This is a genomic window from Streptomyces sp. NPDC048420 (genome assembly GCF_040651535.1).
GTDB lineage: Bacteria > Actinomycetota > Actinomycetes > Streptomycetales > Streptomycetaceae > Streptomyces.
In genome coordinates this window covers 56,308-111,861 of sequence record NZ_JBEZKG010000009.1, presented here as the reverse complement: position 1 = coordinate 111,861, position 55,554 = coordinate 56,308, and the positions used below count along the sequence as shown (strand labels likewise).

Below are 55,554 nucleotides of genomic sequence, written 5' to 3'. Positions count from 1 at the left end.
TACGCGATCATGTCGGTCGTCAGACGGAGGCTCGGACCCGGCGGGAAGACGTGCGTCCCGCGGGACAGGTACTCCTTGACGATGTCGTTCTGGGTCGTGCCCTGGAGCTGGGTGATGTCCGCGCCCTGCTCCTCGGCGACGACCTGGTAGAGCGCCAGCAGCCACATGGCGGTGGCGTTGATCGTCATCGAGGTGTTCATCTGCTCCAGGGGGATGTCCTGGAACAGCCGGCGCATGTCACCGAGGTGCGCGATCGGCACGCCGACCCGGCCCACCTCGCCGCGGGCGAGGATGTGGTCGGAGTCGTAGCCGGTCTGCGTCGGCAGGTCGAAGGCCACGGAGAGCCCTGTCTGCCCCTTGGCGAGGTTGCGCCGGTACAGCTCGTTGGACGCCTCGGCCGTGGAGTGACCGGCATAGGTCCGCATGAGCCACGGCCGGTCCTTCTCCCGCTTGCCCTCGGCGGGCTGACGCTCAGTCATTCAGCGCTCCTCAGATGTTGCGGAAGCGGTTGATGGCGTCGATGTGCTGGGCGCGCATCTCCTCGTCGCGCACGCCGAGCCCCTCCTCGGGGGACAGGCACAGCACGCCGACCTTGCCCTGGTGGAGGTTGCGGTGCACGTCGTAGGCCGCCTGGCCGGTCTCCTCCATGGAGTACACCTTGGAGAGGGTCGGGTGGATCCTGCCCTTCGCGATGAGCCGGTTGGCCTCCCAGGCCTCGCGGTAGTTGGCGAAGTGCGAGCCGATGATCCGCTTCAGGGACATCCACAGGTAGCGGTTGTCGTACTCGTGCATGTAGCCCGAGGTCGAGGCGCAGGTGGTGATGGTGCCGCCCTTGCGGGTGACGAAGACGGAGGCGCCGAAGGTCTCGCGGCCGGGGTGCTCGAAGACGATGTCGATGTCCTCGCCGCCGGTCAGCTCGCGGATGCGCTTGCCGAAGCGCTTCCACTCCTTCGGGTCCTGGGTCCGCTCGTCCTTCCAGAACTTGTAGCCCTCGGCGTTGCGGTCGATGATCGCCTCGGCGCCCATGGAGCGGCAGATGTCCGCCTTCTGGTCGCTGGAGACGACACAGATCGGGTTGGCGCCGCCGGCCAGCGCGAACTGCGTGGCGTACGAGCCGAGACCGCCGCTCGCGCCCCAGATCAGGACGTTGTCGCCCTGCTTCATACCGGCGCCGTTGCGGGAGACGAGCTGCCGGTACGCGGTGGAGTTGACCAGACCGGGAGCGGCGGCCTCCTCCCAGCTGAGGTGGTCCGGCTTCGGCATCAGCTGGTTGGACTTCACCAGCGCGATCTCCGCCAGGCCGCCGAAGTTGGTCTCGAAGCCCCAGATGCGCTGCTCGGGGTCGAGCATCGTGTCGTTGTGGCCGTCCGAGGACTCCATCTCGACGCTCAGGCAGTGCGCGACGACCTCGTCGCCGGGCTTCCAGGCGTTGACGCCGGGGCCGGTGCGCAGGACGACGCCCGCGAGGTCGGAGCCGATGATGTGGTACGGCAGGTCGTGGCGCTTGGCCAGGTCGTTGGTGCGGCCGTAGCGCTCCAGGAACCCGAAGGTCGACAGCGGCTCGAAGATCGAGGTCCACACGGAGTTGTAGTTGACGCTGGACGCCATGACGGCGACCAGGGCCTCGCCCGGGCCGAGCTCGGGCACCGGCACGTCGTCGAGGTGGATCGACTTGCGCGGGTCCTTGTCGCGGGTCTCCAGGCCCGCGAACATCTCCGTCTCGTCCTTGTGCACGGTGATCGCGCGGTACGACTCGGGGAGCGGCAGAGCGGCGAAGTCGGCCGGAGTCGAGTCCGGCGACTGGATCGCGTCGAGGATGTCCTTCACGGTCACGGTGTTGCCTCCGGCGATACGCGTCCTGAGGGAGGGACGCTGAGGGTTACGTCGGTGCCGTCGGTTCGGCGGTGTTCTTGCTCGGCAGCGCTTTGTGGCGCGGGAGGTTGCCTGTGACGCAGGCGTCCGGGCGGGCGAGCTGTGGGCTCGCTGGGACAGGTGCCCGGAACCCCTTCAACGTATGACACCGCGTGCCAGCTCGCAAGGCACGGAGTGCCAGTTCTTGCTCTCAGATGAAATCTTTACGTAACAAATGAGCGATGATCGATCATAGTTACCGGCAAGTAGGTGCTAAAGGGCATCAGCCAGACACGCCAGGTACATCCCCATCGCCGTCCGCGGCTCGCGCACCTCGCGCCCGCTCAGTTCCTCGATCTTCGTCAGCCGGTACAGCAGTGTGTTCCGGTGGATCGCCAGCCGCTCCGCCGTCCCGACCAGCCGGCACCCGCACTCCGCCCACGCGATCAGCGTCTCCCGCAGCACCGGCCAGTCCTCCCGTTCGCGCAGTCCCGCGAGGAGTACGGCCGCGTACCGGGCGCGCTCCTGCCGTACGACGGAGGCGACCAGCTGGGGGACCCGCAGTCCGGTCACCGGGTACACCCGCCCGTCCGGGTCCAGGCGGGGCCCGGCACGCAGTGCCAGTGCCGCGTCCCGGTACGAGTCGTGCATCCCGGTGACGCCCCGGCCCGGCTCACCGATCCCGGCCCGGGCCTCGGCCGCGTGCCGGTCCCGGAGCCGCTCGACCAGCGCGGAGCACCGCTCGACGAGGGCCGCGTCCTCGGCCCGCAGCACCAGGTACCGTCCGGCGGCCAGCTCGCCGGCCACGTCCTGGCCGCCGCCGAAGACCTCCCGTACGGTCCGCAGCAGCGACATCCGGGACACCCCGCACGCGCGGACGTCCAGCACCACCGCGGTGCGCGGCCGCCGGGGATCCACCCCGAGCTCCCCCAGCCGCGCCTCGACCGTCTCGGCGTCGACCACGTCGGGGTCGTAGAGCGCGATGTCCCGTACGCAGTCGTCGACCGCCCGCTCGTGCAGCAGCCGGGAGCGCAGCAGCGCGGCCTCCTCGAGCAGGATCTCGGTCTGCCGCCGCACCACCAGGCCAGTGGAGGGGGCGCGTGTCATCGCCGTACGAGAGGAACGGGGGCGTGTGGAGGTTCGTACGACTGCTGGGACGTACGCGGCGGACACCGTGGTCGTGGCCGCGGGGGTGTGGTCCCGGGAGCTGTGCCGCTCCCTGGGCGTACGCCTCGACCTCGCGGCCGGCAAGGGTTACAGCTTCTCTGTCCACGGGGTCGCAGCCGCTGTGGCAGATCGCGGCGTCGATGCTGCTGTCGCTGACGTTCGGGTCGCCGGGACGATGGAGTTCGACCGGGACCCGGACCGTTTCAGGCAGGGTCGCGTGGATGCGCTGGCCGCGGCCACCCGGCGGTACTTGCCGGGCGCGGACTGGGACCGTCGGGAGCAGGAGTGGATGGGCGCCCGCCCGATGACCCCGGACGGCCTGCCTGTGACAGGCCCGCCGACAGGCCACAACATGCTGGGTCTGATGCCGGCGCCAGTGACAGGACGGCTGATCGCCGGATGGGTGACGGGTGATGCCGACCCGGAGCTGGCAGGCAGATTCTCACCGACCCGGTGGTGACTCCCCAGGGGCGCGGGGAACTGTACGACCAGCCCCCACACACCCGCACCCGTCAACGCTCCTTGAGCGCCTGCTCGATGGCACGCATCACTTCATCCAGCGGCGCATCCGTACGAGCAACAGTCACCAGAACCTCCCCCTGCGAAGCCACGCTCGCAGGAGCGGGTCGCGGCGAGGCATCCCGCCCCGCCCCGATCCCCCTCCCAAAGGTCTTCTGCACGATCGCGAAGGCATGGTCCAGCTGTCCCTCCACATCGCCCTGCCCCCCGGCCCGCAACCAGCGCCTCAGCACATGGTTGTGCGCGGTGACCACGGCCGACGCGGCGACCTCCGCCAGCAACGGATCGTCGTTCGCGTCGTCGTCGTGCGCGTGCTCGTCGAAGTGTCCGAGGAGGTACCGCGTGAACAGGCGCTCATAGCGCGCCACCGACGCGATCTCCGCCTCCCGCAGTGTCGGGACCTCGCGCGTCAGCTTGTAGCGGGCGACCGAGATCTCCGGCCGGGCCGCGTACATCTTCATGACTTCCTTGATGCCGCGGCACACGGTGTCGAGCGGGTGCTCGTGCGCGGGGGCCGCGTTCAGCACCGCCTCCGCCCGGATCAGCGTGTCGTCGTGGTCGGGGAAGATCGCCTCTTCCTTGGAGCGGAAGTGGCGGAAGAAGGTGCGGCGGGCGACCCCGGCCGCGGCCGCGATCTCGTCGACGGTGGTCGCCTCGTACCCCTTGGTGGAGAACAGCTCCATCGCGGCGGCCGCCAGTTCGCGGCGCATCTTGAGCCGCTGGGCGGCCGCGCGGCTGCCTGCGGCACTTTCCGGCGCGTCGGGCGTGGCTGGCGTACGGGAGGACCTGGCGGGCTGGGACATGACCCGAACGTACTGCATGTGCGCAGGTTGGTGCGCGTGTCCGGGGTTTGCCCCGCCCGGGACCGGCGGGGTGGTACCGGGCGGGGTCGGCGGGGGAAGGCTGCCCGGATCGAGCAGCCCGCCCCAGTCCTCGCCGTCTGTGAACCAGTCGCCGACGGGCTCAGCGGCGGGCATATTCGCGGAAGCCACGCCCGGTCTTGCGGCCGAGGCAGCCGGCGGCCACCAGGTGCTCCAGGAGCGGGGCCGGAGCCAGGCCGGGGTCGCGGAACTCCCGGTGCAGGACCTTTTCGATCGCAAGCGATACGTCGAGTCCGACGACGTCCAGGAGCTCGAAGGGGCCCATCGGGTAGCCGCCGCCCAGCTTCATCGCGGCATCAATGTCGTCAAGAGATGCATAGTGTTCCTGCACCATCTTGATCGCGTTGTTGAGGTACGGGAAAAGCAGGGCGTTCACGATGAAGCCCGCACGGTCTCCACAGTCGACCGCGTGCTTCTTGATCCGTCCACACACCTCGTGAACCGTTGAGTGGACGTCCTCGGCCGTCAACACCGTACGGACGACCTCGACCAGCTTCATCGCCGGCGCCGGGTTGAAGAAGTGCATGCCGATCACGTCCTGCGGGCGCGAGGTGGCGCGGGCGCAGGCGACGACCGGCAGCGAGGAGGTCGTGGTGGCCAGGACCGCGCCCGGCTTGCAGACCTTGTCCAGCGTCTGGAACAGCTGCTGCTTGATCTCCAGGTCCTCGGCGACGGCCTCGACGGCCAGGTCGACGTCGGCGAAGGCATCGTAGGAGCCCGCCGCGGTGATCCGGTCCAGGGTCTGCGCGGCCGCCTCGGCGGTCATCCGGCCCTTGTCGACAGAGCGGGAAAGCGACTTGCCGATACGGGCCTTCGCCGTCTGCGCCTTCTCCTCGCTGCGGGCGGCGAGGAGGACCTGGTACCCGGCCTTGGCGAACACCTCGGCGATACCGGACGCCATGGTTCCGGAGCCGGCGACACCGACGGAGCGCACCTCGCGGCCCGGGGCCCGCGTGGAGCTCTCCAGGGGCGTCAGCGCGTCCCGCACGACCGTCGCGCTGCCCGGCGCCTCGTAGGTGTAGAAGCCGCGGCCGGACTTACGACCGGTCAGACCAGCCTCGCTGAGCTGCTTGAGGATCGGGGCGGGGGCGTGCAGCCGGTCGTGGGACTCGACGTACATGGCCTCCAGGACCGTGCGTGCCGTGTCGACGCCGATCAGGTCGAGCAGGGCGAGGGGGCCCATGGGGAGACCGCAACCGAGCCGCATCGCCGCGTCGATGTCCTCGCGGGAGGCGTACTTCGCCTCGTACATCGCGGCCGCCTGGTTGAGGTAGCCGAACAGCAGCCCGTCGGCGACGAACCCGGGCCGGTCGCCGACCGCGACGGGCTCCTTGCCGAGGTCGACGGCGAGATCGGTGACCGCGCTGACGGCGGCCGGGGCGGTGAGCACCGAGGAGACGACCTCGACCAGCTTCATCGCGGGCGCCGGGTTGAAGAAGTGCAGACCGAGCACGCGCTCCGGGCGGGCCGAGTCGGCGGCCAGACGGGTCACCGACAGGGCGTTGGTGCCGGTCGCGAGGATCGTCTCGGGGCGCACGATCCCGTCCAGCTCGCGGAAGATCTGGTGCTTGACCTCGTACGACTCCGGAGCCACCTCGATGACGAGGTCGGCGTCGGCCGCGGCCCGCAGATCGGTTGAGGTGCGGACGCGGGCGAGGACGTCCGCGCGCTCCTGCTCGGTGATCCGGCCGCGCTCCACGGCGCGGGCGGTCGCGGTCTCCAGGGTGGCGACGGCCTTGGCGGCAGCTGCCTCGCTGATGTCGATGCCGACGACCTCGCGGCCGGCCTTGGCGAGGACCTCGGCGATGCCGGTGCCCATGGTGCCGAGGCCCACGACGGCGATCGTCTTGAGCGGGGACGAAGAGGTGTCGGACAGGGGAGTGGCCATCGCGGGACTCCAGGAATGAGGGTGACGACTGGGAGAGCGACCCGGTACGCCGAGAGCGCGCACCGGGTGCGTGAGGCATTGCGGAATGCGGGTGTTGCCGGGCTACTGGCGCACACGCCCGGGCCGTCGATGGGGGTCCCCCGCTCGAGCGAAGCCGAGAGTGGGGGAGGGCATTGCACATGCCCGGAGAACGGTGGAAGCCGACCGGCCCTGTCCCAAGCCGGGTCGTACTGGCGGTACCTGAGGTACCGAACCGACTGCGCTTACGGCGGCTGCGTCACCAGGCCACCGCAAGGAGTTCCACGAGTGGGTAACTCGCTCGTCTGAGCTTAACCGGTGGGTAACGAGCGCGCCAGCCCCCGGATTTGTGATGTACGTCCCGCGCTACGTGCGCGCCCCCTAACCTCGGGTTCATGGACGAAGAGTTGCGATCGCTCACGGAGCGTTTACGGCAGGAGTCGGGAGCGCCGGCCGCCGTGGACCGGCTGGCGGCGACCCAGGACCCGGACGAGCTGGCCGGAGTGCTCACCGAAGCGGGACAACCACTGTGGGCCCGGGAGCTGGCCGCGTTCCGGCTGGGCCTCGCGGGGGACCGCCGGGCTTTCGAGTCGCTCGTCCTGCTGCTCAACCACCGGGATCCGGCGCGCTGCGCCGCCGCCGCGTACGCCCTCACCCGGCTCGACGACCCGCGCACGGCCCGCGCGGCCGCGGCCCTCGCGACCAACGAACTCCGCGTCGCCTACGCCCTGCACCCGGTCCGGCTCCTCGCCGACCTGCGCGCCCCCGAGTCGGTACCCGCGCTGATCACCACGCTGGAACGCCGACTGCGCCCGCACGATCCCTACCGGCGCGTGGCCCTCGCCTGCGTGGAGGGCCTGGGCACGCTGGCGGACACCCGCGCCAGACCCGTCCTGAACGAGGCCCTCGCACATCCGGCGCTGGCGGAGGCGGCGGTACGGGCGTTGGCGCGGATTCCCAAGCAGCGGTGAGTAGGCGGGGCGGCGGATGGCAAGCGGCGGTGCCGAGTGATGGCGTCGGCTGCAGGCGCCGGACCCCAGACCTCCCCCGGACAGCCACTGCCTGCGCCGGTTGGCGCAACGTGAGCGGGTCGGTGGAGGTAGGGGCGCGTGTGAGGTCGGCGGAGGTGCGATCAGACAAGCGGTCGTCGTCCACGGCGGCACCCTGGGCGCCACCCGCCCCCTCGGCCTCCGATTTACTCGCCCACCACCGCGAACGCCTCCACCTCCATCAGGAACTCCGGCCGCACCAGCGCCGCCACCTGCACCGCTGAGGACGCCGGCAGCCGGTCGTCCGGTATGTGCTCGGTGCGGGCCGCGCGGAGGGCCGGCATGTGGGTCATGTCCGTGACGAAGTAGGTGAGTTTGACGACGTCGTCGAAGGTCGCCCCGGCGGCACTCAGGCAGCGGCGGAGGTTCTCGAAGACCTGGCGGGCCTGGGCCGTGGCGTCGCCGTCGCCGACGAGCTTGCCGTCCTCGTCGAGGGCGAGTTGGCCCGAGACGGCGACGAAACGGCCGCGGCCCAGCACCACATGGGAGTACGGGGCCGCGGGGGCGACCCCGTCGGGGGCGGGAATCCTGGTCAGCTCACTCATACGTCCATGGTGGACCACGGCACTGACAACGCCCGTCCCCGACGGAGCGTCAGGCGCTCAGCCGCGGAAGCCGAGCAGTCCGTGCAGCGTCGAACCCCGCGAGGACGTCGACGCGGCCTTGGAACTCAGCGGCTTCGGGTCGGGCAGCGCCTTGCACACCGCGTCGGCCTCGCCGTGACCGTGCGGCACCTTGCCGTCGGTCAGATACGCGGCCAGGTGCTTGTCCAGGCACTTGTTCCCGCTCAGCGTGATGCCGTGGTTCCCGCCGTCCTGCTCGACGACCAGGCTGGACCCCGCCAGCAGACGATGGACCGTCGCGCCGCCCTCGTACGGGGTGGCCGCGTCGTTCGTCGCCTGGAAGAGCAGCGCCGGCGGCAGCTTGCCGTTGGCGACGTTCACCGGCCGCAGCGACTCCGTGGGCCAGAACGCACACGGCGCGTTGTACCAGGCGTTGCTCCACGCCATGAACGGGGCCTGCTCGTACACGGCCCAGTTGTCCTTCTGCCACTGCCGCCAGTCGCGCGGCCAGGAGGCGTCACGGCACTGCACCGAGGTGTAGATGCTGTAGCCGTTGTCCCCGGCCGCGTCCACCGCGGTGAAGTTCTCGTATGCCTCGACCAGCGGGTCGGCGTTCTTTTTGTTCACATACGCCGAGAACGCCTCGGCCAGGTAGGGCCAGTAGCCGTTGTAGTAGCCGCCGGGGATGAAGGTGTCCTCCAGCTCGGAGGCGCCGACCTTCCCGCCCGCGGGCTTCTTGGCGAGGGCCGCCCGCATCGCGTACCACTTGGCCTCGATCTTCTCCGGGTCGGTGCCGAGCTTGTACGTGGAGTTGTACTTGGCGATCCAGGCCATCAGGGCCCGGTGCCGGTCGTTGAAGGCGTAGTCCTGGGCGAGGTTGTCGTCGTACCAGACGCCGGTCGGGTCGACGATCGAGTCCAGGACCAGGCGGCGCACCTGGTGCGGGAAGAGCTTGGCGTAGACCGCGCCGAGGTAGGTGCCGTACGAGTAACCGAAGTAGTTGATCCTCTCGGCGCCGAGGGCCCGGCGGATCGAGTCCATGTCCTGCACGGCGTTGATGGTGTTGATGTACGGCAGCACGCTCGCGTACTTCTGGCCGCAGGCGGCGGCGAAGGACTTGGCGCGCTTGAGGTTGGCCTTCTCGATCGCGGGTGTGCTCGGCACGGAGTCCGGGCGCACCGGGTTGAAGTAGCCCGGCTTGCAGTTGAGGGCGGGCGTGCTCTTGCCCACCCCGCGCGGGTCGAAGCCGACGACGTCGTACTGGGCCGCGACCGCCTTGGGGAGGGCGGAGGCGACGAATCCGGCGAGCGTCAGACCGCTGCCGCCGGGACCGCCGGGGTTGACCAGCAGCGGGCCCTGGTACTTCTTCGCGGTGTGCGGCACGCGGGACAGCGCGAGGGTGATCTGCCTCCCGCGCGGGTTCGCGTGGTCGAGCGGCACCTTCAGGGACGCGCACTGCAGCGTCGGGTAGTCGGTGGTACCGCACTTCTTCCAGGTGAGCTCGGCGGCGTGAACGGTCTGCGTGGCCCGCGGGGTGCTCGCGTCGGCGGGGACGGCGGTGAAGGTCCCGGCCACGACGACCGCGGCACCGCACAGCACGGCTGCGCGTTTTCTCATGAGGTCCTCCCAGGACGGAGGTTCCGGACCGCGAGGGTCACGGTCCACGCCGCATCGTCCCGGAAAGTACGCCCGGAAGAACGTGTTCTGGCAATACTTGACCCGATTGGGCCGTCCGGTGCGCTCGAACGCTCTCAGATCAACGTGAGTTGGGTCGGTTCGGACTTCGGCTCGGCCTCGGGTTCCGGCTCGCGGATCCGCCGCGGCATCCCGGCGCCCGCGGGACCGATGCCGTACTCCTGGGCCAGCTCGTGCACCTGACGGGTGATCCGGCGCTGGTACCACTTCGGGGCGTAGGCGCCGTCCGCGTAGAGCCGCTCGTAGCGGCGCACCAGATACGGGTGCTCCCGCTCCAGCCAGGCCATGAACCACTCCCGGGCGCCCGGCCGCAGATGCAGCACCAGCGGGGTGACAGAGGTGGCCCCCGCGGCTGCGATCGCGCGAACGGTTGCCCGCAGCTGAGCCGGATGGTCGCTGAGGAAGGGGATCACCGGTGCCATCAGCACCCCGCACCCGATGCCGTGCTCGCCCAGCGTCCGTACGACGTCCAGGCGCCGCTCCGGAGCCGGTGTGCCCGGCTCGACCGTCCGCCACAGGGCGGGGTCGGTGAAGCCGACCGAGACGGAGATGCCGACGTCCGTCACCTCGGCGGCCTGCCGGAGCAGGTCCAGGTCGCGCAGGATCAGCGTGCCCTTGGTCAGGATCGAGAAGGGGTTCGCGTGGTCGCGCAGGGCGGCGATGATGCCCGGCATCAGGCGGTAGCGGCCCTCCGCCCGCTGGTAGCAGTCGACGTTGGTGCCCATCGCTATGTGGTCGCCCGCCCAGCGCCGCGAACCCAGCTGGCGGGCCAGCAGCTCCGGCGCGTTCACCTTGACCACGATCTGTGAGTCGAAGCCGAGGCCGGTGTCCAGGTCCAGGTAGCTGTGCGTCTTGCGGGCGAAGCAGTACACGCACGCGTGCGTGCAGCCCCGGTAGGGGTTGACCGTCCACTCGAAGGGCATGCGGGAGGCGCCCGGCACCCGGTTGATGATCGAGCGGGCCCGGATCTCGTGGAACGTGATCCCGGCGAACTCGGGCGTGTCGAAGGTACGGCTGACCACCGCGTCGGCGCCGAACAGGGCGGCGTCGGCCCGTCCGTGCTCGGCGGACTCGGTGAGGTTCTCCCAGCGCATGAGGCCTCCTCGGTAGCACTGCCCTCCGAGTGAAACACTTGTTCGAATTCTTGTGCAACCCCGATTTGGGCGCCCGTGGGCGGGGGTGGTTGGCTTGCCCCGACCCCGAGAACTTGAAGTCCTGGAGGAAGTCGATGGCGCAGGTCGAGGCCACTACGGAGCGGATCGTCGCGGCGGACGCGGAGAAGGTGTTCGACGCCGTCGCCGACTACAGCGGCACGCGCGGGAAGGTGCTCCCCGAGCAGTTCAGCGAGTACGAGGTGCGTGAGGGCGGCGACGGCGAGGGCACCCTCGTGCACTGGAAGCTCCAGGCCACCAGCAAGCGCGTGCGCGACTGCCTCCTGGAGGTCACCGAGCCCACCGACGGTGAGCTCGTGGAGAAGGACCGCAACTCCTCCATGGTCACCACCTGGCGGGTCACCCCGGCCGGCGAGGGGAAGTCCCGGGTCGTCGTGACCACCGTCTGGCAGGGCGCCGGCGGCATCGGCGGCTTCTTCGAGAAGACCTTCGCCCCCAAGGGTCTCGGCCGGATCTACGACTCCCTCCTCGACCGGCTCGCCGCCGAGGTCGAGAAGTAAGTCCCCCGTGCTCGGCGGATGTTGATCTCGGTCACCGGATCGAGTGGATCTCCGTACGACCCCCTGGAACGCCGTAACTCGTCACGCTTGCTCGTAGTTGTCGCCTAAAGCGGGAAATGCGTGGCAGGCGTGACGAGGGGAGCGGTCCGTGGGCGTGACGATTCCGGTGCGCGAGGAAGAACGGATCGAAGAGCCCCCCAAGACCCCCGCCCAGGCCGTCGAACTCGGCCCGCGCCGGGTGCGGTTGGTCTTCTTCGGGCTCATGCTCGCGCTGCTGCTCGCCGCGCTGGAGCAGATGATCGTCGCCACCGCGCTCCCGAAGATCGTCGGTGAGCTGCACGGTCTGGACCGGATGTCCTGGGCGATCACCGCCTACCTGCTCACCGCCACGATCGGACTGCCGGTCTACGGCAAGCTCGGCGACCTGCTCGGCCGCAAGGGCGTCTTCCAGTTCGCGATCGTCGTCTTCGTCATCGGCTCGGCGCTCGCCGGACGGGCCGGGACCATGGACCAGTTGATCGCCTTCCGCGCAGTCCAGGGCGTCGGCGCGGGCGGCCTCATGATCGGTGTGCAGGCGATCATCGCCGACATCGTGCCGCCCCGGCGGCGTGGCCGCTTCATGGGCCTGATCGGTGCCGCCTTCGGACTCGCGTCCGTCGCGGGCCCGTTGCTGGGCGGCTGGTTCACGGACCACCTCTCCTGGCGCTGGTGCTTCTACATCAACGTGCCCTTCGGTCTGGTCACCCTCGCGGTCGTCACCGCCGTACTGAAGCTTCCGAAGCCGCGAGTGAAGGCGCGGTTCGACGTCCTCGGCACGCTGCTGCTCGCCGCCGCCTCCACCTGCCTGGTGCTGCTGACCAGTTGGGGCGGCACCGAGTACGCCTGGGACTCCCGGGTCGTCCTCGGACTCGGCGCCGGAGCGGCCGTGTCCGCCGTGCTCTTCCTCGTCGCCGAGCACTTCGCCGCCGAACCCCTCATCCCGCTCCGGCTGTTCAGGGACTCCGTCTTCAACGTCACCGGTCTGGTGGGGCTGGTGATCGGCGTCGCGCTCTTCGGGGCGGCGAGCTATCTGCCGACCTTCCTGCAGATGGTCGACGGCGCGAGCGCCACGGAGTCGGGGCTGCTGATGCTGCCCATGATGGCCGGCATCGTCGGCGCCTCCGTCGTCTCCGGACAACTCATCAGCCACAGCGGCCACTACAGGATCTGGCCGATCCTCGGCAGCGCCCTGTCCGTCCTCGGCATGTGGCTGCTGTCCCGCCTCGAAGTCGACACCCCCCGGCTGCACTACAGCGTCTGGATGGCCGTCCTCGGTGCCGGGATCGGCATGGTGATGCCGGTGCTGATCCTCGCCGTGCAGAACTCCGTCCGTCCGGCCGACCTCGGGACCGCCACCAGCGCCAACAACTACTTCCGGCAGATCGGCGGCAGCGTCGGCGCGGCGATCTTCGGCGCCCTCTTCGCCCACCGGCTGGCCGACGCGCTCGCCGGTGAACTGCCCGCCGGCGCCGGGCTGCCCGACCCCGAGTCCCTCACCCCGCAGCTCGTCCACGCCCTGCCCCCGGCGCTGCGCGACGCCTACGTCCGGGCCTACGCCGACGCCATGCCGAGGATCTTCCTCTACCTCGTGCCGGTGCTCGTCCTCGGCCTGCTCATCGCCTTCTTCCTCAAGGAGAAACCGCTGGTGTCCCACAACGCCCCCGACACGGAGACCGCCCCGATCCCGCAGGCCCGTACGCCGTACACCGCCTCAATCCCCGTGTGCGGCACGGTGCGGCACTCCGACGGGACCCTCCTGCCCCGGGCCGCGCTCACCCTCATCGACGTGGCCGGAGCGCAGATCGGGCGGGGCACGAGCGGCGAGGACGGGCGGTGCGCGCTGCCGGCGCCCGGGCCGGGGTCGTACGTCCTCATCGCGGCCGCCGGTGGCCACCAGCCGCAGGCGGTCTCCGTGACCGTCGGAGAGCACCCCGTGGAACTGGACATCGTCCTCGGCGGCGCCGGACGGCTCGCGGGCGCCGTGCTGACCGCCGACGGCACGCCCGTGCCGGGCGCGACCGTCACGCTCACCGACGTGCACGGCGAGGTCGTGGCCACCACCCGCAGCGGACGCGAGGGCGGCTACGTCATCACCGAACTGGTCGCCGGAAAGTACACCCTCGCGGCCAGTGCCCGCGCGTTCCGTCCCGCCGCGCTCCCCGTCACCGTCCAGGCCGCCCGGGAGACCCGCCAGGACATCGAGCTCGCGGGCGGCGCGGTGCTGCGCGGCACCGTGCGGGCAGGCGGCGGCCGGGCCGTCGAGAACGCGCGCGTGACGCTCCTGGACGCGGCCGGAAACGTCGTCGACACCCTCACCACCGGCCTCGACGGCACCTTCCGCTTCGTCGACCTGTCCACCGGCGAGTACACCGTCATCGCCGCCGGCTACCCACCGGTCGCCACCGTCCTCCAGGTCGCCGGAGGCGGTCGCACGGAGCGGGATCTCCAGCTCGGACACGAGGACTGACAGGGCGTCAGTGCGGGGGCGTGCGCCGGGGCGAGCCGGTCCGAACCAATTCCCGCGTTTGCCGCACACCGTGACCGGTCGGCGCCGTACGGTGGAGTAGGCGGCACAGATCTTGCGGAGAGAGGGCCTGGGCCATGGACCGTGGCACCGAGAGGGGCGCACCTCCCAGCCGCGGAGCTGGGAACGGCGCGGCGGACGGACACGCCGCGGCCGGACGAGTCCCGCTGGCCGTGGTCGTGGTGGACCGCGACGGCATGGTCTCCCACTGGAGCCGGGGTGCGCGCCGATTGTTCGGCGTCCCCAAGGAGGAGGCCATCGGCCGCCCGGCCGCCGACCTGCTGCCCGTCTCCGGAGCCCTCCCCGAAGCGGAAGACACCCCTCCGTACGACGTCCACGCGGCCTACGACGGTCTCGGACCCGACCTGGAGTCGTCCCTTGACGGCGGCCTTTCCTACCCGGCCGCGGGCCGCGCCCGCCTCACCGTGCCCGGCGCGGACCGCGTCGACGTCCTGTGGTGGGCCTACCCCCTGGTGGGCCCCGGCCAGGAGCGCCTGCTGGTCCTCGCCGCCGACGCGGACGGGCTGCACCAGGACCTGGACCTCGGCGAGGGCACCCTGGCCGTCGAGCGGATCGCGCCCGCCTTCGCCCTGCACACCGACTTCCCCGGCGCCGACGAACTCGCGCGCAGGCTCCCCGAGATCCTGCCCAGCATGAGCGTCGGCGAAAGCGCCCGCATCGTCGCGCAGATCCTCGAACTGGGTTATCCGATCCTGGAGTTCAGCCAGAACGACCGGGTGCCGGTCACCCCCGACTGGGGCGTGCCCCGGCGCGCCGAGCGCAAGGCCCGGCGCGAGCGGATGGTCAGGGCGGCCGCCGAGGGCGTGCCCGTGGCACAGGCCGACCTCGACGAGGGCGAGGACCTCGAATTCGTCGCCGTACGCGAGCGGTTGGAGTTCCTCAACGAGGTCAGCGGGAAGATCGGCACCTCCCTCGACCTGTCCCGGACCATCGTCGAGGTCAGCAAGGCCGTCGTGCCGCGCTTCACCGACGTCGCCGGCACCTATCTGCGCGAACAGGTCGTCGCCGGCGAGGGATTCCCCGACGGTGTGCCGGACACCACCACCATGTGGCACCGGGTCGCGCTCGAACACACCGACGAACCCGGCCGCTGGGACGACGTGGTGCCGGTCGGCGAGGCCATGCCGTTCCCCGCCCACACGCCGTTCTTCCAGTGCATGACCAGCGGTGAGCCGGTTCTCGTGCCGCGCATCAGCGAGCAGATGGGCCACGCCATCGCCTCGCAGTTCGAGAAGCGCGACATCCGGCCGCTGATCACCGGCCGCTCCATGCTCGTCGTACCGCTCAAGGCCCGCAATGTGGTCCTCGGCTTCATGATCCTGCTCCGGCACCCCGAGCGCGTCGAGTTCAACGACATGGACCGCGTCACCGGCGCCGAACTCGCCGCCCGCGCGGGCCTCGTGCTCGACAACGCGCGCATGTACACCTTCCAGGAGTCCGTCGCCGAGACCCTCCAGGACAGCATGCTGCCGCACATCCCGGCGCGCATGGCGGGCTGCGACATCGCCACCCGTTATCTGCCGGGCACCCTCCTGGGGCGGGTCGGCGGCGACTGGTTCGACTCGGTCAAGCTGCCCGGTGCGCGGACGGCCCTCGTGGTCGGCGACGTCATGGGGCACGGGCTCAACTCGGCCGCCATGATGGGACAGTTGCGTACGGCCGTCCAGACCATGGCCGCGCTCGACCTGCCGCCCGCCCAGTTGCTGCGCAACCTCGACGACCTCGCCCAGCGGCTCGGCGACACCTATCTCGCGACCTGCCTCTACGCCGTCTACGACCCGATCGTCGGCGAGCTCCACATTGCCAACGCGGGCCATATCCCGCCGGTGATCGTACGTTCGCGGGACGGGCGCAGTGAGTTGCTCGAACTGCCCACCGGTGCGCCGATCGGCGTCGGCGGGGTGCCCTTCGAAGCCGTACGCGTGCGCGTGGAGCCCGGTGACCGGTTGCTGATGTGCACCGACGGTCTGGTGGAGGTGCGGGGCGAGGACATCGGGGTGGGGCTCGCGACCCTCACCGAGTCGGCCGCGCATCCGGCCGCGTCGATGGACGACGCCTGCGACGCGATCATCCGGGCGCTCAACACGCGGGGTGGGCGCAAGGACGACGTGGCGCTGCTGATGGCCCGGCTCAACGGCATCGAGCCGGACGACGTGGCCGAGTGGCGGGTTCGGCTCGAGCCCGCCGAGGTGGGACGGGCCCGGGCCGTGGTGCGGGAGCAGATCCATGAGTGGGGGCTGGCGAAGCTGGCCGATGCCGCCGAGTTGATGGTGAGCGAGTTGGTCACCAACGCGGTGCGGCACTCCCACAGTCGGCCCGTGGAGGTGCGACTGGTGCGTGGGGACACCTTGTTGTGCGAGGTGGACGACGACGACCACGACCTGCCGTCGCTGTTGAGCGCGGGGCCCACCGACGAGCACGGGCGGGGGCTGCGGGTGGTGAGCACCCTGGCGCGCGAGTGGGGTGCGAGTCGCACGAAGGCCGGGAAGACCGTGTGGTTCGAAATGACCTTGCCCCGGCGCTGAGCAGCTTCCCGCGGGGCGCTCGCCTCTCGAACTGGGCGTGAAGGAATGCGCCATGCGCTTGTCCGTGTCACCCCGGCGCGATACACCGTACTGGCCTGTCAGCTTTGGCGGGTTGTGTTCGCATCCTGGGGAGTTGGGCATGAGCGTGACGAGTCGGTACCGGGAGTCCTGGGAGGGGTTCTGGCGGGAGGCTCCGGGGCGGCAGGGGGCCGTGTTCTGGGATGCGGAACCGGTGTTGACCTCAGGAGTCCATCTCGCCCACTTCGAGCCCCTGTTGATCGATCCCGGGCTGCCCCTCGTGGACCTGGGCTGCGGGAACGGCACCCAGACCCGGTTCCTCGCCGCCCACTTCACCCAGGTCGTCGGTACCGACCTGGCCGAGGCCGCGCTCGAGCACGCGCGAGCCGCCGATCCCGACGGACAGGCCACGTACCGGCTGCTGGACGCCTGTGACAAGGGCGAGCCGGAGACCCTGCACGCCGAACTCGGGGACGCCAACGTCTACATGCGCGGTGTGCTGCACCAGGCCGCGCCCGAGGACCGGCAGCAGATGGTCGACGCGATCGCCACCCTGGTGGGGGAGCGCGGCCGGGCCTTCCTCGTCGAGCTGTCCGAGGCCGCCAAGTCCGTCCTCGTGGGCCTCGCGCAGAGCGCCGACGGACCGCCCGCCAAGCTGGCGCCGGTTTTCCGCCACGGCATCGCGCCCGGCGAGGTGGCCGACGACGCGGTGCCCGTCTATCTGGGGGCGGCCGGGCTCACCGTCGTGGCCGGCGGTGAACTGCCGCTCATCACCACGGAGTACCGGGCCGACGGCACCCGGATCGAACTGCCGTCGAAGTGGTGGGTGGTGGGGCGCACGGCCTGAGGACGGGGTGGGGATGGGGGACTCCGGTGACGGCCGGTGCCGGGCCGGCACCGGCCGCCTACTGCTCGCCGGCCTTCCGTCCGCGGCGGTGGGCCACCCAGCCCGCGGTCACCAGTGCGGCGGCGAGCGCGGCCACGGAGACCACCGTGACACCGGTGGCGGCGAGGCTGCCGCCCGCGGTGGAGGTGCCGGAGCCGCCCGTGGTGGAGCCGGTGGTGCCGCCGCCGGACGTACCGCCGCTCGTGCTCGATCCGCCGCCGGACGTCCCGCCCCCGTCGGAGCCCGCGCTGTCACCCGACTCGGGGTCCGTGTCCACCGGGTCCTGGCCCACGAAGCTCACCGGCACCTTCACGTCCTGTGAGCGGTCGCCGGACAGGGTGTGGTCGGCCCTCGTGGCGAGGACGCACCTGGCCTTGAAGCAGTCGGTGAACTCGTCCTTGGCGTCCACGCTCAGCTCGACCTCGAAAGTGCCTCCGGCGCCGTACGGGGTCGCCAACTCCTCGCCGTAGTCCGGCGGGTTGGAGGAGATCCACGCCGAGGAGTGGGACCCGCCGGTCATGTCGACGCCGCCGATGCAGGGCGTCGGCAGCTCAGCGTCGCCGTTGTCGACACACAGGGCCACATAGATGCCCTTGTCCATCTCGTAGCCGGAGCCGGTGACCGTGAGCTTCTGGTCCTCGGTGGCGAGGTCGTTGACCGGGGTGACGGTCAGCTTCTGGCCCTCGGAGCCGGTTTCGGTCCTGGTGCCCGACGGCTCGGTCTCCTCGCCGCCCCCGGTACCGCCGTCGCCGGAGGCCGCCTCGACGGTCAGGGTGACCGGTGACGTACGGGTGGTGCCCACGGAGTTCGTGAACTCGGCGCGGTACTCGTAGCCGTCCTGCGCGGCCCTGGCGGTGAAGGAGTACGCGTTCTCGGTGGCTCCCTCGATCGCCGACCAGGTCTGGCCGCCGTCCGCGCTGACCTGCCAGCGCACGGTCGGCTCCGGGGTGCCCTCGGCCGCAGCGACCAGCGAGACCCCGTCGCCGGCGGTGACGGTCCGGTCGGTGGGGGACCGGGTGACCCTGGGGGACATCCGGAGGTCGAGCCTGACGATCGTGCTCTCCGCGTACTTGGTGACGTACACGGACGTGGCGCCGGGGGTGACGGCGACGCCCGCGTAGGAGGTGCTCGCCTCGCTCCCCGGCAGGGCGACCGGTGCGGCGGCCTGCCGGAAGGTCGCGCCGTCCAGGATCTCCAGGGTGCCGTTGCCGTCGCCGGTGTCGTCGGAGGGGTCCTGGCGCAGGACGAAGGCCCGCCCGGTGGCCCTGTCGAAGTCCACCGCGGCAGGGCGGTCCACGCCCGGCAGGCCGGCCAGCTGCCTGCCGTCCTTGTCGAAGACGAGCATCGACGTGTCGACGCCCACCCAGACGTTGCCGGTCGCGGGGTCCGTGTCGGCGAAGTACACGGAGCCGGCGGGCAGTTCGGTGGTCGCGGTGACCTGGAAGGTGGTGGTGTCCACCCGGCGCAGCACCTTCTTGTCCCCGGCGGTGCCGAGGGACCAGGCCGCGCCGCGGACCGCGTCCACACCGAGCTGGTTGCCGCCCTCGAGTGTGACGGTGTTCTTCACGGTGCCGGTGGCGAGGTCGACGCGGCGCAGCTCGGGGCCCGCCGCGACCAGCATGGAGGAGGTGTCGGCGTCCTGCCCGACGCCGGTGAACGACATGCCGTTGTACCAGTGCCCCTGGATGGCCGTGTCGCCGTCCTTGGCGGTGCCTGTGCCGCGCAGGGGGTAGTGCAGGGCCACGCCGTCACCGGGGAGCGGGCCGGCGATCCGGCGGATCGTGCGGGCGGCCATCACGCCGTTCAGGCCGGGGGCCTGGGTGACGAAGCTGAGGACCTTGCCGTCCTCGGGGGCCAGGACGTACAGGCCCTTCTCGGAGACGTCCGAGGTATCGGGGATGTCGTCCGAACCGACGTACAGCTTCCCGGAGTCGGGGTGCAGGAGCAGGTCCAGGGGACGGCCGGCGGTGCTGAACTCGGCGCTCCGGACGTAGCTGACCGTGCCGGCGGGGACGTCGACGCCGTCGCCGCTGCCGCCGCCGTCACCGGGGTCTTGGCCCTCGAAGGTGATCGGGATGCGGACGTCCTGGGAGCGGTCGCCGGAGGCGTTGTGGTCGACGCGCGTGACGACCGAGCAGGCCACCGTCAGGCAGTCGAGGCCGGCGTCCCCGGACTTGACGTTCAGCTCGATGTCGAAGGTGCCGCCCTCGCCCCACCGCACGGCGATGCCGCCCGCGCCCTCGTCGGAGGCGTCCCGGGGGATGACCCAGACGGAGGCGCCGCCGCTGCCGCTCTGGTCGGCACCGCCGAGGCAGGGGGTGGGGATGCGGTTGTCGCCGTTGTCCTTGCAGACGGCGACGTAGATGCCCTTGGTGTCGTCGTAGCCCTCGCCGGTGACGTGCAGCTTCTCGCCGTCCGGGGCGATGCCGGCGGACGCCGAGACGGAGAGCTTCTGGCCGCTCTTGCCGAGAGCCGTCCTCGGGGTGTCGGCCGCCAAGGCGGGCGAACCCGTCGTGACGGCCGCGGCGGCCGCGGCCACCAGGGCGGAGGCGCCGAGCAGCGCCGGGGTGCGTCTGAGATGCATCGGGATTCCTTGTCCCTGTGGGCCCCTGCCGGAACGGGCCGGCCGGGTGAGGGCCGGCCCGTGGACCGTCGGTGCTGCGAGCGTCAGTTGAAGGTGATCGGGACGTGCACGTCGTACTTGCGGTCGTTGGTGTCGAAGTGGTCGGCGCGCGTGACGATCGCGCAGTCGACGTCCACACCGCACACGCTGCCGTCGTCGAGGGTGGGCTTGACGTAGACGTTCACGTTGAAGGTGCCGCCGGTGCCGAACTTGGAGCTGTTGGCGAACAGGCCGCCGAAGGTGTTGTTGACCCAGTGCGAGGCGCCGGTCGAGCCGTCCTCGTCCTGTCCGCCCAGGCACGGGGTCGGCTTGTTCGCGCCCGGCGCGCCGTCGATCACGCACAGACCGACGTAGATGCCCTGGCCGGTGTTGAATCCGGAGCCCGTCACGTTGACGACCTGGCCGGCCGCGGAGGCGGCGTTCGGGGCGGTCACCGACAGGTTGTACGTGGTGCCGTCGACGATCGTGCGCGTCGAGGTGGCGGCGGAGGCCGAGGTCGCCAGGCCCAGGGTCAGGGCGGCGGAGGCGGCGACGGCGAGACCCGCGCGGGCGGCGGTACGGGCGGAGGGAACAGCTCTCATGGCGAGTGCTTCACCTTTCTCGGGGTGCCCGACTCCGGTTGAAGTCGGGTGGGGAACACTGCTGCCGACCCGCCCGGATCACTCCGAGGCGGGCCGGACCTCGAATCGCGTGACCGCGCCGCGCTCGCCGGAGACCGTGTACAGCTCGACGGAGTGCGCGCCTTCGGTGGCGTTCGGGTACACCGGGAAGGCCTGGGAGACCCGCCCCTGCGGATCGGCCACCGCCTGGTAGCGGGTGTCGGCGTCGACCGCGACGAGCACGACCTCGCCGGGCTCGAATCCGGCGCCGGTGACGGTCTGTTCACCCCCGGCGGTCAGGGTGGGCCGGCTCAACGAGGCCGACGGCTCCTGTGGTTCTCCGGCTGTGGCGGGGGCGGTGCTCGGTGACGGTTGCGGGGACTCCTGCGGTCGTACGACGGTTTCGGACGCGTCCGTGGCCGTGGACCCGGTGCCGATCGTCACGTCGAGGAGCCCGAGACCGGTCCCTTGCGCGAACTCGTGACCGCTCCACTCGGAGAGGAGCCGCGCACCCTCGTCCGTGAGGGACGCCCGCAGACCGGTCCAGGTCACTCCGCCTGGTCGTACGGCGGGGGAGGTGCCGCCCGACTCCACGTCGGCCAGGGCGAGTTCACGAGCAGCCTCGCCTACGGTGGCCGTACGGGCGTAGAGGTTGCCGACGCCGTCCGCAAGCTCCACGCGCAGCGCGCCGAGTGTCAACAGCCGGGATGTGCCCGAGAGTTGGGCGGCGCCCCCGAACTCGACCTGCACGTCACCGCTTTCGAGGTCCGTGCCGCCGCCCGTCGCCGGGAACCAGGCCCGGTTGCCGGATCCCTGGACCGCGGGCTCGGTGACGTGGAGCGTCAGGTCGTCGGCCGGGGTCCAGCTCGCGTACCCGCCGGTGATTTCACGGGGGTACGTCTCCCCGCCCTGCGCTACCGCCGCGCCCGGGCACAGCAGCGCGAGCAGGGCGCCGCCCGCCAGAGCGGCGGCGCCGGGTCTCTTCGTCATCGTGACGTCCTTTCCTGCGGTGTGTGTGAGCCGCCCGGCCGCCCTCGCGGCGTGCTCACGCCGTCCGTCCGGTCCTGCGGCGGCGTGCCCAGAACCAGGTGCCGGTGCCCGCCGCGACCAGGGCGGTGGCGGTGAGGCCGATCGTCACGGCCGCGGAGCCGGTGCTCGCGAGCGGCCCGCTCGCCTCCGTCGCGTCCGAGCCGGAGCCGGAGCCGGATCCGGCTCCGGAGTCCGGCTCCGAGCCCGTTCCGCCCGTCGTGCCCGCCCCGGTGGTCGCGCTCGGCGTCGCCGCTGACGCGCCCGAGCCGCCCGACGAGCCGCTCCCTGCGAACGTCACCGGAATCCGCACCGTCTGCGTGTGGTCCCCGCCCCGCGTGTGGTCGTTGCGGGTGATCACCGCGCACTTCACGCCGGACTTGGTGCAGTCCGTGTTCGCGTCCTTGGCGCGCACCGTGAGCCGCACGCTGAACGTGCCCTTGTGCCCGCTGCCGCCGTACGGTTTCGCGAGCCCCTCGCCGTACGACGGCGGGTTGGACGAGATCCACTGCGACGCCCCGGACTCGCCGGACATGTCGACGCCACCGATGCACGGAGTGGGCGTCCTGCCGGCGCCGTTGTCCACGCAGAAGGCGACGTAGACGCCCTTGTCGGTGTTGTAGCCGGAGCCGGAGACGGTCACCGTCTCGCCCGCCGGATCGAGACCGGAGGACTTGGAGGCGGTGAGTTTCTGCCCCTCGGGTCCGGTCGCCGCGGTCCCCGCGGCGACCGCGGGGGAAGCGAGCGCGAGCGACAGGGCGACTGCGGAGATCCCTGCAACTCGCCTGCCCCGCAGGCTACTTGGTCTTCTCACTTCACACCCCCACCAGTGGTTAATAAGGTAAACCTAACCTAACCTAGTGATCAATTGAAGGTCACGCGTGAGACTGGAAAGGGCCAAGCGATGCGGATGTCCGGAAGATCCCGACCCTCCCTGGCGTGCCGGGGCCTCGCGGCTGCCGGGCTGGCGCTCGCCCTGCTGACGGCGGGCTGCGGGGCAGGTTCCTCGTCGACCTCGACCGCCGCGGACACGTCCCCGACGTCCCCGGCGTCCGCGAGCGCACGTGCGGCCCTGGCCGCGAAACAGCTCGCGAGGAACACCCTCGTACCGCTCGAAGGCAAGGCGCCCACACCGGAGTTGCCCGTCACCGTCGACTCCTCGGACGGGCGGAAGGTCACCGTCGCGGACGCCTCACGGATCCTGCCGCTCAACGGCAGTGTCGCGGAGATCGTGTTCACGCTGGGGCTCGGGGACCGGGTCGTCGGCCGGGACATCACGGCCACCTTCGCGGAGGCGGCGAAACTCCCGCAGGTCACCAAGGCGCACGACGTGAGCGCGGAGAGCGTGCTGTCGTTGCGCCCCACCGTGGTGCTCGCCGACACCGACACCGGCCCGCGGGAGGCGATCGACCAGATCCGTGACGCCGGCATCCCGGTCGTCGTCCTCGACCCGGCGACGAAACTGGCCGACGTCTCCACCCGCACCACCCGCATCGCCGAGGCGCTCGGCGTCCCCGCGGCGGGCAAGGCCCTGAACGCCCGGATCGCCGAGGACCTCGAGAAGGCCAGGGCCGCGGTGCCCGACGGCAGCCGGCCCAAGGTGGCCTTCCTCTACCTGCGCGGCAGTGCCGCCGTGTACCTCATGGGCGGCAGGGGATCGGGCGCCGACTCGCTCATCGAGGCCGCGGGCGCGGTGGACGCGGGGGTCGAGACCGGCCTGGACAAGCCGTTCACCCCGCTCACCAGCGAGGCCCTCGTCAAGGCCCGGCCCGAGGTGATCCTGATGATGGACAAGGGCCTGGAGTCGGTCGGCGGCATCGACGGCCTGGTCGACATCCCGGGCATCCGGGAGACCCCGGCGGGCCTGGACCGCAGGGTGGTCAGCCTGGAGGACGGGGTGCTGCTCGGCTTCGGCCCGCGCACCCCGCTGGTCATCGACATCCTGGTCGACCGCGTCCACCGGACGTGAAGGCGCCCGCGGGCGACCCACCGGCCGGTCCTCGTCAATAGCGCCCTAGCCCTGGCGGCGCACCTGAGCGGGTATCCCGCCCGTGACAGGCGAGGTCTTCCGGAACGCCCACTCCATCCTCGGCTCCATCACACACCGGAAGACCCGTCGCACGGGCGCCGTGCACAGCGCGGTCACCACCGCACCGGCGACCAGCGTGACGGCGATCTCGCCGAGCGGGGTGTGCGGCCAGCGGTGGCCGGCCCAGTCGAGGTGGTTGCCGGCCTGGATGACGAAACCGTGCAGCAGATAGCCGTACAGCGTGCCCGCGCCCAGTGTGGTGAACCACATCCGGCGCCCCGGCACCCAGGACAGGAAGCACGCGACCAGGACCAGCGAACAGCCGAACAGGGCAAGCGTCATCAGCGGCCCGTACCAGTCGGGCACCCCGAAGTGCTCGGCGGCGTAGCGGTGGAAGAACCACGCGTAGTCCATGCGCGGCACGGCCCAGTACGAGAAGACGACCGCGGCCGCGAACACCGGCACCGCCAGGAGACGGACGCGCCACTGCCGTACCAGCGAGAAGTGCTCGGGCCGCAGACACAGGCCGAGCACGAAGTACGGCAGGAACTGGAGGGCCCGCTGGAGGTCGAGGTCGTTGCCGATGGACGGGCTGAGGGTGGCGAGCGCGGCGATCGTGAGGGCGATCGGCAGCGGCCACCGCACGCTCCGCCAGATCGGTGTGGTCAGCCGCCAGATGAACAGCGCGGCCAGGAACCAGGTCAGATACAGCGGGTCCAGCAGGCTGATCTCCCGGTCCGGGACCCCGTCGGACCACCGTGTGAAACAGGTGTACGCCGTCTCGAACACGACGTAAGGGACCACGACCCCGGTGACCAGGCGCCGGATCTTCTGCGGGCTCGCGTCGAAGGTCCGCGAGAAGTAGCCGGAGATGATGATGAACGCCGGCATGTGGAAGGCGTAGACGATCGTGTACAGCGCGGTGACGGCACGGCTGTCGGAACGCAGGGGTTCCCAGGCGTGCCCCATCGCGACCAGCACGATCGCCAGGTACTTGGCGTTGTCGAAGAACGCGTCGCGTTGCTCGGTGCGTCCGGGCGGGTTCCCCGGCACGGTGGCCACCGCGGTGGCCACCGTCGTGCGTCGGGCCGGCTGTACGGGTTGTGCGGTGTCGCTCACTCTTCTCCTTGACCGTCTCCTGTGGAACCCGCGAGGGAGGAGACGCGTCTTCTGGGAGTTCGCTGTGAGGCGTGGGTGAACGGCATTCGCCTCGCCTCACCACTTGCGGGCGACGTAAACCTCTCCGACGCGTAACGTGGCGCACCATGAAGATCCTGATCAGCGCCGACATGGAGGGCGCCACAGGCGTCACCTGGCCGGACGACGTGATGCCGGGGGCCTCGCAGTGGGAGCGGTGCCGGTCGATGTTCACCTCGGACGTGAACGCCGCGGTGCTCGGCTTCTACGACGGCGGCGCCGACGAGGTGCTCATCAACGAGGCGCACTCGACCATGCGCAACCTGCTGCTGGAACAGCTCGACGAGCGGGCTCAGATGCTCACCGGGCGGCACAAGGACCTCTCCATGGTCGAGGGCGTCCAGCACGGAGACGTCGACGGCATCGCCTTCCTCGGCTACCACGCGGGTGCCGGCCAGGAGGGTGTCCTCGCCCACACCTACCTCGCCAACTCCATCACCGGGGTGTGGCTGAACGACGTCCCCGCGAGCGAGGGATACCTCAACGCGCACGTGGTCGCCGAGTACGGCGTCCCCGTCGTCCTCGTCACCGGGGACGACGTGGCCTGCGAGGACGCCCTCGGCTACGCCCCCGAGGCGCTGAAGGTCGCAGTCAAGGACCATGTCTCCCGGTATGCCGCCGTGTGCCGTACCCCGGTCCGTACCGCCGCCGACATCCGGGCCGCGGCCAAGGAGGCGGCCCAGCTGGCGGTACGTCAGGAGCCGGTGCAGGCAGGGCCGTACACCATCGCGGTCGAGTTCGACGCCGAGCACCTCGCGATGGCCGCGACCGTGGTGCCTGGTGTGGAGCGGATCGGCTCGCGGAAGGTGGCTTACACGCACGAGACCATGTACGCGGGAATCCGTACCTTCAAGGCGGTCACCACCATCGTCTCGGCCGCCGTGGAGGAGCAGTATGGCTGACCAGCAGGCACTGGACGAGGTCGTCCGGTTCACCTCCGACCTCATCCGCATCGACACCACCAACCGGGGCGGCGGCGACTGCCAGGAGCGTCCCGCCGCCGAGTACGCGGCCGAGCAGCTGGCCGGGGCGGGCCTGGAGCCCCTGATGCTGGAGCGCACCAGGGGCCGCACGAACGTCGTCGCCCGGATCGAGGGCAGCGACCCGTCGGCGGACGCGCTGCTCGTCCACGGTCATCTGGACGTCGTACCCGCCGAGGCCGCGGAGTGGAGCGTGCACCCCTTCTCCGGGGAGATCCGCGACGGGGTCGTCTGGGGCCGTGGGGCGGTCGACATGAAGAACATGGACGCGATGATCCTGGCCGTCGTGCGGAACTGGGCCCGGCAGGGCGTACGGCCCCGGCGGGACCTGGTGATCGCGTTCACGGCGGACGAGGAGGCCAGTGCCGAGGACGGCTCAGGGTTCCTCGCCGACGAGCACCCGGAGCTCTTCGAGGGCTGCACGGAGGGGATCAGCGAGTCGGGGGCGTTCACCTTCCACGACGGCGCCGGGCGGCAGATCTACCCCATCGCGGCGGGGGAGCGCGGCACCGGCTGGCTGAAGCTCACCGCGCGCGGCCGGGCCGGGCACGGCTCCAAGGTCAACAAGGAGAACGCGGTCACCCGCCTCGCCGCCGCGGTCACCCGCATCGGCGAGCACGAGTGGCCGCTGCGGCTCACCCCGACCGTTCGCGCGGCCCTCGCCGAACTCGCCGCGCTCTACGGCATCGAGACGGACATCACCGACGTGGACCGGCTTCTGGAGAAGCTGGGCCCCGCCGCCAAGCTGGTCGAGGCGACCGTCCGCAACAGCGCCAACCCGACCATGCTGGAAGCCGGTTACAAGCTCAACGTGATCCCGGGGGAGGCCGTGGCCTACGTCGACGGCCGGTATCTGCCCGGCGGCGAGGACGAGTTCCGTACGACGCTCGACCTGCTCACCGGCCCCGACGTGGAATGGGAGTTCAGCCATCGCGAGGTCGCGCTCCAGGCGCCGGTCGACTCGTCGGCGTACGCCCATATGCGTGCCGCCGTCGAGGAGTTCGCGCCCGAGGGGTACGTGGTGCCGTACTGCATGTCCGGCGGCACCGACGCCAAGCAGTTCTCCCGCCTGGGCATCACCGGGTACGGGTTCACACCGTTGAAGCTCCCGGAGGGCTTCGACTACCAGGCCCTCTTCCACGGGGTCGACGAACGCGTCCCCGTCGAGGCACTGCACTTCGGCGTCCGGGTACTCGACCGGTTCCTGCGGACAGCCTGAGCGAGTGGGGGAGAACGTGCAGACGTCGCCATACGGTTCCTGGCCCTCACCCATCGACGCGGCGCTCGCGGCCGCCCACGACGGACACCCCGAATGGCTCGGCTTCGTCGGGGACGAGGTGTGGTGGACCGAGCCCCGGCCCGCCGAGGGCGGCCGCCGCACCCTGGTGCGCAGGCGGGCCGACGGGACCGAGGAGTCGGTGCTGCCCGCACCGTGGAACGTGCGCAGCCGGGTCATCGAGTACGGCGGTCACCCCTGGGCCGGCGCGGTCGTGGCCGGCGAACCGCTCGTGGTGTTCGTGCACTTCGCCGACCAGCGGCTGTACCGGTACGAGCCCGGGAGTGAGCCGCGTCCCCTCACGCCCGTCTCCCCGGTGGGCGGCGGACTGCGCTGGGCCGAGCCGCAGTTGAGACTCGACCTGGGTGAAGTGTGGTGTGTCCTGGAGGAGTTCACCGGCGACGGTCCCACCGACGTACGCCGGGTGCTAGCCGCCGTGCCGCTGGACGGCTCGGCCGCCCAGGACCGGGACGCCGTACGCGAACTCACCGACGACCGCCACCGGTTCGTCACCGGGCCGCGCATCTCGCTCGACGGCTCACGTGCGGCCTGGCTCGCCTGGGATCATCCGCGGATGCCCTGGGACGGCACGGAGCTGATCGTCGCCGAGGTGCATGAGGGCATGCTCCGGGAGCCCCGCACGGTGGCCGGCGGCCCGGAGGAGTCCATCGCCCAGGCCGACTGGTCGTCCGACGGCCGGCTCCTGTACGCGAGCGACCGCACCGGCTGGTGGAACCTCTACCGCGACGGCGAGCAACTCTGCCCGCGCGAGGAGGAGTTCGGAGGGGCCCTCTGGAAGCTCGGCCACCGCTGGTTCGCCCCGCTGGCGGGCGGCCTGATCGCCGTCGTGCACGGCAGCGGCTCGACCGCGCTCGGGATCCTGGACCCCGAGACCGGCGAACTCGTCGACGCGGCCGGCCCCTGGACCGAGTTCGCGCCCACCCTCGCGGTGCACGGCGAGCGGGTCGTCGCCGTGGGAGCCAGTCCGCGCACCGCCTACGAGGTCGTCGAGCTGGACACCCGTACCGGCCACGCCCGCGTGATCGGCACCGAGCACGACGACCCGGTCGACCCCGTCCACTACCCCGAGCCCCTGATCCGCACCTTCACCGGACCGGACGGCCGCGACATCCACGCCCACGTCTACCCGCCCCACCACCCCGGGTACCGGGCGCCCGGCGACGAGCTGCCGCCGTACGTCGTGTGGGCGCACGGCGGACCGACCGGACACGCGCCCCTCGTACTCGACCTGGCGATCGCCTACTTCACCTCGCGCGGCATCGGCGTCGCCGAGGTCAACTACGGCGGCTCCACCGGATACGGCAGGGAGTACCGGGGCCGGCTGCGCGAGCAGTGGGGTGTGGTCGACGTCGAGGACTGCGCGGCCGTCGCGCTCGCCCTCGCCGACGAGGGCACCGCCGACCGCGACCGGCTCGCCGTCCGGGGCGGCAGTGCCGGCGGCTGGACGGCCGCGGCCTCGCTCACGACCACCGACGTCTACGCCTGCGGCACGATCGTCTACCCGATCCTCGACCTGGCCGGCTGGGGCACCGGGGAGACCCACGACTTCGAGTCCCAGTACCTGGAGAGCCTGGTCGGACCGCTCGCCGAGGTCCCAGGACGGTACGCGGAACGCTCGCCCGTCGAGCACGCCGACAGGGTCACCGTGCCCTTCCTGCTGCTCCAGGGCCTGGACGACGTGATCTGCCCGCCCGCGCAGTGCGAACGGTTCCTGGCCCGGATCGCGGGGCGGCGGGTGCCGCACGCCTACATCGCCTTCGAGGGGGAGGGGCACGGGTTCCGGCGGGCCGAGACCATGATCCGGGTACTGGAGTCCGAACTCTCCCTGTACGCCCAGGTCTTCGGACTCAACCCGCCCGGCGTTCCGACATTGGAGCTCACCAAGTGACAGAACTCGTACGGCCGTCCAGGCTCGGTCCCGGCGCCCGGGTGGCCGTGGTCGCGCCCAGCGGACCCGTGGTGGAGGAGCGGCTGCAGGCGGGACTCGACATCCTGCGCGGCTGGGGCCTCGACCCGGTCGTCGCCCCTCATGTGCTCGACGTGCACGGCGAGTTGGGCTATCTGGCCGGATCCGACGCCGACCGCGCCGCCGATCTCCAGCAGGCCTGGTGCGACCCCTCCGTCGACGCGGTGCTGTGCGCACGCGGCGGTTACGGTGCCCAGCGGATGGTCGACCTGCTCGACTGGGAGGCGATGCGGGCGGCCGGGCCCAAGGTGTTCGTGGGCTTCAGTGACGTCACGACCCTGCACCAGGCGTTCGCCACCCGCCTGGGACTGGTCACGCTGTACGGGCCGGCCGCCGCCGGTGTCGACTTCACCAAGAACACCGTCGCGCAGGACCATCTGAAGGCCACGCTGTTCGCCCCTCAGACGGTCCGCACGATCGCCTCCCGGGGCGGCACCCTGGCCCCCGGTCGGGCCCGCGGAGTCACACTGGGCGGCTGTCTCAGCCTGCTCGCCACCGACCTCGGCACCCGGCACGCCCGCCCCGGGGCCCGGGACGGACTGCTGCTGATCGAGGACGTGGGGGAGCAGGCGTACCGCGTCGACCGCATGCTGACCCACCTCCTGCGCGCCGGATGGCTGGACGGTGTCAGCGGGATCGCCCTCGGCTCCTGGGCGGGGTGCGGTCCGTACGGTGTGCTGCGCGCGGTCCTCGCCGACCGGCTCGGCCCACTCGGTGTCCCCGTCGTCGAGGAGTTCGGATTCGGGCACTGCGAAGGGGCGTTGACCATGCCCTTCGGCGTGGCTGCCGAACTCGACGCCGACGCGGGCACGCTGACGCTGGACGAGCCGGCCCTTCGCTGAATCCAGCTGGAGCTTCCCGTCGTATGAGGCACCCGGAGCCCGAAGACCTCCGAGAGCGGCACCCGCAAGGGCGGAGCCAGGGTTCTCCGGGGCCCGCCCGAGCCGCCGGACAGGCCCCGGCAGACCGTAGGGTGGCGGGATGCCGCACACCGCTTCCCGCTATCTCGCCGAAGGCCCCCGCGTGGGCATACGTCACTTCACCTACGAGGACGGCGCCGAGTTCACCGCCCGGACCCGGGAGAGCAAGGAACTGCATCAGCCGTGGCTGTTTCCGCCCGACAGTGAGAGCGCCTATCTCGCGTACGCGGGTCGGCTGATCGAGGACCGGACCAAGGCCGGGTTCCTGGTCTGCGAGAAGGACGGGGAGAAGAGCGGGGCGCGGGGCGGTGGGGCCATCGCCGGGTTCATCAACATCAACAACATCGTCGAGGGCGGTTTCCGGTGCGGGGCCCTCGGCTACGGCGCCTTCGCGCACGCCGCGGGGCGCGGACTGATGCGCGAGGGGCTCGACCTGGTGGTCGACCACGCCTTCGGACCGATGCGGCTGCATCGTCTGGAGATCAACGCGCAGCCCCGCAACACCGCCTCCCTCGCCCTCGCCCGCAGCTGCGGCTTCCGCCTTGAGGGGTTCTCCCCGAAGATGATCTACATCGACGGGGAGTGGCGCGATCACGAGCGCTGGGCGATCACCGCCGAGATGCGGGCTTCCGGTTGATCTTCATGGTGTCGAGGTCGGTGACCGTCGACTTCAGCTCGCGAAAGCCGTAGCCGAGGTCCCGCAGCGCCGTCTCCGCGCGGTCCTCCGCGATCGCGCCCGCCATCTCCTCGCCGTCCGCCGCGTCCGAGACCACCACGTACCGCATGGAGAAGTGCTTCAGCGGCGCCGGCTCGTACGACAGCGAGCCCTCCTCGGAGAACCGCATGCTCGTCATGCCGTGGTCCGCCGCCTCGGCGAGCAGCCGGGCGCGGGCCTCCTCGGTGAGCCCGTCCCAGGTTCCGCGCACGATCACCCGGTAGGTGTGCTGCTCACTCACTGTGGCTCCTTCGCCTGTGTCGCCTGTCTCCGTGGACGGTCGACTGTACGTCGGCGAAGATGCCCGGCATGCGGAATATCGTCGTGCTGGACGCCCCCTCCAACCTCGGCCTGCGCCCGCCCGCCCCCGGTACCGTGCCCGGCTGCTACAAGCTGGCCGGTGCTCTGCGCGAGCAGCGGATCGTGCGGCGCCTGGGGGCCCTGGAGGGCGGGGTGGTGGTGCCACCTCGCTACGACCGCGGGGACTGGCGGGAGGGCGACGGTGTCTTCAACGCCGCCGCCATCGCCTCGTACACCGTCAAGCTGGCCGACCGGATCGAGCGCCATGTACGCGCCGGGGACTTCCCCGTCGTCCTCGGCGGCGACTGCTCCATCCAGCTCGGCGCCTCGCTCGCGCTGCGCCGCGTCGGACGGTACGGACTGGCCGCGATCGACGCCTCGCCTGATTTCCGGCACCCCGGCAACTCCGAGCGGATCGGCGCGGCGGGCGGCGAGGAGGTCGCGCTGGCCACCGGGCGGGGACAGGAGGACCTCACGGACCTGGAGGGGCTGAAGCCCTATCTGCGGGACGAGGACGTGCGGTTCTTCGGCATCCGCGACGAGTTCGAGGAGGACCGGGCCGAACTCGCCGGCCTGAAGATCCCGGTCGTGACGGTCGGGGACCTCCGCGAGTGGGGTGCGGACGCCCTCGCCCGGGCCACCGCGCAGGCCTTCGAGACCCCCGAGATCGACGGTTTCTGGGTGCACCTGGACGCCGACGTCCTCGACCCGTCCGTCATGCCCGCCGTCGACAGCCCCGACCCGGAGGGGCTCCTGCCCGCCGAACTCGTGTCGCTGCTACGGCCGTTGCTCGCCTCCCCTTCCTGCATCGGCCTCAACACCACCATCTACGACCCCGATCTGGACCCCGACGGCACGGCGGGCGCGCTGCTTGCCGACATCGTCGTGGACGCCTTTGCGCAGTCCTGACCGGCAGCTGCCTGGCCGACTCACCGACGAACGGCTTCCATGTGATCGTGACGACGATCCGGCGCGACGTACTCACCCTGCCCGCCCCGCAGTTGGGGCCGGACAACCCCCTGCCCCCGCTGCGGCTCCTGCACGAGGTGCACCGCATCGAGGTGAGAGACCGGGACGACCTGCCCCGCCGCAGAACGCGGCCGTCACCACCTACGGTCTACGGCGACGGGTGCTGCACCTCGGCCTGGGGCTGTGGTCGGTGCTCTCGCCGCAGGAGTAGGTGGCCCTGCGTCGGAGCGCCCTGCACACCCTGCGGTTGTGGGTGCTGGTGCTCGCGCCCGAGCGGCGGTGGCTCCGGCGGGCCCTGGCTGATGGAGACGCTGCTCCAGGCGGAGCCGATCGACGGCGAACTGAGCAGGCCGGTGCGGGAGGTCCCCGAGGCGCTGAGGCGGCGGCTGGCCGACCAGGTTGCGTCGGTGCCGCCGCGCGAGCGTGAACGGCTGTGCAGGATCAGCGCGTTGGAGTGGCACCAGCAGGACGCCGGTCATCCGCCGACGCACCTGCGCATCGAACTCCTGGACAGGCGCGGCCCGTCCGAGGCGCGGACCCGTGGAGCGCGAACTGCGTTCGGTGGCACTCGAGTTGGCGCGATCCATAAGCGCCCGGAACCGCTCTATGCAACGTTGCGGTCCACGTACTCGTACACCACCCCGTCCGGATGCATCACGATGAGATTGCGGCCCACCCCGGTTGCCACCGGGCCCGCGATGATGCGGGCACCGAGCTCGCTGAGCAGGTTGTGGGCCTCGTCGACGTCCTTCACCGCGATGGTCGCCGCGACCTTGCGCAGCACCTCCAGCTCGGCCTCGGGGCCGCTCATCAGCAGGAAGCAGCCGACCGCGGCCACCTGGACGCCGCCGCGCTCGAAACGGAGGGCCTTGGCGCCCGCGAGCCGCTCGTAGAAGACGACCGCGGCCTCCAGGTCGTCGACACAGACACGCAGCGTGGTTCCCAGAATGTCCATGCGCACGAGCCTAGTTGCGGCGGCCGGGCCGAGGAGATCGTTTCACGTGATCCTCCCGACCCGGCCGCCGGTGCCGCACAGGTCGCCGGGGCCGGCGTTATGCGTACGCCTGTGCGGGTACCCGGCGGCCATGGAGCGCTTGGATCATCTGGAGCATCTGGACAGGCATCTGGTCGATGAGCTGGCGCAGGTGGCACGCGAGACCGTACGGGAGGAGCTGCGCGAGCAGACGCGCAAGCAGCGCCGTACGGCCATGCTGTACGCCGCGTCCGGCGCCGTCGCCCTGTACGCGGGCGCGGCCCTGGCACTCGCCGTGGGCCTCGCACTCGCCCTCGGGCTGCCCGACTGGGCCGCCGCGCTGATCACCGCCGCGATCCTGGGCGCCGTGGCCTACGCGCTGCGTGGTGCGGCGCGGCCCGCCGCATCGCGGCCGACGGCGGCGCATGAGGCGGAAGCGGCCGCCGGGCGCGACCGTGCCGCCGGGGCCACGGCGCCGGTGACCGCGCCGCCGAGCGGGCTCGGTACGCCGTATCCGCCCATGCCGCCGGTCGCCCCCGGGGCGCCGGGCACACCGGAACCCGGCGCGGCGCCGCGACAGGACGACATCGACCCCGAACAGCCGCACCACCGCGCCTGACGCGGGGTGCGCGACACAGGGAAGGGATCGCGCGTGAAGCACGGCAAGGTCGTGGTGGTGACCGGGGCCAGCGGCGGCGTGGGGCGGGCCACGGTCCGTGCCTTCGCCGAGCGCGGGGCCCGGGTCGCCCTGCTGGCCCGGGGGCGCGAAGGCCTCGCGGCGGCCGCCGACGAGGTGCAGCGGGCCGGCGGTGAGGCCCTCGTCGTGAGCGTCGACATGGCCGACGCCAAGGCGGTGGACGACGCCGCGCAGAAGGTCGTCGACGCCTACGGGCACATCGACGTCTGGGTCAACAACGCCTTCTCCGGGGTCTTCGCACCGTTCACCGAGATCACGTCGGACGAGTTCCGGCGGGTCACCGAAGTGACGTATCTGGGCTATGTGTTCGGTACGCGCGCCGCGCTGCGCCACATGCTGCCGCGCGACCGGGGGACCGTGGTGCAGGTGGGGTCCGCGCTGGCCTACCGGGGGATCCCGCTGCAGTCGGCGTACTGCGGCGCCAAGCACGCGATCCAGGGATTCAACGAGTCCCTGCGCTGCGAGCTGCTGCACCAGGGCAGTGGTGTCCGTACGACGATGGTGCAACTGCCGGGCGTCAACACCCCCCAGTTCGACTGGGTGTTGAACCGGATGCCCGGGAGGGCCCGCCCGGTGGCGCCGGTCTACCAGCCGGAGGTCGCCGCTCGCGCGGTCGTGCACGCGGCCTCGCACGCACGGCGCCGGGAGTACTGGGTCGGCGGGTCCACGGTGGCCACGCTCATCGCCAACGCGGTCGCTCCGGGGGTACTGGACCGCTATCTCGCCCGCACCAACGTCGAGGCACAGCAGGAAGAGGGGGAGCACGGCGGTCCCGGGAACCTGTGGGCTCCCGCGGACGGACCGCACGGGCGGGACTTCGGGGCGCACGGACGGTTCGACGAGGAGGCCGTGTCGTCCAGTCCGCAGGACTGGATGTCCCGCAACCGCAGCCGCGTGCTCGTGGCGGCGGCCGCCGCCGGGCTGGGTACCGCGGTGACCGCCGGGCTCCGCCGACGGGGCTGAGCCCCCGCCGTGGTGCCGGGCCGGGGTTCACGCCACCCGGAACTCCTCCACCTCCTCCGTCCGCAACGTCAGACCGTGGCCCAGCCCCGCCAGGGGGCGGACCGTGCCTCCCGTCGGGTCCAGGGCGCCGTCGAAGAACATGTCCTCGATGCGGACGTGGTCGTGGAACCACTCCATGTGCCGGAGGTTGGGGATCGCGGTGGCCGCCGACGCGTGGGCGTGCGGGGCGCAGTGGGTCGAGACCTCCAGGCCGTGGGCCTGCGCGAGGGCAGCCGCGCGGAGGAACTCCGTGAGGCCGCCGCAGCGGGTCGCGTCGATCTGGAGGCAGTCGACCGCACCCGCCGAGATCATGCGCGCGAAGCAGGGAAGGTCGTAGCCGTACTCCCCGGCCGTGACGTCGCAGACGAGCGCGTCGCGGACCAGGCGGAGGCCGGTGAGGTCGTCGGAGGACACCGGCTCCTCGAACCAGCCGACGCCGTGCTCCACCAGCGCGTTGCCCACCCGGACCGCCTGCTTGCGGGTGTACGCGCCGTTCGCGTCGACGTACAACTCCGCGTCGGGGCCGATGACTTCGCGCGCCGTCCGCACCCGGGAGACACGGGAGACCGCCCGGCCCCAGCTCTCGCCGATCTTCAGCTTGACGCGGGGAATGCCCTGACCGTGCACCCAGCCGTTGAGCTGCGCGGCGAGATGCGTGTCGTGGTACGTCGTGAAGCCGCCGCTGCCGTAGACCGGGACGCGTTCGCGGGCGACGCCGAGGAGCCGGGCCAGGGGGAGTTCGAGGAGGCGGGCCTTGAGGTCCCACAGGGCGATGTCGAGGGCCGAGATCGCGCACGCCGCGATGCCCTCGGCCCGCGTTGCGGACCGAGCGGCACATCGCCTCGTGCAGCGCCGGGATGTCCAGCGCGCTGCGGCCCTCGACCAGCGGTCCGAGCTGCTCGGTGAGGAAGTCACCGACCGCGGCCGGACCGTAGGTCCAGCCCGTCCCGGTCTCGTCACCCGTCGTCACCTCGACGATCACCATGGTCGTGGTGTCCCACGCGAAGGTGCCGTCGGCCTCGGGGGCGTCGGCCGGCACCGTGTACACCGAGACGACCGGCCTGAGGAGTTTCATCGTTCACCCCTGCTGGAGCTGGGGCAGCACCTTCGTACGGTAGAAGTCGAAGAAGCCGCGCTGGTCCGGACCGATCTGGTTGACGTAGACGCGGTCGAAGCCCGCGTCGGCGAAGGCGCTCAGCGCGGCGACGTGCTCGTCGACGTCGTCCCCGCACACCGCCTTCTCCCGCACCATCTCCTCGGTGACCAGCGGGGCCAGCTGTTCGAAGTGACGCGGCGACGGCAGGATCTGAGCCATCTCGCCCGGCAGGAACTGGTTGAACCAGAGCTTCTGGACCGTACGGACGCACTCGTCGCGGTCGACGCCGTAGCAGAGTTTCGTGCCGCCGATGACCGGCTTCCCGGCCCCGCCGCCCTTGCGGAACTGCTCGACCATCGACTCCTCGGGCATCATCGTGATGTAGCCGTCGCCGACCCGGGACGCGAGCGCCGTGGCCGCCGGCCCGAAGCCGGAGATGTCGATGGGGACGGGCTCGTCGGGAACCGTGTAGAGGCGGGCGTTCTCGACCGTGTAGTGCGTGCCGTGGTGGTTGACCTCCTCGCCGGTGAACAGACGGCGCATCACCTGGATCGACTCCTCCAGCATCTCCAGGCGGATGTGCGCGGGCGGCCAGACATGGCCCAGGACGTGCTCGTTGAGGGCCTCGCCGGAGCCGACGCCGAGGCGGAAGCGGCCGTTCGTCATGACGGCCGAGGTCGCCGCGGCCTGCGCCACCACCGCCGGGTGGATCCGCATCGTCGGGCAGGTCACGGCCGTCTCGACGGGCAGTGACACCGCCTCCGACAGCGCGCCGATCACCGACCAGACGAAGGGGCTCTGGCCCTGCGCGTCGTTCCACGGGTGGTAGTGGTCGGAGATCCACAGCGAGTGGAACCCGGCCTGCTCGGCCATCCGCGCCTGTTCGACCAGCTCCGCGGGACCGAACTCCTCGCACGACAGGAAATAGCCGTATTCGGGCATGGGGGTACCTCCGGCGGCTCCGTTGAGCAGTGGGCCTCGCCCGAGTACCCGGCGGTCCGTGCGGAAACCGGCGTTTGGGCGTCCTGGCCAGGGGGACGCGGAAGGCTCCCGAGGTACGCGACAGCCCCGGAGGCGAACCGTGAGTCGACCCCGCATCGTGATCGTCGGTGCCGGCTTCGCCGGGTACCGGACGGCCAAGGAACTGTCCCGAAAAGCCCGCGGCAAGGCCGACATCACCCTGCTGAACCCGACCGACTACTTCCTGTATCTGCCCCTGCTGCCCCAGGTGGCCGCCGGAATCCTGGAACCACGCCGGGTGACCGTGTCCCTCTCCGAGACCCTGCCCCGGGTGCGGCTGGTGCTCGGCGAGGCCGACGGCATCGACATGGACGCGCGGACCGTCCACTACACCGACCCGGAGGGCGACGAGGGCACGCTGTCCTACGACCGGCTCGTGCTGGCCGTGGGCAGCGTCAACAAACTGCTCCCGATCCCCGGGGCCGCCGAGTACGCGCACGGCTTCCGCGGGCTGCCCGAGGCGCTGTACCTGCGCGACCACGTCACCCGGCAGGTGGAGCTGGCGGCCGCGGCGGACGACCGGAGCGGCTGCGAGGCACGCTGCACCTTCGTGGTGGTCGGCGCCGGATACACCGGCACCGAGGTCGCCGCGCACGGGCAGCTCTACACCGACGCGCAGGTCCGCAAGCACCCCCTCAGGGCGGGCATACGGCCGCGCTGGATACTCCTCGACGTCGCCGAGCGGGTGTTGCCCGAGCTCGACGAGCACCTCTCCACCACCGCCGACCGCACGCTCAGGGAGCGCGGGGTCGAGGTGCGCATGGGCACCTCCGTGAAGGAGGCCACGCCGGACGGGGTGCTGCTGACGGACGGCGAGTTCGTCGAGACCCGCACCCTTGTGTGGTGTGTCGGGGTACGGCCGGACCCGCTCGTGGAGTCCACCGGCCAGCCCGTCGAACGCGGGCGGCTCGTCGTCGACCCGTATCTCCAACTCCCGGGCCGCCCCGAGGTGTTCGCCTGCGGTGACGCGGCCGCCGTGCCCGACCTGAACAACCCCGGTGGCTTCACGCCGATGACCGCGCAGCATGCCTGGCGGCACGGGAAGACGGTGGCGCACAACATCGCCGCGTCGTTCGGGGACGGTGAGCGACAGGCCTACCGGCACAAGGACCTGGGCTTCGTCGTGGACCTCGGTGGTACGAAGGCCGCCGCCAACCCGCTGGGTGTGCCGCTGTCCGGTCTCGCCGCCGGTGCCGTCACCCGCGGCTACCACCTCGCCGCGATGCCCGGCAACCGTGTCCGCGTCGCCGCCGACTGGCTGCTGGACGCCGCACTCCCGCGCCAGGCCGTCCAGTTGGGCCTCGTACGGTCCTGGTCGGTACCGCTGGAGTCGTCGTCACCGGAGCTGGCCCGGGTACCGGGCCGACCGGGGGCACGCGAGGAGGCCGACGCCCGCTCCGGACCGGGCGCGGCGACAGCGGAGGACACAAGGCCGGGGCGGACCCCGTCGGGGGAACCTGTGCCCGATCCGCCCGGAGAGCCGGCAGCCACCGAACCGAGCGCCGGCGAGGCGGTGATCGCGGAGGCGAAGGCCCGCGAGGCGGCCGACGGGAAGGGACCCGATCCCGCGAGGAACCAGCCCGGCGGTGAGTCGGCGAAGAAGCAGTCCGCCCCCGAGCCTGCCGCGCAGCAGCCCGCCCCCGAGCCCGCGAAGAACCAGCCGGGTGGTGAGCCGGCCAAAAACCAGCCGGACGCCGAACCCGCCAAGAACCAACCCGGCGGTGAGCCCGGGAAAACCCCCGGCCCCGTCAAGCGCAGTGACGCGGATCCCGCGGAAGGAGACTCATGAACACCGGTGAACTCGTCGAACTCGGCCAGCAGTTGCGCGTGGACAGTGTCCGCGCCTCCGCCGCCGCGGGCTCCGGGCACCCGACGTCCTCGATGTCCGCCGCGGACCTGATGGCCGTACTCCTCGCGAACCACTTCCGCTACGACTTCGACCGCCCCGCACACCCCGGCAACGACCGCTTCGTGCTGTCCAAGGGGCATGCCTCGCCGCTGCTCTACTCCGCCTACAAGGCGGCCGGTGTCATCGACGACGAGGAGCTGCTGACCTTCCGCAAGGACGGCAGCCGCCTCGAAGGGCACCCCACCCCGCGCAAGCTCGACTGGGTCGAGACCGCCACCGGTTCCCTCGGCCAGGGACTCCCCGTCGGCGTCGGTATCGCGCTGTCCGGCAAGCGCCTCGACCGCACCGGGTACCGCGTGTGGGTGCTCTGCGGTGACAGCGAGCTCGCCGAGGGCTCGATCTGGGAGGCCGCCGAGCACGCCGGTCACGAGCACCTCGACAACCTCACCGCGATCGTGGACGTCAACCGGCTCGGCCAGCGCGGCCCGACCCGGCACGGCCACGACCTCGACGCCTACGCCCGCCGCTTCCAGGCCTTCGGCTGGCACACCGTCGAGATCGACGGGCACGACGTGGACGCGATCGACCGCGCGTACGGCGAGGCCGAGTCCACCAAGGGCCAGCCCACCGCCATCCTCGCCCGCACCCTCAAGGGCAAGGGCGTCGCCGACGTCGAGGACCGCGAGGGACTGCACGGAAAGCCGCTGAAGGACGCCGACGAGGCGATCGAGGAGCTCGGCGGCGTACGCGACCTGCGCGTCCAGGTGCACGAGCCGCCGGCCGCCCGCATCCTGCACGCCGTCCGCTCCGGGCACCTCGAACTGCCCAGGTGGGACATCGGTGAGGAAGTGGCGACCCGGAACGCCTACGGCCAGGCCCTCACCGCCCTCGGTACCGGCCGCGGTGACGTCGTTGCCCTCGACGGCGAGGTCGGCGACTCGACCCGTACCGAGTTCTTCGCCAAGGAACACCCCGACCGTTACTTCGAGTGCTACATCGCCGAACAGCAGATGGTCGCGGCCGCCGTCGGACTCGCCGCGCGCGGCTGGGTGCCGTACGCCGGAACCTTCGCGGCCTTCCTCACCCGTGCCTACGACTTCGTCCGCATGGCCTCGATCAGCGGGGCCGGCCTCAACCTCGTCGGCTCCCACGCGGGCGTCGCCATCGGGCAGGACGGTCCCAGCCAGATGGGCCTGGAGGACCTGGCGATGATGCGGGCGATCCACGACTCGACCGTGCTGTACCCGTGCGACGCCAACCAGACCGCCCACCTGGTCGCCGCGATGGCGGACCTGGACGGCATCCGCTACCTGCGCACCAATCGCGGTGAGAGCCCGGTGATCTACGGGCCCGAGGAGGAGTTCCCGATCGGCGGCAGCAAGGTGCTGCGGTCCTCCGAGCGCGACCGGATGACTCTCGTCGCGGCGGGCGTCACCGTGCCCGAGGCGCTGAAGGCCGCCGACGCCCTCGACCAGGAGGGCATCCGGGTGCGGGTGATCGACCTGTACTCGGTCAAGCCCGTCGACCGGCCCACCCTCCGCCAGGCCGCCGAGGACACCGGCTGCCTCCTGACCGTGGAGGACCACCGCGAGGAGGGCGGCCTCGGCGACGCCGTCCTCGACGCCTTCGCCGACGGCCGGCCCGTGCCACGCCTGGTGCGCCTCGCGGTCCGTACGATGCCGGGCTCGGCCTCGCCCGAGGAGCAGCTGCGTGCCGCGGGCATCGACGCCGAGTCGATCGCGGCCGCCGGACGGCTGCTGGTGGAGCAGGCGATCGTGTCGTGACCAAGGATGCCGTCAGGACCGTACGCGCGGGGAGGCGCACCGTCGAGGTGCACCGGCCGGACAAGGTGCTCTTCCCCGGCGGTGACGGCGTCAAGGAGTACACCAAGGGCGATCTCATCGACTACTACCGGGCCGTGGCGCCGTTCATGCTGCCGCACCTCCGCGGCCGTCCGCTGATGCTGGAACGGCACCCGGACGGCGTCGAAGGACCCAAGTTCATGCAGAAGAACACTCCGGACAGCTATCCGGAGTGGATCAGCCGGGTCGAGGTGACCAAGGAGGGCGGCACCGTCTGCCACACCGTGTGCGACGACACCGCCACCCTGCTCTACCTCGCCGACCAGGCCTCCCTCACCCTGCACCGCTGGCTGTCCCGGGCCGGGAGCGTGGAGCGGCCCGACCGGATGGTCTTCGACCTCGACCCGGCCGGGGACGACTTCGCGGCGGTGCACGAGGCGGCCTGGCTGCTCGGAGAACTGCTCGACGAGCTGAAGCTGCCCTCGGCGCTGATGACCACCGGCTCGCGCGGGCTGCATGTGATCGTGCCCCTCAACGGCCGGCACGACTTCGACGAGGTGCGCGCCTTCGCCAAGGACGTCGCCGACACCCTGGTCGCGGGCCACCCCGACCGGCTCACCACCGCCGCCCGCAAGAAGGAGCGCGGCGACCGGCTCTACCTCGACGTACAGCGCAACGCCTACGCCCAGACCGCGGTCGCGCCCTTCACCGTACGGGCAAAACCTGGAGCTCCTGTGGCCACGCCGATGGCCTGGACCCAGCTGGACGACCCGGGTCTGGACGCCCGCCGCTGGACCATCGCCGACGCGGTCGGACAGGCCCGCAGCAATCCCTGGGCAGGTGCGCTCGCCAAGGGCAGGGCGCTCGGGCCGGCCCGGCGCAGGCTGAACGCGTTGATGTCCTCCTGAAGGTTTGGCGATCGAACGAGCGGCCACCCGGGGTGAGAGGTGGCCATGGCGAACACAAGGAACACATCAGAGTCACAGGATTCACGGAATTCCCCCAAGCGCACAGAAAAGGACACAGAAGAGAACATGGCGGACGACCGGCGGCTGAACCCCATGGAAGTGCTGCGCAACGCGCGCACCCAGTTGGCGGAGCTGACCGGCATGGCCGCCGAGAACGTGTCGTCCTTCGAACAGACCGAGGACGGCTGGTCGTTGGAGATCGAGGTCCTCGAACTCTCCCGTGTGCCCGACACGATGAGCCTGATGGCGAGCTACCAGGTCGATCTCGACCCGGACGGCCAGCTCACCGGCTATCGGCGCGTTCGGCGTTACGAACGCGGGCGCGCGGACGCACACAGGCAGGGCGGTCGTTAGGCCGCCCACCGGTTCAGACGCTCGTTCACCCGCTCACAGAAGAGGAGGCTCGGTAGACATGACCGTTGTCCCGGCACAGCAGGGCGGTGGGGGAGGCGGCTCCAGCGGTCTCTACGACGTTCTGGAACTCGTCCTAGACAGGGGTCTCGTCATCGACGCGTTCGTGCGTGTATCCCTCGTCGGCATCGAAATCCTGAAGATCGACGTACGGGTCGTGGTGGCCAGCGTCGACACCTATCTCCGCTTCGCGGAGGCGTGCAACCGGCTCGATCTGGAGTCCGGCCCGAACAAGAGCCCCGGTCTGCCCGACGTGGTCGGCGGGATCACCGAATCGGGTGCGCGCGGCAAGTCCAAGGGCGCGCTGTCCGGCGCCGCGGAGACCATCTCCGACGCCTTCAAGCAGGCGCGTGAGGGGGACGGCCAGAGCGAGTCCAGGCCGCGGGCACGCAAGTCCACGGCTTCGCGCAGGAAGGAGGAGCAGGAGTGAGCACGTATGTGTACGGCATCACCGCCGCCTCCCACCCCTCGCTGCCCGAGGGCATGGGCGGGGTCGGCGACCCCGCGCTCCCCGTGCGGGTGCTGAAGGAGGGCGCTCTGGCGGCCATCGTCAGCGACGCTCCCGAGGGCCTCAGGCCCAAGCGCCGTGACCTGCTCGCCCACCAGAACGTGCTGAGCGAGGCGGGCGCGGACGGCTGCATCCTGCCCATGCGGTTCGGCAGCGTCGCACCCGACGACGGCACCGTGACCGGGGTGCTCGCGGAACGCGCCGAGCACTACAAGGAGCGTCTCGGGACCCTGGACGGCAAGGTCGAGTACAACGTCAAGGCGACGCACGACGAAGAGGCCGTACTGCACCGCGTGATGTCCGACAACCCGGAGGTCCGCGCGGTGGCCGAGGCCAACCGGCAGGCGGGCGGCGGAAGTTACGAGCAGCGTCTGAGGCTCGGCGAGATGGTCGTGGCCGCGGTCAAGGCCCGCGAGGCCGAGGACGCCACCCAGGTGCAGCAGGCCCTGGAACCGGTCGCCGAGGCGATCAGCGTGGGACCCGAGTCCTCCGGCTGGCTCGCCAACGTGTCCTTCCTCGTGGAGCGGGACTCGGCCGCGTCCTTCCTGGAGGCGGTGGACCAGCTCCGCAAGAGCCATCCGCACCTGGACCTGCGGGTCAACGGCCCGCTGCCGCCGTACAGCTTCGTCGACCCGGGCCCGGCGGAACCCGCGGGCACCACGGTCGGCATCGACCATGCGGAGGAGTGAGGGCAGGTGGGTCTCATCGGAGAGGTGCTGCTCCTGCCGTTCGCCCCGGTGCGCGGCAGCGCCTGGGTGATCAGACAGGTGCTGCACGAAGCGGAGCGTCTCTACTACGACCCGGCGACGGTCCGGGCCGAACTCGCCCGGCTCGAGGAGCTTCTCGAGGCGGGCGAGATCGACGAGGAGGAATTCGACCGACAGGAGGACGAGCTCCTCGAACGACTGGAGATCGGCCTGCGCGGCGGCGCGGGGACTGGCGACGGGACGACACGATGAACCGAGTGGGAATGGGCCTCGCGGTAGGGGCCGGATACCTCCTGGGACGTACGAAGAAGCTGAAACTGGCGTTCGCCGTCGGCACCCTCGTGGCCGGCAAGCGGATGCATCTGAGCCCGAAGATGGTCGCGGACCTGGTGTCCCAGCAACTGCTGAAGAACCCGCAGTTCAAGGAGATCGGGGACCAGCTGCGCCAGGATCTGCGCGGCGTCGGCAAGGCGGCCTCGGGCGCGATGGTGGAGCGGCAGATCGACGCGATCGCCGACCGGCTGCACGGCCGTACCGCCCAGGTTCGCGACCAGCTCTCGGGCGTGGCGCCGGAGGTGCCGGACCTCTTCGAGGACGAGGAAGAGGACGAGGAGGAGACTGGTACCACGCGGGCCGAGACCGACGACGAGCCTTCGGACGAGATCGAGGACGAGGTCGAGGACGAGGACGCGGACGAGGACCGGGCCGACGACGAGTCCGAGGAGTCTCCCGCGCCGACCCGGGCGAAGAAGGCCGCGAAGAAGGCGCCCGGCGGGAAGCCGCCCGCCAAGAAGGCGGCGCAGGGCCGCACGGCGGGCAAGAAGACCGCGGCCAAGAAGACCACGGCGAAGAAGACGGCCGCCAAGAAGGCGACCTCGGCCAGGGGCGCCGGCCGGGGCACCCGGGCCCGGCTGCCGAAGGGAGGCGGTGAGTGATGACCGAGACCCTCGGATCCGCCCGCAATGCCACTGACAAGGCGAAGAACAACCCGCTGACGGACGTGGCCCACAGCGAGGCCGCCGACCGGCTCAAGGCCGAGGTGCAGGAGTACCTCTCCGCGCAGGTCCAGCGCATGCTGGTCGGCGTCGGCCACAAGCTGGGCGAGACCACCGGCAAGCTCAACGACATCGCCGAGGGCAACAGCCCCGGCTTCGCCAAGCTGGCCCTCGACGGCGGCCGCAAGCTCGCCGACGGCAAGGGGCCCATGCGCAGCGCCGTCGAGCTCGGCTTCTCGCATGCCAAGGACAAGGTGGTCGACACCTTCAAGAACCTCGGCGGCAAGGGCAAGGGGAAGCGCAAGGGCGGGGCCGGTCAGAAGCCCACGGTGATCATCGAGTTCATCGATGTCGGCGTGGATCTGCGCACCGCCTACGACCAGTGGACCCAGTACCAGGACTTCTCCACCTTCGCGAAGGGCGTCAAGAGCGCGAACCGCGCCGACGACACCCACAGCGACTGGCAGATGAAGATCTTCTGGTCCAACCGCAGCTGGAAGGCGACCACCACCGACCAGATCCCCGACGACCGGATTCGGTGGACGTCGGAGGGTGCCAAGGGCACGACCAAGGGCGTCGTCTCCTTCCACAAGCTCGCGGACAACCTCACCCGCGTCCTGCTGGTGATCGAGTACTACCCCGCAGGCCTGTTTGAGAAGACCGGCAACATCTGGCGTGCCCAGGGCCGCCGGGCCCGGCTGGACCTCAAGCACTTCGCCCGCTTCATCACCCTCAAGGGAGAGGCGGAGGACGGCTGGCGCGGCGAGATCGAGGACAGCGAGGTCGTCAAGAGCCACGAGGACGCGGTTGCGGAGGAAGAGGAACAGGGCGCCTACGACGACGAGGACGCCGAGACCGACGAGCGCGCCGAGGCCGAGGACGCCGAGGAGGGCGAGCCGGACGAGGAAGCCGAGGACGCCGAGGACGAGTACGAGGAGTACGACGAGGAGGAGCCCGAGGACGAGGAAGGCACGCCGGAGGACGAGGAAGAGGCACCCGAGGACGAGCCTGAGGACGAGGAAGAGTACGAGTACGCCGAGGGCGGGAGCCGACGATGAGCGTGCCCAGCCGGCTCCCGGATCCGTACGGCCAGGGGAGCGGCGCCAACCTGGCCGACATCCTGGAGCGTGTGCTGGACAAGGGCATCGTCATCGCGGGCGACATCCGCATCAACCTGCTCGACATCGAGCTGCTCACCATCAAACTGCGGCTCATCGTCGCCTCGGTCGACAAGGCCAAGGAGATGGGCATCGACTGGTGGGAGGACGATCCGGCACTGTCCACCCGGGCCCGCCGTGACGAACTGTCCCGCGAGAACGCCGAGTTGCGCGAGCGGCTCGCACGTCTCGAAGAGCTGGAGCCCCGCCGTGCCGAGGAGGAGAGTTCGTGACCGGACTGCGCTACGTGTACGCCGTCTGCCGCCCCTTCGGCACCCCGTTGCAGGTCCAGCTGACCGGGGTGGCCGGTGATCCGCCCAGACTCCTGCACCACCACGACCTGGTGGCCGTCGTCAGTCATGTGCCGGAGCGGGACTTCGCCGAAGAACCGCTCCACAGGCATCTGGAGGACCTGGAGTGGCTCAGCACGACCGTGCGTGCCCACCAGAGCGTGATCGACGCGCTCACGGTCGTCACCACTCCGCTGCCGCTCCGGCTCGGCACCGTCTTCCGTGACGACAGCGGCGTCCGGGTGATGATCGAAGAACGAGAGGAAGGCTTCCGACGCACCCTCGACCGGCTTCAGGGCCGGGTGGAGTGGGGCGTCAAGGTGTACGTCGAGCAGGCGGCCCCGGCCCGTGAGGAGCCCACCGAGACGCCGGCGAAGCCGGTCTCGGGCCGGGACTATCTGCTGCAGCGGCGCCAGCGGGTGCGTTCGCACGAGGAGATGTGGCAGCAGGCGGAGGCCTTTGCGACCCGGCTGCACGAAACGCTTTCCGGATACGCCGAGGACGCGCGGTTGCACGCCCCGCAGAACCCCACGCTTTCCGGAGCCTCAGGACAGAACATTCTGAATGCCGCCTATCTCGTGCCGCGCGGCGAGTCCGAGGAATTCGTGGAAATGGTGGACCGGACCAAGGGTGACGTCCCGGGAATGCGGGTGGAACTCACAGGGCCCTGGGCGGCCTATTCCTTCGCGGGGGAGGAACAGCAGCCGTGACCGTCATCGAACGTCGTGAGGTGGCCCTCGTCGACCTCCTCGACCGGCTGCTGGCCGGCGGGGTCGTCATCACGGGGGACATCACCTTGCGCATCGCGGACGTCGACCTCGTGCGCATCGACCTGAACGCGCTGATCAGCTCGGTCAACGCCCAAGTTCCCTCACCGTGGGAGGAGTTGTTGTGACGACCCGACGCAACCGGATGGACCTGGAGCCCGACACGGTCGAGCGTGACCTGGTCAAGCTCGTGCTGACCGTTGTGGAGTTGCTGCGGCAGCTCATGGAGCGCCAGGCGCTGCGCCGGTTCGACGAGGGCGACCTGAGCGAGGAGCAGGAGGAGCGGATCGGGCTCACCCTCATGCTGCTCGACGACCGCATGACCGAACTGCGCGAGCGGTACGGACTGCGGCCCGAGGACCTGAACCTGGACCTCGGGCCGCTGGGACCGTTGCTTCCCCGGGAATGAATTCCGGGGAATGTCACCACCTATACCAACGACCCCTGCCTCCGGCCGACGTGGTCCCGCGCATCAGGAACCCCAGTAGCCACAGCACCAGCACGGCAATGGCGATCCACCAGAGAATCTTCACTGCGAAGCCGGCGCCGAACAGAATCAACACCAGGAGCAGTACCAGCAGGATGGGAACCATAATGTGAAACCTCCTGGAATCCGTGTTTCCAGGAATCCACGTTTCAGGCTTCCTTTCGGCACAGAATTTCTCCGTGCAGCACACAGAACCAACCGTCGTCCTGCTTGCCCCACTCCCGCCAGGCGTCCGCGACGGCCCGCAGTTGCTCCCGTGTGGCGTGGCCGCCCTCGGTGGCCAGCTCCGCGTACGCCGAGGCCAGGGTGCGGTCCGCCCACAGTCCGCTCCACCACTCCCGCTCCTCGGCGGTGGAGTAGGTCCAGGTGCCGGAGGTGGCAGTGATGTCCGTCAGGCCCGCCCGCAGCGCCCAGGACTTCAGCCGCCGCCCGGCGTCCGGCTCGCCGCCGTTGGCCCGGGCCACCCGGCGGTACAGGTCCAGCCAGTCGTCCATTCCCCCGGACGCCGGGTACCAGGTCATGGCCGCGTAGTCCGAGTCGCGGACCGCGATGTACCCGCCCGGCCGGGTGACCCGCCTCATCTCGCGCAGCGCCTGCACCGGGTCCCCGACGTGCTGGAGCACCTGGTGGGCGTGGACCACGCAGAAGGTGTCGTCCGGGAAGTCCAGCGCGTGCACGTCCGCGACCGCGAAGTCGACGTTCGTCAGGCCGCGCCCGGCGGCCGTGGCCCGGGCCTGCTCCAGGATGCCGGGTGCGTGGTCGACGGCGGTGACCCGTCCGTCCGGGACCAGCGCGGCCAGGTCGGCCGTGATGGTGCCCGGTCCGCAGCCGATGTCCAGGATCCTCATGTGGGGCTTCAGCGAACCGAGCAGGTAGGCCGCCGAGTTGGCGGCGGTACGCCAGGTGTGCGAGCGCAGCACGGACTCGTGGTGCCCGTGTGTGTAGACGGCGGTCTCCTGTGGTTTCACCTGAGGTTTCGACATGGCTGAACCGTACGCCCGCATGTCGCATCGTGAGACCCCAGTATTGCTATATGGACTGACGGTATGTCAGCTTCCGGGTAGTGGCCGGTACACCGTGAGCGCCTCGGGCAGCTTCTCCAGCGTCACCTCGCCTTCCACCTCGGTCACTTCACCGTCGTAGGCGAGGAGGGTGCCCGGCTCGACGCCGGACAGGCGCAGCCGTCCCACCTGTACGGCGGCGTGGGCGGGGGAGCGGGTCAGCGGGCCCGCGAGCGCGGCGGCGAGCAGCCGCAGCGCGGGCCGGCGCCCGCCGTGCACGACCCGCACGTCGAACTGTCCGTCCGTGAGGTCGGTGCGACGGCCGGGGGTGAGCCCCATCCGGTGGTAGGTGCCGTTGCCGACGAACAGCAGCCACAGCGGCCGGGCCTGGCCGCGGAACTCGGCCTCCAGCGGATGCCGGTCGGCCCGCAGCACCCGCAGTGCCCCGAGCACCCCGGCCGGCCAGCCGCCGATCCGCTTCGACCAGCGCTCCCGCTCCCGCACCAGCTCCGGATACACACCCAGGCTGCACGCGTTGACGAAGACGCCCTCCCGGCCGTCGGAGCGGAACCGGCCCGCGTCCACCCGCACGGCCTCGCCCTGCCGGACCGCACGGGTCAGATCGCGCGCGCCCTCCACGCCGAGGTCGTAGGCGAAGTGGTTCAGGGTGCCGCCGGGCAGGACGGCCAGCGGCACACCGTGGCGCAGGGCGATCTCGGCGGCCGCGTTGACCGTGCCGTCGCCGCCGCACACGCCGAGTACCGTGGCCCGGGCCGCCGCCTTCTCCAACTCAGCCCGCGCATCGGCCGGTTCGCACTCCACGATCTCGGCGAGCGGCAGCCCGTCGTGCAGGGCGCGCACCCGCTCGGCGGTCCCCGAGGCGGTGTTCGCCACCATGATCAGGCCCTCGCCGTCCGGGAGCGCCGGCACCTCCGCCCGCGGCCGGGCCGGCGGCACGACCTGGGCACGCGTCGGCACCAGGCCCCGTACGGCGAACGCTGCACCCGCGCCGAGGGCTGCGCCGGCCAGGACGTCGCTCGGGAAGTGCACGCCCGTGTACACGCGGGACAGGGCGACGGACCAGGCGACCGGGGCCACGGCCGCGCCCCACGCCGGGGACTCCAGCGCGACACCGGTCGCGAAGGCGGCGGCCGACGCGGCGTGGCCGGAGGGGAACGACGTCGTGATCGGCTGGCGCTTCAGCTGCCGGGCCAGGGGGACCGGGTCCAGGACCGGGCGGGTGCGGCGGACCGAGCGCTTGCCGAGGGTGTTGATGGTCAGGGAGGCGAGGGTCAGGGAGGCGAGGCCCCGGGCGGCGGCCCTGCGGGACCTGGGGGTGCGGGTCGCGGCCATGGCGGCGGCGGTGGTGAACCAGAGGATGCCGTGGTTGGCGCTTCTGCTCAGGCGGGGGAGGACCGACTCGGCCGCGGGCCAGTTTTGTGTGGCCGCGAACTCGAAGAGGCGGGAGTCCAGGGTGAGGAGGAGCTCGCGGATCGGGCCGGGGCGGAGGGCGGTGAGGTCTACGTCTGGGCTCATGCCCTTGCGGGTACCCGCCGTCGAGGTGCTTGTTCGGTACCGGGTGCGGGTTCGTCGTGGCTGGTCGCGCCCACGCGGCGGAGCCGCACATTGATACAGCCCCGCGCCCCTGTGGGGCGCGATATGCGTTTGCCCTGGTCCCGTCCGCGCACCGACAATGCGCCCCATGGGACATCTGGAAGCCGCACACCTCGAGTACTACCTCCCCGACGGGAGGGCGCTGCTCGGCGATGTGTCCTTCCGGGTGGGGGAAGGGGCCGTGGTGGCCCTGGTCGGGCCGAACGGGGCCGGGAAGACGACGCTGCTGCGGCTGATCTCCGGGGAGCTGAAACCGCACGGCGGGACCGTCACCGTGAGCGGCGGCCTCGGGGTCATGCGCCAGTTCGTGGGATCCGTACGGGACGAGACGACCGTACGGGATCTGCTCGTGTCGGTGGCGCCGCCCCGGATCAGGGAGGCCGCGCAGGCCGTCGACAAGGCCGAGCACCTGATCATGACCGTCGACGACGAGGCCGCGCAGCTGAAGTACGCGCAGGCCCTGTCCGACTGGGCCGAGGTGCGCGGGTACGAGTCCGAGACGCTGTGGGACATGTGCACGATGGCCGCGCTCGGGGTGCCGTACGACAAGGCGCAGTTCCGGCAGGTGCGGACGCTGTCCGGCGGTGAGCAGAAGCGGCTCGTGCTGGAGGCGCTGCTGCGCGGCACCGACGAGGTGCTGCTGCTCGACGAGCCGGACAACTACCTCGACGTGCCCGGCAAGCGCTGGCTGGAGGAGCGGCTGAAGGAGACCCGCAAGACGGTCCTCTTCGTCTCCCACGACCGGGAGCTGCTCTCGCGCGCCGCCGAGAAGATCGTGTCGGTGGAGCCCTCGCCCGCCGGGGCGGACGCGTGGGTGCACGGCGGTGGTTTCGCCACCTACCACGAGGCCCGGCGTGAACGCTTCGCCCGTTTCGAGGAGTTGCGTCGGCGCTGGGACGAGAAGCACGCCCAGCTGAAGAAGCTGGTGCTCAACCTCCGCCAGGCCGCCTCCATCAGCCATGAGCTGGCCTCCCGCTACCAGGCGGCCCAGACCCGGCTGCGCAAGTTCGAGGAGGCCGGACCGCCGCCCGAGCCGCCCCGCGAGCAGGACATCAAGATGCGGCTCAAGGGCGGCCGTACCGGCGTAAGGGCCGTCACCTGCAAGGGACTTGAGCTCACCGGGCTGATGAACCCCTTCGACCTGGAGGTCTTCTACGGCGAACGCGTCGCCGTCCTCGGCTCCAACGGGTCCGGCAAGTCGCACTTCCTGCGGCTGCTGGCGGGGGACTCCACCGTGGCGCACACGGGGGAGTGGAAGCTCGGGGCGCGGGTCGTGCCCGGGCACTTCGCGCAGACCCACGCCCACCCCGAGCTGTTCGGCCGCACGCTGCTCGACATCCTCTGGAAGGAGCACGCGCAGGACCGGGGCGCCGCGATGTCCCGGCTGCGCCGCTACGAGCTGACCGGGCAGGCCGAGCAGAGCTTCGACCGGCTCTCCGGCGGCCAGCAGGCCCGCTTCCAGATCCTCCTCCTGGAGCTCCAGGGCGTCACCGCGCTCCTCCTGGACGAGCCCACGGACAACCTCGACCTGGAGTCCGCCGAGGCCCTCCAGGAGGGCCTGGAGGCCTTCGACGGCACGGTCCTCGCGGTCACGCACGACCGCTGGTTCGCGCGGTCCTTCGACCGGTATCTGGTCTTCGGTTCGGACGGGCGGGTGCGGGAGACCGCGGAGCCGGTCTGGGACGAGCGGCGCGTGGAAAGGGCCCGGTAACCGCAGGTCACCGGGCCCCTTCCGGAGGGGTCACGTCCACCGCAGCAGCGCGCCGAGTCCGCCCACCGGGGCTTCCTCCTCGGGTGCCGGCGTCACCGAGAGCGCCGGGGCGCCCGTCGCGACCGCCGACCTGATCAGCGCGTCGTCGGCCCGAGCCGACCAGGAGTTCTGCTCGCCGAGGACCTTCAGATCCGTGCGGCGGACCGCCACCTGGTCCGGGTCCTCGCCGATCCACACCTCGCGGTGCGCGTCGGAGCCGTCCGGGCGGACCAGCAGTTCGTCGATACGGTGCTCACGAGCCGCCTCGACCAGCGCGGGCACGCCCTCCACGGCCCCGGGGCGCCCGTCGTCACCCGGCGCCCGGGCCGCGAGGAACCGTTCCAGCTCGCGCTCGGCGCGCTGGCGTACGTGCGCGGCACGCGCCTGTTCCACGTCCTCGTCGAGCAGCCTGCTGCCGGCGCCGTGCTCCGCCTCGACGACCAGACCGTGCAGCCGCTTGGGCAGCCGCTCGTGCACGGACCGCTTCTCGCGCTCGTCCCCGACCAGGATCAGCAGGTCGGCGCCCGTCTCCTCCTGGCAGACGGCGAGCGCGTCGGCGATCTCGGCCGCGTTGTGCTCCCAGGTGTTCTCCACCCGCAGCTGGAAGTGCCGCTCCGACCAGTCGGCGGTGCTCGTACGGTGCACGGGCCACTGCCTGCCGGTGACCGACCCGGCGCCCCGGCGCCCGAGGGCCCCGCGCAGCTCGAAGTCGGCGCCCTTGCGGTCGACGTATGCCACCACGCACACCGGGTCCTCACCGGCCAGCTCCAGCAGCGGCGCGGTGTGCGGCAGCGGGGCCCAGCGGACCAGGTCGCCGTCGGGGGACCTGGTCAGCGGCGGGTCCAGGACGACCTGTCCGGCCCGCGCGAAGACGGCCCGGCCGTGCGGTTCGGACGAGTGCCGCAGCTCCTCCAGGACCTCTCGTACGGCCACACAGGTGTCGTCGTCGGCGCCCTGCTCGGACAGCTCGCGGGCGACCGCGACCGCGGCGAGATGACGTTCGTGGGATGTGTCCTCCGTGGGGTGGGGGGCGTCTACGTACACGGAGGCCCAGGGGCCCGGATGTTCGTAGAGTGGATGCAGGAAAGCGAGATCCATGGGTTCCCTCCCGGATGCCGCTCGGGGGCAGTGCGGTAATGCTTGCCGGGCGGGTACCCGAAGCGCATGAACGAACACGACGAGCGGGGTACCACCATGACCGGAGTCGACCCCAGCCGGTTGGACGACCAGCAGCTCATGAAAGAGCTGGAGACGATTCACCGCACCCGGCACGAAACGCTGCTCCACGGCTCGAACGACGCCCTCAGCGCGCACAACGAGCGCATGGCACGGCTCGAGGGCGAGTACCTGCGCCGCAACCCGCGCCGGACGGTGGCCGCGGGCCGCACCCGTGAGGGCGCGCGGGACCGGCGACCGGGGGACTCGGCGACTCCGGCGCTGGACTGACACAACGGTCGGTGACCCGCCGATCAGGTGGATCACGTGATCAGCAGGCCACCGACGAGGGGACCGAAGCGCTCAGCGGCGCTCAGTGGCGCGTGGGCAGCCGGTCCCGGTGCCGGTGCGCGGCGATCGCGGCCACGAACGCGTCCAGGAACTCCTCGCCCGCGGGACCCGGGGACGTCTCCGTCACCACGCCGTGGTCGGTCTCCACACGATGGAACTCGGTCGACAGCGTGAGCCCCTCCGGTTCGAGCGACGACAGGATCCCGACGCCCGAGCCGAGCGCGCCGATCGGCTTGCCGTGCCGGTAGGCGTCCCGCACGAACCGCAGCGCGTCCTGGTCGGCGGCCGTCGGCGGGGTGCCCACGGGGCCACCGGGCAGCAGCACCGCGTCGTACAGCACGGACGCGACAGTCGGCAGCGCACGGTCGACGGTGTACAGCTCCCCGTCGGCGCCCCGCACCTCCCCGTCCGTCGGTGCCAGTGCCTCCACGATCGCGCCCTCGGCGGCCAGCCGCTCCCGCACCGAGGTCACCTGCTCGGCGTCGATCCCGTCGGTGACGAGGACCGCGATCCGCCGGGTGCGGATCGAGCCGTCTCCCCGCTGTGTCTCCAGACTGAGGGCGGGCGAGACCTGCTTGTACAGCGTCTCCGGTTCGGACGGCGTCGGCACGCCGACACCCTGTGCCACCTGAGCGGCCAACTCGCTGTCCACCTTGGCGAGTTCATCGACCGTGCGGGACCGTACCGTCATCGCGCCCACCTTGCCGAGCTCGAACCGGAAGGCCGCGACGATGTGCTTCTTCTCCCAGTCGGCCATGCTGTTCCAGAACAGCGCGGGCTGGCTGTAGAAGTCCTGGAAGCTCGGGCTGCGGCGCCGGATCTTGTGCCCGTCCACGCGTTCCGTGTAGTGCGTGAAGGCGTGCCCGTCGACGCCGGCGTGGGCCGGGCAGCCTCCGCCGAGCGAGTTCGGGGAGTAGTTCGTGCCCCGGTGGATCGCGCTCTGGTGGTAGCCGTCGCGCTGGTTGTTGCGCACCGGCGCCACCGGCCGGTTCACCGGCAGCTGCGAGAAGTTCGGCCCGCCCAGCCGGATCAACTGCGTGTCCAGATAGGAGAAGTTGCGGGCCTGGAGCAGCGGGTCGTTGGTGAAGTCGATCCCGGGTACCACGTTGGCCGTGTGGAAGGCGACCTGCTCGGTCTCGGCGAAGAAGTTCTCCGGGTTGCGGTCCAGCACCATCCGGCCGATCGGCCGCACCGGCACCTGCTCCTCCGGGATCAGCTTCGTGGCGTCCAGGAGATCGAAGTCGAACGCGAACTCGTCCTCCTCCGGCACCAGTTGGACGCCCAGCTCCCACTCCGGGTACTCGCCGGCCTCGATGGCGTCCCACAGGTCACGCCGGTTGAAGTCCGGGTCACGGCCCTGGCACTCCTGTGCCTCGTCCCACACCAGCGAGTGCGAGCCCAGCCGCGGCTTCCAGTGGAACTTCACGAAGGTGCCGCGGCCCTCGGCGTTCACGAACCGGAAGGTGTGCACACCGAAGCCCTGCATCATGCGGTAGCTGCGCGGGATCGCCCGGTCCGACATCAGCCACATGATGGCGTGCAGGGTCTCCGGCTGGAGCGACACGAAGTCCCACAGGGTGTCGTGCGCGGAGGCGCCGGTGGGGATGTCGTTGTGCGGCTCCGGCTTCACCGCGTGTACGAAGTCGGGGAACTTGATGCCGTCCTGGATGAAGAAGACCGGGAAGTTGTTCCCGACCAGATCGTAATTCCCCTCCGAGGTATAGAACTTGGTGGCGAAGCCGCGCACGTCCCGCACGGTGTCCGCCGAGCCCTTGGGGCCCTGCACGGTCGAGAACCGCACGAACACCGGGGTCCGGACCGCCGGGTCCTGGAGGAAGGCGGCCCGCGTGAACTCGGCGCAGGACTCGTACGGTTCGAAGTAGCCGTACGCGCCCGCGCCCCGTGCGTGCACCACCCGCTCCGGGATCCGCTCGTGGTCGAAGCGGGTGAGCTTCTCCCGGAAGTGGAAGTCCTCCATGAGAGTGGGACCGCGCTCACCGGCGGCGAGCGAGTCGTCGGTGTGGTCGACCTCGACGCCCTGGTCGGTGGTGAGCGGCCCGGCGGCGGGGTCGTCGGCGTGGAAGCCTTCGCGCTGACGCTGTTTGCGGTCGGCGGAGTCCACTAGGCGGCCTCCTTCGTGAACACGTCGAGGAAGGCCTCGCAGAACGCCTTGAGGTCGTCCGGCCTGCGGCTGGTGACCAGCTTGTTGTTCCCGTGGTCGCAGACCTTCACCTGCTCGTCCACCCAGGTGCCGCCCGCGTTGCGGATGTCGTTCTGCAGGCTCGGCCAGGAGGTCAGCACCCGGCCCCGCACGACGTCCGCCTCGACGAGCGTCCACGGGGCGTGGCAGATCGCGGCCACGGGCTTTCCCCGGGTGAAGAAATCAGCGACGAACGCCACGGCCTTCTCGTCCATGCGGAGGAAGTCGGGGTTGGCCACTCCACCGGGAAGCACCAGTGCGGCGAAGGAGTCCGCGGCCGTCTCGCCCACGACCTCCTGCACGGGGAAGGTGTCCGCCTTGTCCAGGTGGTTGAAGGCCTGGATCTTCCCCGGCTCCGTCGAGACGAGCACGGGCTCGTGTCCCGCGTCCACCGCCGCCTGCCACGGATCGGTGAGCTCGATCTGCTCGACGCCCTCGGGTGCGGTCAGAAACGCGATGCGCATGAGATTCAACGCCCTTTCCTGGAAGGCTTTTTCCTTGCACGAGCCGTACGCCCTGGGGGCCCCGCCGTCTCCTCGCGGTTCATACGGACGCCCCGTCCTCCGGATCCGCGCGGGTGATGTCGGCGAGCGCCGAGCCCGGGTCCCGGGCCTCGGCGAGGTCCCCGAGGCTCACCATGCCGACCGGCATCCCGTCCTCGATCACCGGCAGCCGCCGGACGGCGTGCGCCCGCATCAGCGCGGCCGCCTGCGTCGCCGGGGCGCCGGGAGCGACCGTCAGGGGATCGGGCGTACACACGGACCTGGCGCTCACGGTCAGCGGGTCGACGCCCTCGGCGACCGCCCGGACCGTGATG

Annotated in this window: 53 protein-coding genes and 1 pseudogene (2 of these 54 cut by a window edge); 30 read left to right on the top strand and 24 right to left on the bottom strand. The window is 71.1% G+C overall.

All coding sequences use genetic code 11. The annotated features are described in order from the left end of the window. The 3 genes from AB0D34_RS17890 to AB0D34_RS17880 all read right to left on the bottom strand — a co-directional run. Positions 1-479: the 5' portion of a protein meaA gene (locus tag AB0D34_RS17890; RefSeq protein ID WP_362662534.1), read on the bottom strand. The gene continues 1,570 nt to the left of window position 1, outside the view; the window shows 479 of its 2,049 coding nt (coding positions 1-479); it begins with the start codon at positions 477-479; its stop codon lies beyond the left edge, outside the window. Between the two features lie 10 nt (positions 480-489). Beyond that, a complete protein-coding gene (gene ccrA / locus AB0D34_RS17885) occupies positions 490-1,833 on the bottom strand; it encodes a crotonyl-CoA carboxylase/reductase (RefSeq protein WP_362662532.1) in 1,344 nt (447 codons plus the stop codon). A 291-nt stretch (positions 1,834-2,124) separates the two neighbouring features. Further along, positions 2,125-2,958, bottom strand: a complete 834-nt coding sequence (locus AB0D34_RS17880) for a helix-turn-helix domain-containing protein (RefSeq protein WP_362662530.1) — start codon at positions 2,956-2,958, stop codon at positions 2,125-2,127. A 25-nt stretch (positions 2,959-2,983) separates the two neighbouring features. Here AB0D34_RS17880 and AB0D34_RS17875 point away from each other — a divergent pair, with 25 nt between their 5' ends. After that, on the top strand, positions 2,984-3,478 hold the full coding sequence (locus AB0D34_RS17875) for an FAD-binding oxidoreductase (protein ID WP_362662528.1): 495 nt from the start codon (positions 2,984-2,986) through the stop codon (positions 3,476-3,478). A 52-nt stretch (positions 3,479-3,530) separates the two neighbouring features. On the opposite strand, the gene AB0D34_RS17870 is transcribed toward AB0D34_RS17875, so the two are convergent. Together AB0D34_RS17870 and AB0D34_RS17865 are read right to left on the bottom strand one after the other, a co-directional pair. Further along, positions 3,531-4,340 (bottom strand): TetR family transcriptional regulator, encoded by an 810-nt coding sequence (locus tag AB0D34_RS17870; RefSeq protein WP_362662526.1) that lies wholly within the window; start codon positions 4,338-4,340, stop codon positions 3,531-3,533. A gap of 160 nt (positions 4,341-4,500) precedes the next feature. Then, entirely contained in the window at positions 4,501-6,306 is a 1,806-nt protein-coding gene (locus AB0D34_RS17865) for a 3-hydroxybutyryl-CoA dehydrogenase (RefSeq protein ID WP_362662524.1), read from the bottom strand. A gap of 413 nt (positions 6,307-6,719) precedes the next feature. Between AB0D34_RS17865 and AB0D34_RS17860 the strand changes: the two genes are divergently transcribed. Then, positions 6,720-7,295, top strand: a complete 576-nt coding sequence (locus AB0D34_RS17860; protein ID WP_362662522.1) for an adenylosuccinate lyase — start codon at positions 6,720-6,722, stop codon at positions 7,293-7,295. Between the two features lie 224 nt (positions 7,296-7,519). Here AB0D34_RS17860 and AB0D34_RS17855 read toward each other — a convergent pair whose 3' ends face one another. The 3 genes from AB0D34_RS17855 to AB0D34_RS17845 form a co-directional block, all read right to left on the bottom strand. After that, a complete protein-coding gene (locus AB0D34_RS17855) occupies positions 7,520-7,918 on the bottom strand; it encodes a RidA family protein (protein ID WP_362662520.1) in 399 nt (132 codons plus the stop codon). A gap of 57 nt (positions 7,919-7,975) precedes the next feature. Continuing rightward, positions 7,976-9,553 (bottom strand): alpha/beta hydrolase, encoded by a 1,578-nt coding sequence (locus AB0D34_RS17850; RefSeq protein WP_362662518.1) that lies wholly within the window; start codon positions 9,551-9,553, stop codon positions 7,976-7,978. A 134-nt stretch (positions 9,554-9,687) separates the two neighbouring features. After that, entirely contained in the window at positions 9,688-10,725 is a 1,038-nt protein-coding gene (locus AB0D34_RS17845; RefSeq protein WP_362662516.1) for an Rv2578c family radical SAM protein, read from the bottom strand. 134 nt (positions 10,726-10,859) lie between these two features. On the opposite strand from AB0D34_RS17845, the gene AB0D34_RS17840 reads away from it, so the two are divergent. The 4 genes from AB0D34_RS17840 (at position 10,860) to AB0D34_RS17825 (ending at position 17,277) form a co-directional block, all read left to right on the top strand. After that, positions 10,860-11,303 (top strand): SRPBCC family protein, encoded by a 444-nt coding sequence (locus tag AB0D34_RS17840; RefSeq protein ID WP_362662514.1) that lies wholly within the window; start codon positions 10,860-10,862, stop codon positions 11,301-11,303. A 184-nt stretch (positions 11,304-11,487) separates the two neighbouring features. Further along, positions 11,488-13,809 carry an MFS transporter gene (locus AB0D34_RS17835; protein WP_362662966.1) on the top strand — a complete coding sequence of 774 codons (2,322 nt, stop codon included), beginning with the start codon at positions 11,488-11,490 and terminating at the stop codon, positions 13,807-13,809. A 134-nt stretch (positions 13,810-13,943) separates the two neighbouring features. Next, complete coding sequence (locus tag AB0D34_RS17830; protein WP_362662512.1) at positions 13,944-16,412, top strand: SpoIIE family protein phosphatase; 2,469 nt, start codon at positions 13,944-13,946, stop codon at positions 16,410-16,412. A 139-nt stretch (positions 16,413-16,551) separates the two neighbouring features. Beyond that, positions 16,552-17,277: a class I SAM-dependent methyltransferase gene (locus AB0D34_RS17825; RefSeq protein WP_362662510.1), complete on the top strand. Its 726-nt coding sequence runs from the start codon at positions 16,552-16,554 to the stop codon at positions 17,275-17,277. 58 nt (positions 17,278-17,335) lie between these two features. On the opposite strand, the gene AB0D34_RS17820 is transcribed toward AB0D34_RS17825, so the two are convergent. The 4 genes from AB0D34_RS17820 to AB0D34_RS17805 all read right to left on the bottom strand — a co-directional run bounded on the left by AB0D34_RS17820 (position 17,336) and on the right by AB0D34_RS17805 (position 22,378). Continuing rightward, positions 17,336-19,900 (bottom strand): immunoglobulin I-set domain protein, encoded by a 2,565-nt coding sequence (locus AB0D34_RS17820; RefSeq protein WP_362662508.1) that lies wholly within the window; start codon positions 19,898-19,900, stop codon positions 17,336-17,338. An 83-nt stretch (positions 19,901-19,983) separates the two neighbouring features. After that, on the bottom strand, positions 19,984-20,520 hold the full coding sequence (locus tag AB0D34_RS17815; RefSeq protein WP_362662506.1) for a hypothetical protein: 537 nt from the start codon (positions 20,518-20,520) through the stop codon (positions 19,984-19,986). A 78-nt stretch (positions 20,521-20,598) separates the two neighbouring features. Next, positions 20,599-21,528 (bottom strand): HtaA domain-containing protein, encoded by a 930-nt coding sequence (locus tag AB0D34_RS17810; protein ID WP_362662504.1) that lies wholly within the window; start codon positions 21,526-21,528, stop codon positions 20,599-20,601. A gap of 55 nt (positions 21,529-21,583) precedes the next feature. Next, positions 21,584-22,378: a hypothetical protein gene (locus AB0D34_RS17805; protein WP_362662502.1), complete on the bottom strand. Its 795-nt coding sequence runs from the start codon at positions 22,376-22,378 to the stop codon at positions 21,584-21,586. A gap of 90 nt (positions 22,379-22,468) precedes the next feature. On the opposite strand from AB0D34_RS17805, the gene AB0D34_RS17800 reads away from it, so the two are divergent. Beyond that, positions 22,469-23,533 (top strand): ABC transporter substrate-binding protein, encoded by a 1,065-nt coding sequence (locus tag AB0D34_RS17800; RefSeq protein ID WP_362662500.1) that lies wholly within the window; start codon positions 22,469-22,471, stop codon positions 23,531-23,533. Positions 23,534-23,578: 45 nt separating this feature from the next. On the opposite strand, the gene AB0D34_RS17795 is transcribed toward AB0D34_RS17800, so the two are convergent. Continuing rightward, positions 23,579-24,667, bottom strand: coding sequence for an acyltransferase family protein (locus AB0D34_RS17795; protein ID WP_362662965.1), 1,089 nt, complete (start codon positions 24,665-24,667; stop codon positions 23,579-23,581). A gap of 191 nt (positions 24,668-24,858) precedes the next feature. Here AB0D34_RS17795 and AB0D34_RS17790 point away from each other — a divergent pair, with 191 nt between their 5' ends. From AB0D34_RS17790 to AB0D34_RS17770, 5 genes are all read left to right on the top strand, one after another. Next, positions 24,859-25,692 carry a M55 family metallopeptidase gene (locus AB0D34_RS17790; protein WP_362662498.1) on the top strand — a complete coding sequence of 278 codons (834 nt, stop codon included), beginning with the start codon at positions 24,859-24,861 and terminating at the stop codon, positions 25,690-25,692. Further along, the gene (locus tag AB0D34_RS17785; RefSeq protein WP_362662496.1) at positions 25,685-26,989 is read left to right on the top strand and encodes a M20/M25/M40 family metallo-hydrolase; all 1,305 of its coding nucleotides are present in this window, start codon (positions 25,685-25,687) and stop codon (positions 26,987-26,989) included. The genes AB0D34_RS17790 and AB0D34_RS17785 overlap by 8 nt, the downstream gene beginning before the upstream one ends. A 16-nt stretch (positions 26,990-27,005) precedes the next feature. Then, positions 27,006-28,955, top strand: coding sequence for an LpqB family beta-propeller domain-containing protein (locus tag AB0D34_RS17780; protein ID WP_362662495.1), 1,950 nt, complete (start codon positions 27,006-27,008; stop codon positions 28,953-28,955). After that, the gene (locus AB0D34_RS17775; RefSeq protein ID WP_362662494.1) at positions 28,952-29,875 is read left to right on the top strand and encodes an LD-carboxypeptidase; all 924 of its coding nucleotides are present in this window, start codon (positions 28,952-28,954) and stop codon (positions 29,873-29,875) included. The genes AB0D34_RS17780 and AB0D34_RS17775 overlap by 4 nt, the downstream gene beginning before the upstream one ends. 139 nt (positions 29,876-30,014) lie before the next feature. Next, the gene (locus tag AB0D34_RS17770; protein ID WP_362662492.1) at positions 30,015-30,590 is read left to right on the top strand and encodes a GNAT family protein; all 576 of its coding nucleotides are present in this window, start codon (positions 30,015-30,017) and stop codon (positions 30,588-30,590) included. Here the strand turns inward: AB0D34_RS17770 and AB0D34_RS17765 are convergent. Beyond that, positions 30,562-30,909, bottom strand: coding sequence for a DUF6204 family protein (locus AB0D34_RS17765; RefSeq protein WP_362662490.1), 348 nt, complete (start codon positions 30,907-30,909; stop codon positions 30,562-30,564). The genes AB0D34_RS17770 and AB0D34_RS17765 overlap by 29 nt on opposite strands. A gap of 68 nt (positions 30,910-30,977) precedes the next feature. On the opposite strand from AB0D34_RS17765, the gene AB0D34_RS17760 reads away from it, so the two are divergent. After that, positions 30,978-31,877, top strand: a complete 900-nt coding sequence (locus AB0D34_RS17760; protein WP_362662488.1) for an arginase family protein — start codon at positions 30,978-30,980, stop codon at positions 31,875-31,877. Between the two features lie 664 nt (positions 31,878-32,541). On the opposite strand, the gene AB0D34_RS17755 is transcribed toward AB0D34_RS17760, so the two are convergent. After that, the gene (locus AB0D34_RS17755; protein ID WP_362662486.1) at positions 32,542-32,892 is read right to left on the bottom strand and encodes a VOC family protein; all 351 of its coding nucleotides are present in this window, start codon (positions 32,890-32,892) and stop codon (positions 32,542-32,544) included. Between the two features lie 130 nt (positions 32,893-33,022). Here AB0D34_RS17755 and AB0D34_RS17750 point away from each other — a divergent pair, with 130 nt between their 5' ends. Both AB0D34_RS17750 and AB0D34_RS17745 read left to right on the top strand, forming a co-directional pair. Continuing rightward, positions 33,023-33,529: a phage holin family protein gene (locus tag AB0D34_RS17750; RefSeq protein WP_362662484.1), complete on the top strand. Its 507-nt coding sequence runs from the start codon at positions 33,023-33,025 to the stop codon at positions 33,527-33,529. 33 nt (positions 33,530-33,562) lie between these two features. Then, positions 33,563-34,570, top strand: a complete 1,008-nt coding sequence (locus tag AB0D34_RS17745; protein ID WP_362662482.1) for an SDR family oxidoreductase — start codon at positions 33,563-33,565, stop codon at positions 34,568-34,570. 27 nt (positions 34,571-34,597) lie between these two features. Here AB0D34_RS17745 and AB0D34_RS17740 read toward each other — a convergent pair. Continuing rightward, positions 34,598-35,684 (bottom strand): annotated as a pseudogene (locus tag AB0D34_RS17740) (enolase C-terminal domain-like protein). A 3-nt stretch (positions 35,685-35,687) separates the two neighbouring features. Continuing rightward, a complete protein-coding gene (locus AB0D34_RS17735; RefSeq protein ID WP_362662480.1) occupies positions 35,688-36,647 on the bottom strand; it encodes an LLM class F420-dependent oxidoreductase in 960 nt (319 codons plus the stop codon). 139 nt (positions 36,648-36,786) lie between these two features. Between AB0D34_RS17735 and AB0D34_RS17730 the strand changes: the two genes are divergently transcribed. From AB0D34_RS17730 to AB0D34_RS17670, 13 genes are read left to right on the top strand one after another with little or no spacing between them, the layout of a single operon-like run. Continuing rightward, positions 36,787-38,514 (top strand): FAD-dependent oxidoreductase, encoded by a 1,728-nt coding sequence (locus AB0D34_RS17730; protein ID WP_362662478.1) that lies wholly within the window; start codon positions 36,787-36,789, stop codon positions 38,512-38,514. After that, entirely contained in the window at positions 38,511-40,358 is a 1,848-nt protein-coding gene (locus AB0D34_RS17725; protein WP_362662476.1) for a transketolase, read from the top strand. The genes AB0D34_RS17730 and AB0D34_RS17725 overlap by 4 nt, the downstream gene beginning before the upstream one ends. Further along, on the top strand, positions 40,355-41,284 hold the full coding sequence (gene ligD / locus AB0D34_RS17720; protein WP_362662474.1) for a non-homologous end-joining DNA ligase: 930 nt from the start codon (positions 40,355-40,357) through the stop codon (positions 41,282-41,284). The genes AB0D34_RS17725 and ligD overlap by 4 nt, the downstream gene beginning before the upstream one ends. A 45-nt stretch (positions 41,285-41,329) precedes the next feature. Beyond that, positions 41,330-41,698, top strand: a complete 369-nt coding sequence (locus AB0D34_RS17715) for a gas vesicle protein (protein ID WP_362662964.1) — start codon at positions 41,330-41,332, stop codon at positions 41,696-41,698. Positions 41,699-41,756: 58 nt separating this feature from the next. Then, the gene (locus tag AB0D34_RS17710; protein ID WP_362662472.1) at positions 41,757-42,185 is read left to right on the top strand and encodes a gas vesicle structural protein GvpA; all 429 of its coding nucleotides are present in this window, start codon (positions 41,757-41,759) and stop codon (positions 42,183-42,185) included. Beyond that, the gene (locus tag AB0D34_RS17705; RefSeq protein ID WP_362662470.1) at positions 42,182-42,952 is read left to right on the top strand and encodes a GvpL/GvpF family gas vesicle protein; all 771 of its coding nucleotides are present in this window, start codon (positions 42,182-42,184) and stop codon (positions 42,950-42,952) included. The genes AB0D34_RS17710 and AB0D34_RS17705 overlap by 4 nt, the downstream gene beginning before the upstream one ends. A 6-nt stretch (positions 42,953-42,958) precedes the next feature. Continuing rightward, on the top strand, positions 42,959-43,222 hold the full coding sequence (locus AB0D34_RS17700; RefSeq protein WP_362662468.1) for a gas vesicle protein GvpG: 264 nt from the start codon (positions 42,959-42,961) through the stop codon (positions 43,220-43,222). After that, entirely contained in the window at positions 43,219-43,905 is a 687-nt protein-coding gene (locus tag AB0D34_RS17695) for a DNA primase (RefSeq protein ID WP_362662466.1), read from the top strand. The genes AB0D34_RS17700 and AB0D34_RS17695 overlap by 4 nt, the downstream gene beginning before the upstream one ends. Then, positions 43,905-45,023: an SRPBCC family protein gene (locus AB0D34_RS17690; protein WP_362662464.1), complete on the top strand. Its 1,119-nt coding sequence runs from the start codon at positions 43,905-43,907 to the stop codon at positions 45,021-45,023. Before AB0D34_RS17695 ends, AB0D34_RS17690 begins: the two co-directional genes overlap by 1 nt. Continuing rightward, positions 45,020-45,355 (top strand): gas vesicle protein, encoded by a 336-nt coding sequence (locus AB0D34_RS17685; RefSeq protein ID WP_362662462.1) that lies wholly within the window; start codon positions 45,020-45,022, stop codon positions 45,353-45,355. Before AB0D34_RS17690 ends, AB0D34_RS17685 begins: the two co-directional genes overlap by 4 nt. Continuing rightward, a complete protein-coding gene (locus AB0D34_RS17680; RefSeq protein ID WP_362662460.1) occupies positions 45,352-46,122 on the top strand; it encodes a GvpL/GvpF family gas vesicle protein in 771 nt (256 codons plus the stop codon). The genes AB0D34_RS17685 and AB0D34_RS17680 overlap by 4 nt, the downstream gene beginning before the upstream one ends. Beyond that, positions 46,119-46,307 carry a gas vesicle protein gene (locus AB0D34_RS17675; RefSeq protein WP_007385868.1) on the top strand — a complete coding sequence of 63 codons (189 nt, stop codon included), beginning with the start codon at positions 46,119-46,121 and terminating at the stop codon, positions 46,305-46,307. Before AB0D34_RS17680 ends, AB0D34_RS17675 begins: the two co-directional genes overlap by 4 nt. Beyond that, entirely contained in the window at positions 46,304-46,588 is a 285-nt protein-coding gene (locus tag AB0D34_RS17670; protein WP_362662458.1) for a gas vesicle protein K, read from the top strand. Before AB0D34_RS17675 ends, AB0D34_RS17670 begins: the two co-directional genes overlap by 4 nt. A 13-nt stretch (positions 46,589-46,601) precedes the next feature. Here AB0D34_RS17670 and AB0D34_RS17665 read toward each other — a convergent pair whose 3' ends face one another. The 3 genes from AB0D34_RS17665 to AB0D34_RS17655 form a co-directional block, all read right to left on the bottom strand. After that, on the bottom strand, positions 46,602-46,772 hold the full coding sequence (locus tag AB0D34_RS17665) for a hydrophobic protein (RefSeq protein ID WP_362662456.1): 171 nt from the start codon (positions 46,770-46,772) through the stop codon (positions 46,602-46,604). Between the two features lie 43 nt (positions 46,773-46,815). Then, the gene (locus tag AB0D34_RS17660) at positions 46,816-47,649 is read right to left on the bottom strand and encodes a methyltransferase domain-containing protein (protein WP_362662455.1); all 834 of its coding nucleotides are present in this window, start codon (positions 47,647-47,649) and stop codon (positions 46,816-46,818) included. 66 nt (positions 47,650-47,715) lie between these two features. After that, a complete protein-coding gene (locus tag AB0D34_RS17655) occupies positions 47,716-49,203 on the bottom strand; it encodes a phosphatase PAP2 family protein (RefSeq protein WP_362662453.1) in 1,488 nt (495 codons plus the stop codon). Between the two features lie 166 nt (positions 49,204-49,369). Between AB0D34_RS17655 and AB0D34_RS17650 the strand changes: the two genes are divergently transcribed. After that, positions 49,370-50,992, top strand: a complete 1,623-nt coding sequence (locus AB0D34_RS17650) for an ATP-binding cassette domain-containing protein (protein WP_362662451.1) — start codon at positions 49,370-49,372, stop codon at positions 50,990-50,992. A 30-nt stretch (positions 50,993-51,022) separates the two neighbouring features. Here the strand turns inward: AB0D34_RS17650 and AB0D34_RS17645 are convergent, their stop codons facing one another. Next, positions 51,023-52,129 (bottom strand): Vms1/Ankzf1 family peptidyl-tRNA hydrolase, encoded by a 1,107-nt coding sequence (locus tag AB0D34_RS17645; RefSeq protein WP_362662450.1) that lies wholly within the window; start codon positions 52,127-52,129, stop codon positions 51,023-51,025. A gap of 66 nt (positions 52,130-52,195) precedes the next feature. Here AB0D34_RS17645 and AB0D34_RS17640 point away from each other — a divergent pair, with 66 nt between their 5' ends. After that, positions 52,196-52,477 carry a DUF6158 family protein gene (locus AB0D34_RS17640; RefSeq protein WP_362662448.1) on the top strand — a complete coding sequence of 94 codons (282 nt, stop codon included), beginning with the start codon at positions 52,196-52,198 and terminating at the stop codon, positions 52,475-52,477. 82 nt (positions 52,478-52,559) lie between these two features. Here the strand turns inward: AB0D34_RS17640 and AB0D34_RS17635 are convergent, their stop codons facing one another. From AB0D34_RS17635 to AB0D34_RS17625, 3 genes are all read right to left on the bottom strand, one after another. After that, positions 52,560-54,659, bottom strand: coding sequence for a catalase (locus AB0D34_RS17635; RefSeq protein WP_362662446.1), 2,100 nt, complete (start codon positions 54,657-54,659; stop codon positions 52,560-52,562). Continuing rightward, positions 54,659-55,201, bottom strand: a complete 543-nt coding sequence (locus AB0D34_RS17630; protein WP_362662444.1) for a type 1 glutamine amidotransferase domain-containing protein — start codon at positions 55,199-55,201, stop codon at positions 54,659-54,661. Before AB0D34_RS17630 ends, AB0D34_RS17635 begins: the two co-directional genes overlap by 1 nt. A 79-nt stretch (positions 55,202-55,280) precedes the next feature. Further along, positions 55,281-55,554, bottom strand: partial view of a CBS domain-containing protein gene (locus tag AB0D34_RS17625; RefSeq protein ID WP_362662442.1) — the 3' portion only. The gene runs 161 nt beyond the window's last position; the window shows 274 of its 435 coding nt (coding positions 162-435); its start codon lies off the right edge, out of view — the gene reads right to left on this strand; its stop codon occupies positions 55,281-55,283.

What these genes read in the sequence shown, in the direction of transcription:
- AB0D34_RS17880 (WP_362662530.1), bottom strand. Translation starts at nt 2,958, where the DNA reads ATGACACGCGCCCCCTCCACTGGCCTGGTGGTGCGGCGGCAGACCGAG.
- AB0D34_RS17870 (WP_362662526.1), bottom strand. Translation starts at nt 4,340, where the DNA reads ATGTCCCAGCCCGCCAGGTCCTCCCGTACGCCAGCCACGCCCGACGCG.
- AB0D34_RS17865 (WP_362662524.1), bottom strand. Translation starts at nt 6,306, where the DNA reads ATGGCCACTCCCCTGTCCGACACCTCTTCGTCCCCGCTCAAGACGATC.
- AB0D34_RS17860 (WP_362662522.1), top strand. Translation starts at nt 6,720, where the DNA reads ATGGACGAAGAGTTGCGATCGCTCACGGAGCGTTTACGGCAGGAGTCG.
- AB0D34_RS17855 (WP_362662520.1), bottom strand. Translation starts at nt 7,918, where the DNA reads ATGAGTGAGCTGACCAGGATTCCCGCCCCCGACGGGGTCGCCCCCGCG.
- AB0D34_RS17850 (WP_362662518.1), bottom strand. Translation starts at nt 9,553, where the DNA reads ATGAGAAAACGCGCAGCCGTGCTGTGCGGTGCCGCGGTCGTCGTGGCC.
- AB0D34_RS17845 (WP_362662516.1), bottom strand. Translation starts at nt 10,725, where the DNA reads ATGCGCTGGGAGAACCTCACCGAGTCCGCCGAGCACGGACGGGCCGAC.
- AB0D34_RS17840 (WP_362662514.1), top strand. Translation starts at nt 10,860, where the DNA reads ATGGCGCAGGTCGAGGCCACTACGGAGCGGATCGTCGCGGCGGACGCG.
- AB0D34_RS17830 (WP_362662512.1), top strand. Translation starts at nt 13,944, where the DNA reads ATGGACCGTGGCACCGAGAGGGGCGCACCTCCCAGCCGCGGAGCTGGG.
- AB0D34_RS17825 (WP_362662510.1), top strand. Translation starts at nt 16,552, where the DNA reads ATGAGCGTGACGAGTCGGTACCGGGAGTCCTGGGAGGGGTTCTGGCGG.
- AB0D34_RS17820 (WP_362662508.1), bottom strand. Translation starts at nt 19,900, where the DNA reads ATGCATCTCAGACGCACCCCGGCGCTGCTCGGCGCCTCCGCCCTGGTG.
- AB0D34_RS17815 (WP_362662506.1), bottom strand. Translation starts at nt 20,520, where the DNA reads ATGAGAGCTGTTCCCTCCGCCCGTACCGCCGCCCGCGCGGGTCTCGCC.
- AB0D34_RS17810 (WP_362662504.1), bottom strand. Translation starts at nt 21,528, where the DNA reads ATGACGAAGAGACCCGGCGCCGCCGCTCTGGCGGGCGGCGCCCTGCTC.
- AB0D34_RS17800 (WP_362662500.1), top strand. Translation starts at nt 22,469, where the DNA reads ATGCGGATGTCCGGAAGATCCCGACCCTCCCTGGCGTGCCGGGGCCTC.
- AB0D34_RS17790 (WP_362662498.1), top strand. Translation starts at nt 24,859, where the DNA reads ATGAAGATCCTGATCAGCGCCGACATGGAGGGCGCCACAGGCGTCACC.
- AB0D34_RS17785 (WP_362662496.1), top strand. Translation starts at nt 25,685, where the DNA reads ATGGCTGACCAGCAGGCACTGGACGAGGTCGTCCGGTTCACCTCCGAC.
- AB0D34_RS17770 (WP_362662492.1), top strand. Translation starts at nt 30,015, where the DNA reads ATGCCGCACACCGCTTCCCGCTATCTCGCCGAAGGCCCCCGCGTGGGC.
- AB0D34_RS17760 (WP_362662488.1), top strand. Translation starts at nt 30,978, where the DNA reads ATGCGGAATATCGTCGTGCTGGACGCCCCCTCCAACCTCGGCCTGCGC.
- AB0D34_RS17755 (WP_362662486.1), bottom strand. Translation starts at nt 32,892, where the DNA reads ATGGACATTCTGGGAACCACGCTGCGTGTCTGTGTCGACGACCTGGAG.
- AB0D34_RS17750 (WP_362662484.1), top strand. Translation starts at nt 33,023, where the DNA reads ATGGAGCGCTTGGATCATCTGGAGCATCTGGACAGGCATCTGGTCGAT.
- AB0D34_RS17735 (WP_362662480.1), bottom strand. Translation starts at nt 36,647, where the DNA reads ATGCCCGAATACGGCTATTTCCTGTCGTGCGAGGAGTTCGGTCCCGCG.
- AB0D34_RS17725 (WP_362662476.1), top strand. Translation starts at nt 38,511, where the DNA reads ATGAACACCGGTGAACTCGTCGAACTCGGCCAGCAGTTGCGCGTGGAC.
- AB0D34_RS17715 (WP_362662964.1), top strand. Translation starts at nt 41,330, where the DNA reads ATGGCGAACACAAGGAACACATCAGAGTCACAGGATTCACGGAATTCC.
- AB0D34_RS17710 (WP_362662472.1), top strand. Translation starts at nt 41,757, where the DNA reads ATGACCGTTGTCCCGGCACAGCAGGGCGGTGGGGGAGGCGGCTCCAGC.
- AB0D34_RS17695 (WP_362662466.1), top strand. Translation starts at nt 43,219, where the DNA reads ATGAACCGAGTGGGAATGGGCCTCGCGGTAGGGGCCGGATACCTCCTG.
- AB0D34_RS17690 (WP_362662464.1), top strand. Translation starts at nt 43,905, where the DNA reads ATGACCGAGACCCTCGGATCCGCCCGCAATGCCACTGACAAGGCGAAG.
- AB0D34_RS17685 (WP_362662462.1), top strand. Translation starts at nt 45,020, where the DNA reads ATGAGCGTGCCCAGCCGGCTCCCGGATCCGTACGGCCAGGGGAGCGGC.
- AB0D34_RS17665 (WP_362662456.1), bottom strand. Translation starts at nt 46,772, where the DNA reads ATGGTTCCCATCCTGCTGGTACTGCTCCTGGTGTTGATTCTGTTCGGC.
- AB0D34_RS17660 (WP_362662455.1), bottom strand. Translation starts at nt 47,649, where the DNA reads ATGTCGAAACCTCAGGTGAAACCACAGGAGACCGCCGTCTACACACAC.
- AB0D34_RS17655 (WP_362662453.1), bottom strand. Translation starts at nt 49,203, where the DNA reads ATGAGCCCAGACGTAGACCTCACCGCCCTCCGCCCCGGCCCGATCCGC.
- AB0D34_RS17650 (WP_362662451.1), top strand. Translation starts at nt 49,370, where the DNA reads ATGGGACATCTGGAAGCCGCACACCTCGAGTACTACCTCCCCGACGGG.
- AB0D34_RS17645 (WP_362662450.1), bottom strand. Translation starts at nt 52,129, where the DNA reads ATGGATCTCGCTTTCCTGCATCCACTCTACGAACATCCGGGCCCCTGG.
- AB0D34_RS17640 (WP_362662448.1), top strand. Translation starts at nt 52,196, where the DNA reads ATGAACGAACACGACGAGCGGGGTACCACCATGACCGGAGTCGACCCC.
- AB0D34_RS17630 (WP_362662444.1), bottom strand. Translation starts at nt 55,201, where the DNA reads ATGCGCATCGCGTTTCTGACCGCACCCGAGGGCGTCGAGCAGATCGAG.